Genomic DNA, 56,312 nt, shown 5'->3' with positions numbered 1-56,312 from the left:
GAATCAGCGTCAAGTAAGATGTCGCAAATCGTCCGATGTCGCGACTGACTATACTCAGTCTGAAAATATACGAAGTAACAATAGAAGTAATTTCAGTTAATTGCCGCGTTTGCTTTGCACAAGGAACTCATCGCCTTTCAACTGGCGCATGGATCTTGCTGCGGTTCGAGAGTGTCCAGCAGGGCGCCGGAGAATCGTTGGTGTGATCAGTAGTTTCCCCGATACCCGGTAGATATCCGCACCCCCAGAATACTCTCAGTCACAGAAGAATTGGCGGGCAAGCGATCACGCAGGCAAAAGCCAGCTATCTGCTTTTGCGAGGCGGTCAGCGAATCTGGCGTGCAATTTTGCTCAGTGAGGGTTTCTTCATGCCTGCGTATGCTCGTCATACCTACCTATGCCGAGTGGCACGATATCGGACGATTATAATTATTCTAACAATTGTGCCGGCGCTTCTGCTGGCGGCGTGTGGAAGAGAGGCCGCTGAGACTGCTCCTGTCGTGCGGCCCGTGCGTACCATCACTGTTGCGAAGAGCGTTGCGGGCGCGCCGCTTTCATTCACCGGCCGTATCGAAGCGGAAGACGAGGTGGCGCTGGCATTTCGCATCTCGGGCCGGCTCATCGAAAACAACGGGAAAACCGGAGACCGAGTGCAGCCCGGTCAGGTCATCGCGCGGCTTGAATCCCAGAATGAGTTGAACACGTTGCGCCAGGCCCAGGCGGCAGTCGCGGCCGCGCAGGGGCAACTGACCCAGGCCCGCAACCATTTCGATCGCCAGCAGACACTGCTTGCACAGGGCTGGACCACCCGCGTCAACTACGACCAGGCAACGCAGGCGCAACAAACCGCTCAATCGCAGGTCGATGCCGCTGAGGCCCAGCTCAAGACGGCACATGATCTGGTGAGCTTTACCGAGCTGAAGGTCGACGCACCGGGCGTCATAACCGCTGTCGGACCTGGCGCTGGAGAAGTTGTCCAGGCCGGGCAAATGATTCTCCGGCTGGCGCGTCAGGATGGCCGCGACGCAGTTTTTGACGTGCCGGCCCAATTTTTCCGATCGGCACCGAGCGATCCGCAAATAGCCGTAAGCCTGACGGACGATCCCGAGGTGACGGCTCATGGTCGTATCCGTGAGGTTGGCGCCCAGGCCGATCCCGTCACGCGCACCTTTGAAATCAAGGTTGGCCTGACGAATCCGCCGGCGGCCATGCGGCTTGGCGCGACCGTCGTGGGGCGCATGGAAATGGATGCCGTCCCCATCATAGAGATCCCGGCATCGGCATTGACGAGGGCCAATCAACAGCCCGCGGTCTGGATCGTCGATCCCGCGAGCCGCACGGTTTCGATCCGAAACGTGGACGTCTTGCGCTTCGAGCAAGCGCAGGTCGTCGTGTCGCAGGGTCTCGACACGGGGGAGGTCGTCGTGACCGCGGGTGTGCAGGCACTCCACCCCGGCCAGAAAATACGCCTGCTTGGGTCTGAGCAATGACCGGCTTCAATCTCTCGGAATGGGCACTTAAGCACCGTTCCCTGGTGATCTATGTCATGATTGTTGCCGTTATCTTCGGTGTCCTGTCCTATTTCCGGCTCGGTCGCAGCGAGGACCCGTCGTTCATCATCAAGACGATGGTCGTTCAGGCGGCATGGCCCGGAGCAACGGTCGAGGAGACCGTCAAGCAGGTTACGGAGCGGCTCGAGCGCAAGCTGCAGGAAACACCGCATCTGGATTTCCTGCGCAGTTTCACGCGGGCAGGCGTCACCACAATCTTCGTAAACCTGCAGGGGAACGCGAACGCCAAACAGGTCGCCGACACCTGGTATCAGGTCCGCAAGAACATTGGCGACATCCGCCATACGCTGCCGGCAGGGGTGGTCGGACCGGGGTTTAACGATGATTTCGGCGATACGTTCGGGATTATCTATGGCTTCACGAGCGATGGCTTCACGCACCGCGCGCTTCGCGACTATGTGGAAGACGTCCGCTCGAAGCTTCTTCTTGTCCCCGACGTATCGAAGATCGAGTTGCTGGGAGCCCAGGACGAGCGGATCTTCGTCGAATTCTCGATGAAGGAACTGGCAAGCCTTGGCATCGACCGCACGGCACTGCTGTCTGCTCTCCAGACGCAGAATATCATAAGGCCAGCCGGCACGATTCAAACGGGCGACGAGACGTTATCGCTTCGGGTGTCAGGCTCATTTCAGTCCGAGCAGGATGTTGCTGATATCAATTTCGTTGCCGGCGGGCGCATGATCCGCCTGAGTGATATCGCCCGGATTACGCGCGGCTATTCCGATCCGCCGCAACCCCTCTTTCGCGTCAACGGCGAGCCGGCCATTGGCCTGGCCATCTCGATGCGTGACGGCGGAGATATTCTCGCGCTCGGCAAGAGTCTCAAGCGGGCGATGGCTGCGATCACGGCGGATCTTCCGATTGGTATTGAACCGAAGCTCATTGCCGATCAGGCTGTCACGGTCGAGAGCGCGATCTCCGAATTCATGATGTCGCTGCTGCAGGCCATTGCCATCATTCTCGTGGTGAGTTTTATCAGCCTCGGCGTGCGCCCGGGTCTGATCATTGCGCTGTCCATACCGCTGACGCTCGCCATCGTCTTCCCGATCATGAAGCTCGCGGGAATCGACATGCAGCGCATATCGCTCGGCGCACTCATTATCGCCCTCGCGCTTCTCGTCGATGATGCCATGACCACCACGGATGCTACCCTGAATCGCCTGGCTGAAGGCGACGACAAGGTTCAAGCCGCCAGCTTTGCCTTTCGCACCTACGCGTTCGCCATGCTGGCAGGAACACTGGTGACCATCGCGGGCTTTGTGCCCGTCGGCTTCGCCGCGAGTTCTGCGGGAGAATACACGTTCTCCCTCTTTGCCGTTGTCAGTATCGCGCTGATCGTCTCATGGTTCGTTGCCGTGATCTTCGCGCCGCTGATGGGCGTTGTCATTCTCAAGCCGCCGAAGCAACGCGGGACAGACGCCCCCGGCAGAGTTTTCAGGTGGTATTGCGGCTTCCTGATATTCGCCATGCGGGCGAAATGGCTGACCATCGCGCTCTCGCTGGTGCTTTTCGTCGGCTCGTTTCTTCTTCTCCCGTTCATCCCCCGGCAATTCTTTCCATCGTCCGATCGTCCGGAGTTGCTCGTCGATATCAGTCTGCCGCAGAACGCATCCATTTATGCCAGCCAGACTGCGGCACAGAGATTCGATGCCGCGCTACAGGGTGATCCGGATGTTGCGCGCTGGAGCACTTATGTGGGTCGCGGTGCTATCCGGTTCTATCTTCCGCTCAATGTTCAGCTGCCGAATGATTTCTTTACCCAGTCAGTGGTTGTCGCAAAGGATGTCGCAGCGCGTGAACGCATTCGCGCAAAGCTTGAGACGCTTCTGGCCAATGATTTTCCCGGTGCTATTGCACGGGTTTCGCCTCTCGAGCTTGGGCCTCCGGTCGGCTGGCCCGTTCAATATCGCGTCAGCGGTCCTGACGCAGGCATGGTGCGCGAAATTGCGTTCAAGCTTGCCCAGGTCATCGCCGCCAATCCCAAGGCGAATGGTGTCAATTTCGACTGGATCGAGCCGGCAAGGCAGGTGCGTATTCGGGTCAATCAGGACAAGGCCCGGTTGCTCGGGCTGAGTTCTCAAGCCCTGGCAGGCGTGCTGAATACGGTCATCTCAGGCACCACGGTCACCCAGGTTCGCGATGATATCTATTTGATCGATATCGTTGCGCGCGCGATCGATGAGCAGCGCGTCTCGTTGCCCAACCTGCGTAATTTGCAAGTTCCGCTGCCAGGCGGGCAGACGGTTTCGCTCAGCCAGTTTGCAACTTTCGAATACGAGCAGGAATATCCGCTGATCTGGCGGCGCGACCGTGTCCCGACCCTGACGGTGCAGACGGATATCACCGCCGGTGCAATTCCGGAATCCGTCGTCAATTCGTTGACGCCGGCCATTGCTGCCCTGGCGAAGACCATTCCAGCATCCTACAGCATCGTGGTTGGGGGCACTGTCGAAGAAAGTCAGAAATCGCAGGCGTCGGTCATCGCCGTTGTGCCGGTGATGCTGCTGATCATGTTTACGGTCCTCATGATTCAGCTCCAGAGTTTTCAGCGGCTGTTTCTGGTCCTGAGCGTGGCGCCCCTTGGGCTCATCGGCGTGGTCGCCGCCCTTCTGCTGTCAGGCCGACCGCTCGGCTTCGTTGCGATTCTGGGCATTCTCGCGCTGCTCGGCATGATCACAAAAAATGCGGTGATCCTGATCGGTCAGATCGATGCTGAACGCGATGAAGGGAAAAGCGTGTGGGACGCTGCGCTCGATGCCTCGAGCTCACGTTTTCGCCCGATCATGCTGACGGCCGTGTCGACTGTGCTTGGCATGATCCCGATCGCTCCGACGGTGTTCTGGGGACCGATGGCCTTTGCGATCATGGGTGGGCTCTTGGTTGCGACGCTTCTCACCCTGATCTTCCTGCCGACATTGTATGTGGCATGGTTCAGGGGCAAAGAAGGGGCGGCGGACCCGCTCCTATCGACGCCAGCATAGTCGGATCGTGCGTGGGTGCCGGCCCCGCTTCGGCACCTAGGGTAACTCCCCGTCTTCAACCTAGGGCATCACCCGATATCGTGGTGCATCCCGAATGTGCTCTTCTTTCCAGCAGTTGATGTTGGAAGGGGGCGCATGGTGCAAGACCTGATGTTATTTGCATCTGCCCGCGCCTTGCGCGCACCGGCGTTGCGCCCGCCGTATGAGGCTGCGCAATACAATCGATGCGCACGTCCTTTGCGGTCAATCATTCCTCAATCCCGTCGCCGCGTCTTGCGGGCCCCGGTCGCAGGTGGTCGCCTGCATGTCCCATTTGCTCCGGGCCGACCGCATCTGCACATGGGAGTGCTTTGGCCATGAGCAATGCAGGCGACCAGAAATTGCCGCTTTGGACGCTCACGGCCATGGTGGTCGGCGGGATGGTCGGCGCCGGCGTGTTTTCGATACCGCGTAACTTTGCTCAGGCCACCGGCATCTATGGAGCGCTGATCGCGTGGGCCGTCGCCGGTGCCGGCATGCTGATGCTGGGATTTGTGTTTCAGACGCTGGCCAACCGCAAGCCGGATCTCGATGCGGGCGTTTACGCCTATGCGCGGGAGGGGTTCGGGCCCTATGTCGGCTTCTTCTCCGCCTTTGGCTACTGGGCCAGTGCCTGCGTCGGCAACGTATCCTATTGGATTCTGATCAAGTCGACGCTCGGCGCGTTGTTCCCCGCGCTCGGTCAGGGCAATACGGTCACTGCCATCGCACTATCGTCGGTCGGTGTCTGGGCGTTTCATTTCCTTGTGCTGCGCGGCGTCAAGGAGGCGGCTGCGATCAACAAGATCGTGACGATCGCCAAACTCATTCCGCTGCTGCTGTTCGTGGTCCTGGCGATCTTCTTCCTCAAGCCCGATGTGTTCGTCGGCAACCTCTGGGGCGGCGCAAGCGGGGACTACGGAAATCTCTTCGCGCAGATCAAGGCGACGATGCTGGTCACGGTCTTCGTGTTTCTCGGCATCGAAGGCGCCAGCAACTATTCGCGGTTCGCGCAGCGGCGCGAGGACGTTGGTATTGCGACCGTGACGGGATTTCTGGCCGTGCTGGCCTTGTTCGCGTCCGTCTCCATTCTTGCATATGGCATCCTCGCCCGCGAAGAACTGGCGCAATTGCGCCAGCCCTCGGTTGGCGGCGTGCTCGAAGCCGCCGTTGGTCATTGGGGTGCCATCTTCATCGGCATCGGTGTGATTATCTCGGTGCTCGGGGCCTATCTTGCCTGGACCCTGATGGCTGCCGAAGTGCTGTCGGTTGCGGCGAAGCGGCAAGACATGCCGGCATTCCTGGCGCGCGAAAACGCAAACCAGGTCCCATCAATGGCGCTCCTGATGAGCACGCTACTTGTTCAGGCTGTGCTCATCGCGACGTTGTTTTCCGACGATGCCTTCACCTTCGCTCTGTCGCTGTGCAGCCACCTGTCGCTGATTCCCTATTTTCTTTCGGCAGCTTTCGCGCTGATGCTGGTCTACCGCAAGGAGACTTACGAGACCGATCCGAGCGATCTTCGCAAGGACACGATCATCGCTGTTCTGGCGACAGCCTACACGATCTTCCTGCTGTTCGCTGGCGGTATGAAATTTCTGCTGCTTGGCTTCATCATCTACGCACCCGGCACAATCCTGTATTTCATCACACGGAGGGAGCTCAACAAGCAGCTCTTCACTCCGGCAGAATGGGTCCTGTTCGGCATCGCTGTCGTCGGATGCGTAGTCGGCATCCACGGCCTCGCCACCGGCTATATCAGCATCTAGGAAATCGATGGGAGTTCATGATGGCCAGTGCAAAAAAAGTCCCGTTTGGTGTGCACTCCGAAGTTGGCCAGCTGCGGAAGGTCCTGGTCTGTGCTCCGGGCCTTGCCCATACACGCTTGACCCCGTCCAATTGCGACCAGTTGCTGTTTGACGATGTGCTCTGGGTCGATAATGCGAAGCGCGACCACTTCGATTTCGTCACCAAGATGCGGGACCGCGGGGTCGATGTCGTTGAGATGCATAACCTGCTCGCCGAGACGCTGGCAGTCCCGGAGGGCAAGGCCTGGATCCTCGATAATCAGGTGGTGCCGAACCAGGTCGGCCTTGGCTTCATCGATGAGCTCAAAAGCTACCTGTCCGGGCTGGACAATCGAAAACTCGCGGAAACGCTGATCGGTGGCCTGTCGACTCATGACTTTCCCGAAGCCCATGGTGGCGCTGCACTCAGGATGGTGAAGGAGGCCGCGGGGGCGACTGAATACCTTCTGCCGCCCCTGCCGAACACGCTCTATACGCGCGACACGACCTGCTGGATTTATGGCGGTGTCACTCTCAACGCGCTGTACTGGCCCGCGCGACATGAGGAAACGATCCTCACCACCGCGATCTACAAGTTTCATCCCGATTTTGCCGGCAACGTCAATGTCTGGTGGGGCGACCCTACAGAGGACCATGGACTGGCTACGCTGGAGGGGGGCGATGTGATGCCCATCGGCAAGGGGGTGGTGCTGATCGGCATGAGCGAGCGCACCTCCCGTCAGGCGATCAGCCAGCTTGCAGCGACTTTGTTTAAAAAGAAGGCTGCGGAGCGCGTGATCGTTGCGGCAATGCCGAAGATCCGCGCGGCCATGCATCTCGATACTGTTTTCACATTCGCCGACCGCGACTGCGTGCTGCTCGCGCCGGACTTCATGAACCAGACACGTACCTATTCCTATCGTCCGAGCGACCATCCGAGCGGTGTCGAGTTGCATGCGGAGAAGAAGTCATTCGTCGGCGTTGTCGAGGAAGCACTGGGCCTCAAGAAGCTGCGTGTGGTCGAAGCGGGTGGCAGTGACTACCAGCGGGAACGAACCCAATGGGACAGCGGTGCCAATCTCGTTTGCGCATCGCCAGGTGTCGTCTATGCTTACGATCGCAACACTTACACCAACACGCTGCTGCGCAAGGAAGGCATCGAGGTGATCACGATTGTCGGCGCCGAACTCGGTCGCGGCCGTGGCGGCGGTCACTGTATGACCTGTCCGATCATCCGCGATGCCGTAGATTACTGACGTAATCGGCCATTCTCCGCTCGGGGGAGCGAGATCGTGGGACTGTTATCATCGAAGCCAGAACCACCGACCGACGGAGAGTAATTGTCTGGGGAGTGTGCAATGCGTGGATCCAGAATTGTCCTGGCAGCAACAAGCTTCCTTTATGCCAGCGGGGCAATAGCTGCCGACATAGATCTGACCGAGCTCAGAAAGGTCGAATACACGTCGATGAGCCCGACATGGAGCGTTGTTGGATCCCTGTCGCCCACCTACACGGCCAATGCTCTGTTTTCGCGCGATGACCGGCGTGGGGATTTTTACTATGAGCCTGATGTGAGCTTGCGGCTGGACGGCGAGCTTGCGCCGGACCTGTCCTACCGCATTTTTGCACGTGCGCAGTTCGAAGCATTCTCCAGAGAGCACGACGGCAATGCCGCCATTGCGCGCCTGGGGGCGCGGCTGACGAAGAATCTGTATGGCTGGAGAATAAGCGCAACCTACGAAAACAGATATGACTACGACGGCGTGTTTCGCGATCTCGCCTTCACCTCTCACGACGTGACGGGTGCCATCGCACGCGATTTCACCTTCGACAATGTCACGCTCTCGCCGCTCCTCCAGCTCACTTATCGGTTCTCTGATCTCGCCGAGGCCAGGCGCTGGCGTTTCGATGCGCTGGTCGGCATCGAGGTCGAGCTGAACTCCAAATGGTCCATCGTCAGCACGCCATTCATCGAGGCATTCTGGTTCACCGATGGCTTGAACCGCGACCGGGAGGATCAGATCTATTCGGCCTCTCTCGGCCTGAAATACAATATCGCCAGCAACGTATCGCTCACCACGAACGTGATCTATGAAGCGCGAAATTCAAATGTGGCGCTGCGTCATTATAGAGATTGGATGATCGGCCCACGGCTCGACTTCGCGTTCTAGAGATCAGGATACGAGAGGCGATGATGCGGCAGTTGATTGCGACGACAGGCTTAGCAATTCTTCTTATCTGCACAGCACTCGCCGCTGGTGCGGAGCCACGCGATTCCGTTGAGCGTGGCGATCGGATGGACCGGGATGCCTTACGGGATGACGTGCGCGTCGATCGTCTGAAGGTTCCGCAGCACCCGATCGTCGTCGAGGAGCCCCAGCAGCCCGTTTACAATACGAAGACCAAGCAGAAATCGAAGCGGAGCACAGACAGCAGTCGCTAGGGTGGCTTCCATGAACTTGATCGGGGCCGGCAATAAGGGCGAGGCGAGGTGGTCGAATGTCATGGGCAGTGCCGTGATCCGCGCTATCGGTTTCTTTTGCTTCTGGCTGGTGCTGACGCGCGGTGATCCCGCTGATCTGGGGCCCGGTCTGATTGCAGCCGCCGCAGCGACCTGGGCAAGCCTCAAGCTGCTGCCTGTCGAACAGTGGGGCTTTCGCCCGATCAAATTTGCCGGATTCGTCCGGCACTTCCTCCATCAGTCCATTGTTGCAGGTGTGGACGTTGCGCTGCGGGCGCTTCACCCGCGGCTGCCGTTGCAGCCGGGCTTCGTCGCCTATCAGGCGCAGCTGCCGCCGGGCAGGAAGCGGAATACGTTTTGCGCGATCATGAGCCTGATGCCGGGTACGCTCCCGTGCGGAACGTCGACTGACGGCAGTCTGGCCATTCATTGTCTTGATGTGACACAGCCCGTCGTCGAACAATTGTCGATGGAGGAAACCCTGTGCATGGGGGCGCTGGGAAGCGCAAGATCCGATGCCTAGCCTGCTGTTGGGCGCCTCGGTCTTTGTACTGCTGACGGTGGCATTGGGCCTGTTCGCCATTCTTCGACGACCGGCCGATGTGGACCGCCTGATGGCCGTCCAACTGCTTGGCACGGGAGGAGTCGCCATCCTTCTTTTGCTCGCGGTCGCAAGCGAGACACTGCCCATCGTGGATGTTGCCGTGATGCTCGCGCTATTCGCAGCATTTGCGGCAGTCGCATTCGTCAGAAGCGCGTCCGGTGCGTCAAGTGAAGCCAGAGGGGAGTGAGGGGCGCATGAGCCTCGTCATGGATATCCTGACCATTTGTGCGGTCTCCGCCGGAGCGCTGTTCTTCCTTGCGGGCACGGTGGGTCTGTTGCGTTTCCCGGATACGCTGACGCGTCTGCACGCGCTGACCAAGGTTGACAATCTTGGTCTTGGCTTGATCGTTCTGGGCTTGCTGCCGCAGACGGGTAGCCTGTTGCTCGCGGTCAAATTGGTGACTGCCTGGCTGCTCGTCCAGCTGTCCGGGGCTGTCGTCACCCAGCTGATCGCCAATGCGGTACGCCAGCACGGAGCAGACGGATGAGCATCGCTTCCGTCTTCGATATTGCTCTCGTCTCGTTGATCCTCGCGATCGGTGCTTCGACGATCCTTGTGCGCACGGCGTTCGCGGCAGTCGTCATGTTCGCCGTCTATGGGCTGCTCCTGTCCATTGCATGGGTTCGGCTCCACGCCGTCGATGTGGCGCTGACAGAGGCGGCGATCGGCGGCGGAATGACCGGCCTGCTGCTGCTCGGCGCCGCTGCGCGTTCCCGCTCCGACGATGTCGATCGTGTGAGGGTCGGCTATCCGGTTCGCCTTGCTGCAGGTGCATTGTGCGCGCTGGTCGTGGCGGGTCTTGCCATCGCCGTGTTCCATCCACCGGCGGCCGTCCCCACGCTCGCACCGACGGTGATGGAAAACCTGCCGCCGAGTGGTCTCGGCAACCCTGTCGCTGGCGTGTTGTTTGTGTTCCGCGCGCTCGACACGCTGCTCGAAAAGGTGGTCGTGCTGCTTGCCTTGCTTGGAGTTTGGTCGCTGGCGCCGGATCGCGCCTGGGGCGGAACGCCGGGTCTGCAGGTTTATGCAAAACCCGATCCCACGCTGATCTTTCTGGCTCAGCTTCTGCCGCCGGTGGGAATCGTGTTCGGAATCTATATGTGCTGGGTCGGCGCAAAGGATCCTGGCGGCGCCTTTCAGGGCGGCACGGTGCTGGCTGCGATGTGGCTCCTTGTCATTGTCGCGGGATTGCAAAAAGCCCCTGCGATCAGTCGGCTCTGGCTGCGTGTTTTGCTCGTTACCGGACCGGTGCTGTTCCTTGTTATTGGCCTCGCTGGATGGGTATTTGCCGACGCTTTTCTGGCTTACCCGGCAGGCTATGCCAAACCGTTGATTGTCGCTGTGGAAGGCGCTCTCACGCTGTCGATCGCTGTCGCACTTGGCATGCTGGCCGCAGGACCGCCGGAACGGGCGCAACAGCAATGAACGCGGCAACGCTGTTCGGCTTGTGTGGCGCTGCGCTGGTGGGCATCGGACTGTACGGGCTCATCACGAATCCCGAACCGCTACGCAAGATCCTTGCATTCAATTTGCTCGGGAGTGGTGTGTTTCTCCTGTTCGGTATGATCGCCAGGCGGGCGGCAGCGGCTGGGCTCGGCGGTGACCCGGTCCCCCAGGCGATGGTGATCACCGCAATTGTCGTCGCCTTCGCCGCGACGGCCATGGCCGTCGCGCTGGTGCAGCGTCTTGCGGATGAGACTGGCCAGGCCTCGATCAGTTCCGACAGCTCTGGCGCCGTAAATGGCGAGGGCAAATCCTGATGCCGGCGACAACTGTGCCCGACGCGACAACTGCCGACGGCGCGCTTCTCGTTCTGGCTATCGTATTGCCGGTTGTCGGGATCCTGCTGTCGTTTGTCCTTGGCGGACGGTGCGCCGAAAGAATTGCCGGAGTTCTGTTGCCCGCAGGCCTTGGCGTGGCATGCATCGTCTTCCTGAAAGTATGGCAAGGCGGAGAGCCGCTGATTTACACTGTGGGTGGTTGGCAGCCCCCGCTCGGCATCACGCTGCGCGCCGACGGACTTTCAGTCGCGATGATGGTGGCAATGGCCATCGTGATCTGCCTCATCGGCGTGTTCGCGCATGCGAATTTCGGCAGTCGCGCAGCGTCAATTGAAACCCGAGCACCGTTGGTGTTCTGGGTCATGCTCATGGCGATCTCGGGCGCGATGAACATGATCTTTATCGGTGGCGATCTGTTCACACTCTATGTTGCGCTTGAGCTGCTGACCTTCGCTGCGGTGCCGCTGGTCTGTCTCGATGGTCGCGCGGAGACCTTGCAGGCCGCGTTGCGGTATTTGCTCTTTGCGCTGCTGGGCTCGATCCTCTATCTGATCGGAACGGCGTTGCTGTATGGCAGCTATGGGACCCTCGACATCGTCCTGATGTCGCAACGCGTGCATCTTGAGCCAGCGACGCTCGCTGCCGCGACGTTGATGACGGTCGGGCTGTTCGCCAAAACCGCGCTCTTCCCACTGCACCTCTGGCTTCCCCCGGCGCATGCCGGCGCACCGGCGGCTGCCAGCGCGGTTCTGTCAGCAGTCGTGGTGAAGGGATCATTCTTTCTGATTGTGCGGCTCTGGTTCGACGTCATGCCGGGACTCTTGAGTGTGGCCGCCAGTCAACTCATTGGGGTGCTGGGGGCGTCGGCGATTATCTGCGGCAACATCGTCGCGCTCCGACAGAAGCGGCTTAAGCTGCTGATCGCCTATTCGACGGTCGCGCAGATTGGCTATTTGTTTCTGATGTTTCCGCTCGCTTTCAGTGCCGACCCGTTGCACCTCCAGTATGGCGATGCCCTGACGGGAGGCATGCTCCAAGCCATCTCGCACGCCACCGCAAAAGCCGCCATGTTCATGGCTGCCGGACTTGTCTACGCCGCGCTTGGACATGACCAGATCTCGGAGCTTGGCGGGATCGCGCGTGCGCTTCCCATGACGATGTTCGCCTTCGGTCTCGGTGGCCTATGCCTGATCGGGTTGCCGCCGACGGGTGGCTTTCTGGCAAAGTGGCTGTTGCTGGAGGCGACAATCGCAACGGGGCAGTGGTGGTGGGCAATCGTGATCACCGCAGGAGGGCTGCTCACGAGCGCATATATCTTCATCGTGCTGTCGCGGGCGATGGGCCCACCGAGCGCGCCGCTGACGCTGCATGCCGCGGTGCCGAAGTATCAGGAAGTGGCGGCGCTGGGGCTGGCGCTTCTCTCGGTAATGCTCGGGCTCGTGGCGCTCGGTCCGATCGATGTTTTGCAAGTTGGTCGTCCGGAGGCACCGATGGTTCAGCTGCGATGATGGAGGCTTATCCCTTGCTGGCTGGCGCCTTGCTCTTTCCGCTGGGGATGCTGCTGGCATGCCTTTGGCCAAGGGCATTGCTGCGAATGCCTGCGTATCTGGCGTTTGCTCCGATCCCTGCATTTGCGGCCGTTCTTTTTGTCTCCGACGATTCTCCGCTGGTCGTCGGCCCGGCCCGTCTGCATTTGACTTTCGCTCTTGATCTCCCCGGGGCGCTGCTGCTCGGCGTTGCTGCGCTGCTGTGGATCACGGCGGGCGCCTATGCGTCACCGTATCTGCAGGGCAGGCCGAACCGCGGGCGGTTCGCCGTGTGCTGGCTCACCGCACTGACGGGTTGCATCGGCGTCTTTCTCGCTGCCGATATGGTGAGCTTCTATTTGTTTCTGGCGATGCTGACGCTCGGCGCCTGCGGCCTCATCATCCAGCACGAAACGGCCGATGCGTGGCGGGCCGGCGCGCTCTATATCGGCCTTGGATTGCTGGCGGAGACATTGTTGCTCATCGCCTTCGTGCTGCTCGCGATGGATATTCCCGGCGATGGGCTGTTAATCGGTGATGCCGCTGCCGCACTACCGACATCGCCGCACCGCGACCTGATCGTCGGCCTGTTGATCGCAGGTTTTGGCATGAAGGCAGGCCTTGTTCCGTTTCACGTCTGGATGCCACGGGCCTATGCGGCAGCGCCGACGCCGGCAGCCGCCGTACTGAGCGGCGCAGCCGTCAAGGCAAGCATCCTCGGAATGATCCGCTTTCTCCCCCTCGATACAGCATTGCCCCATGCAGGGACGTTACTCGCAGCTGCAGGCTTGTTCGCGGCGCTCTATGGGGTGGTCATTGGAATGACGCAACGCAGGCCCAAGATTGTGCTGGCCTATTCCAGCGTCAGCCAGATGGGATTCATCGTGGCCGTCATTGGCATGGGCATGATCGCCGGAGATGGCCGCGCTGCACTGGCGGCGATCTTCTATTCCGCGAACCACGTTCTGGTCAAAGGCGCGCTGTTTCTCTCCATCGGTGTGATCGCCGCGACCGGTCGCCGATATCTGTGGCCTATGCTTCTTCCAGTGGCGATCATCGCAGTCGGCCTTGGCGGGCTGCCGCTGACCGGCGGTGCCCTGGCAAAAATCGTGGTCGACGGACCGCTCGGAGACGGGGCCGCCAATACGGTTGCAACGCTGTCTGCTGTCGGCACGACGCTGCTCATGCTGCAGTTCGTGCGAGGCCTGGTGACGACGGTGTCAACAGATCAGGAGGCGACAGCGGCGCCAAGCCTGTTCTGGCCATGGCTGTCCACTGCCGTAGCGTCGCTCATCGTACCATGGGCGCTATTCCTCGCGGTCCCCGAAGGGATGCTGCCCAATCCTCTGGCGCCCGAATTGCTATGGAAAGCCCTGTTTCCAGTTTTGCTGGGCGCGATATTGGCGGCAGTGCTGTGGCGCTGGGTGCGGCGCCTGCCACATATTCCAGAGGGGGATATTGTCGTCGTTCTGGACAGGTGCGTGAAGATCGCTCCGGCCTGGGGCAAGACCGTCGAGCAAGCGGAGGGCATGCTTCGTCAATGGCATGTGGCAGGAATTTCATTGCTCGCACTCACACTGGCTCTCGGAGCGGCACTGTTGGCCCAGTGAGTATGCCGAACAATCGACATCTCTAGAGATGCGATGATGGTGTCGTCAGGCTGACACTGCGGCCAAATTCTTTATGCCAGCGACGACACGCTGTCGAAGTTCAACACGCTGCCGGGACGATACACCCAGAAGGTCTGCCGCACGCCAGATCAGATTCTCTTCAAATTCGTTGACCCGCTGATCCGCGTAAATGACCTCCCACATCAGTTGAACGATCCGTCGGCGTCCATCGTCGTCGAGGAACTCATTGAGCTGCCGGGTAAAGCGATAAAGATCGACCGCGCTACGGGCGACTGCATCTGCATCAACGAGCAGCTGAGTCGTAGCCGCGTCATCCAGCCCATAATGCGATATGAAGATAGCGTGCAATCTGGCGCGCCTGATATCCGATAGCTCACTATGGACGGTTGCAACGCGGATAAGCAACGCCGCAGTCACGATGAGAAGCTCTCTCTGCTCGACGTTTTTCCGTTGATTGGCGTCTTCGATCGCACGCGAGATGAACGCCTTGATTGATCCAAACATCACTCGACCATTCTCTCCAGGGACGATCATGACTTTGCTCTGACGGCTGGCCATCCAGGCCCGCGATATCTGGGAAGTTGAGGAGCAATCGTCCAACCTGGAAATGGCGTTCGTCCATCAGCACTGCAACTTTCTTACAGAACTTTAAAGTTTCGGATTCAGCCAAAACAGGGGCAAAACAGCCGCACTTGTGGCGCTCTGGTCCCAGCGAATGACCTGGAATCTTCCACGGGACACGCGCGCAGAGCGCGCCCGAACCCAGCTCATTATTCCCCCGAGCAATCCGGGTACTCATCATGACCTGTTCAGGGTTTTTCCCGATTAACTATTGCGTGCTGATGGCTAGCCTCGTGCGGCAGATGCGAGGTTATTTTTGTCGTGGCTTCGAGAGGGAAGCAGATGTTCAGCATTCGCTTATTGACGGTGGTATGTGCCTTCCTGATTCCGCAGATGTTATCCGCACCGGCTCACGCGCAGCAGCTTTTCCGCGTCGGCGGACTGACATGCAGCACCGGTCCGAGGGTTGGGCTGGTTCTGGGCTCACGCCAGGAGATGCAATGTGTCTTCCTGTCCAGCGTGGCTGCGCGGCAATATAACTACAGAGGCACGATCAGGCGGGTTGGCCTCGATGTTGGCGTAACCCGGGGAGGGACACTGTTCTGGGGCGTCTTTGCGCGGAATAGCAATATCGGCCGCGGCACGTTGAGAGGCAGCTATGTCGGGGCAAGCGGAAATGTTGCACTCGGCCTGGGCCTTGGCGCCAACGTCCTCGTTGGCGGATCACGCCGTACGATCACGCTGCAGCCGCTATCCGTCGAGGGCCAGATCGGACTGAATCTGGCGCTGGGCATATCCAATCTCGTTCTTCGATAGTCGGCATTTATCATCGGCCATCGCTGGTATCGGAATCGGAATTCCGGTGACGAAAGCGATCGCCAGCGAATTTCGGAGTGGAGGCTGATCATGCTGTTTCAGGGTGGCTTCACGTTCGCCAATTTCGTGGCCGATGTTTTCGCAGTGTTCATGTTTGTCCTGTGGTTCTGGCTCTTTATCGTTGTCACCGGCGATTTGTTTCGCCGCCATGACGTGTCCGGTATTGGCAAGGTTTGCTGGGTGATCCTGCTCATCGTCTTGCCCTATATCGGCATCTTCGCTTACCTGCTGGTGCACGGCCGCAGTATGGCCGAGAGAAATGCAGAGCGCGCCAAGGAGGCTCGCGACGACTTGCGCCGGGTGGTGGGATTCAGTGTTGCCGATGAGATCGAGAAACTCGATCGCCTGAAATCGGCGGGATCTATTACAGAGGCAGAATACACCCGCCTCAGAACCAGTCTGGTCCAATAGGCTGATATCGCTTTACCGGGCGGGTTGGACGGTCTTTGCGGGGGTGAGAATGCTCTCACCGATCCGGCCGACCATGTAGGGGAAGAACGGGTTTGATGACGCCCGCATCAGCGAGTCCAGGCTGGCGATCAGCACATTGCGTTCCCCGCGCGGCGCCAGGGTGCCGAGGTTCTCGCCAAAATCCTCGGATTTGTCCGGTTCCGCCCCATAGAGAGAATCGCTGACCGGAAATGGCAGCGCGACATGTGACAGCGAATAGAAGCCTCGTGGATAGCTCAGGCCGAGCGGGCGAGCATGCTCGGCGACAGTGCCGGCCTCGGTCACACGCTCGATCACGTCGTCATTATTGTCGCCGGAATTGGTAATGACGGCGAGGCGGTAGCGCCGCGGACCTGCGGGTACAATGCGTGCCAGCGCTGTATCGGTGCTGGTGCGGAGCAGGGGGCCAAATCGGGCGGTGCGATTGACGTCGAACAGAACGAGTTCGCTCCCATTGGCCGGCAGATGGGCATAGAGATCGGAGACGATGGCCCGCGTGCTGACCGTGAAATCCATCAGCGACTGGAATGTCAGGATGGGTGGAAACCGGTCCAGTCTGCCTTCACTCGCATAGCGCGCGAGCCTCCCTTGCAGAGCTCTGGTCAGAAGATGCGATTGACGCGCGCCGTTCACCGGGAATGAATTGTACTTGAAGGGATTGAACTCCGGAACGACATCGAGCCATGCGGCCTTGGCGAAGGCGGGCAGAATTGCCGGAAATCCCGCGAGGCCGGCAAAGCGTGCAAAACTGGTGATGCCGACCATCGGCGAGATCAATATCAGGCGGTCGGGTCGCGACAGTTTTTCGTCGTCGATGGCATCCAGCGCATACATGATCGCCAGTGCACCGCCATTGGAAAATCCCACCAGATGCAGCGGCACAGGCGTATCCATCCGCTTCTTGACTTCCCGCACTGCGAGCCGCGTTGCAGCCAACCAATCTTCCCATTCGACGTCGGTCAGCGCGGCCGGAACCGTGCCATGTGCCGGCAGCCTTGGGACGATCGCCAGGAAGCCTTGGTCGCGGTAGAAGCGCGCAATATGGCGCTGGCTGTAGGGGGAATCCGTCAGGCCATGAAGAAGCACGACCGCCCCGATCGGCTTCCCCTTCGGCTCCAGCACAAAGGAGCGGTTGAAATCCTGCACGAAATGCGGGGGATAGACCGGGCTGCCTTCGAAATACCGATTGGGTGGCACACGTTCTGTCGCATCGAGCTTCTGCGATACCTCGCGCTGGACTTCGTCGAAAAGCACCGCCTCAGCCGCCATATACTGCGCCCAGTCGGCAGTATCCAGCTTGCTCGCATGAAGCTCATGCGGAACGTAGGTATGCCATGTCTCGAGTGGCAGTCCGCGCTGCGAATCGTAGATGCGCACAGCGAAGATCGTCATCAGCGCGATGCCGAAAAACGCCATCAGGATCTTTGCAAATCTGAAGATTCTGGCCCGCACGACCGAACCTCGTAAATGACGACGTGGTGCAGGATAGCCCGGAAAATTTGAAGCGCGACGGGAGATATAAGGGAAAGCACCTGAGCGGGTATCGGGCTTTACCCTGATACTCGGCAACTTCTTCGACGATGTCCCGATCCGCGCATACGACGGCAGCCATATGCGAAGCCGTCAGTGGGCCCGGCATCTGAAAATGCGGTTGCCGTTCTCGTCGAGAACAAACACCAGATGGGACCTGCACAGCGCGCCGGCCTTGCTCAATTCCGTCGCAAGGGCCTGCGCCTGCGTGATCGCAAGCTTCGGATTTGAAAGGCGGCTTCCGACCTCATCGGGAAAAACTTTCGGCCCGTCCAGAATATGGAAAAAGTATCGCATCGCGCTCCAATAATTCGGAAGAGCGGCGTGTCCCAGTGAATAATTAGTAAGGCGCTGACACATGCGGTGGCGCGTGACGCACGCCGACCAAGGGTTTTTCCCGATGGCTATGGCTCTGCAAGTGCATTTCAAATCGGGGCAGGTGAGGGGGCTCATTTGTCAGGGAGTTACGCATGCGCCGGATCTCAACCTTGCTCGTTCTACTCACGCTGTCTGCCGTGGTTCCGCTGGCGGATGCGCTTGCCCAAAGCGCAGCAGGGCGCGGTGCAGTGTCCGGTGCCATCATCGGCGGCGCTGTCGGCGGGCGGCGCGGTGCGGCCATCGGTGCTGCCACCGGAGCAGCGGTGGGGAGTCACAGGCGGCATTGGCATAACCGATATTACTGGCGCCATGGTCGTTGCTGGGTCCGCACATCGCACGGAAGATCTCATCCGGTATCGCATCGCTATTGCAGGTGAGCGATACGATTGCACCGTTGCGCCTGCAATAGCCATTCCAGCGCATCACGATCTTTCGCTGTGATCGCAAGGGTGATTCCGCGGCTCGGATCAGGTCAACACCCGATATCGTGATGCAATCGCGTCATCCATTATTTCGACGATTGAAAAGGAGGATGCGATGCAGAACCTGAAGAAGCGTTTTTTATTGTCCCTGCTTGTTTCCACGATCGTCGCGAGCGCGAGCATGGTATTCGTCACCACGCAGAGCGAGGCCAAGGGAAGGGCGTGGTGCGCCAAATCACAGTCGCGCGGCACCGACTGTAGTTATGACACGATCGATCAATGCCGTGCCGCTGTCAGCGGAACAGGTGCCTCCTGTCGCAAGCGCGTCCGTTAAGGCACTGTGTCGTTTTTGAATCGGCAGCCGTCGCCACGTCATCTGGCGACGGTACCTTTATGCACAGACGAGGCGGCGCCTTACGGCAAGGGCCTTCGTCAAACAGATCCTTTGCTCCGATGCAACTGAGCAGCGGGCATAGACCGCGAGTCCCAGCATCTCGCGCGCTCTTTATTCCGCCGCGACTGCGACCTGACCCAGCCTGTCGAAGACGACGTTGCCGCCCAGAATGGTGAGGTCGCAGCGGGTGTCTTTCTCGACTTCCTCGGGCGCGCAGGTGAAGACGTCGTGGCTGAGCACGGCGATATCCGCGAGCTGGCCCGGCACCAGACGGCCGACATTGTTCTCGGCGAACTGCGTATAGGCGCCGAAATAGGTGTAGGCGTGGATCGCTTCCGCCATCGACAGCTTCTGCCCTTCGCCCAGCAATGTGTGGCGGTTGGACATGCGCGTCGTCATCGTGAACAGGTTCTTGAACGGATCGGTGGTCGAGACCGGCGCGTCCGAGCTTGCGGCCGGATGCAGACCGGCGTCGAACCATTTGCGCATGGGATAGGCAACATCGGTACGCGCCTGGCCGAGATTGGTGATGTAGAGATCGCCGAATTCATACATGAAGACCGGCTGCGGCACCGGGTCGATGCCCGCGGTGGCCATGCGTGCGATCTGGCTGTCGCTCAGGAAGCCGCAATGCTCGATGCGATGGCGGCGGCCGAGGATCGGGTTCTCCGTCGTACCCGCTTTCTCGATCCCTGACAGCACCTGCTCGATGGCGGCATCGCCGATGGCATGGATGGCTAGCTGGTAGCCGAGGCCATGATAATGCGCGAGATAGTCGTGCATTTCCTTGTCGGTGTAGCAGAAGATGCCGCGGTTATCGGGATCGCCCACGAGATAGGGCTCCGACATCGCAGCGGTGAGGCCGCCGGCGCTGCCGTCGCCGAACACTTTCATCGCGCCATAGCGCAGCATGCCGACCTCGCGGCCGAAACGATAACCTGCAGCATGTGCCTGATCGCCGATGCCGTCGGTGTTGCCGTAGATACAGACCCAGGTGCGGATCGGCAGCGTGTTCGATTTGGCCAGATGCTCATAGGCATCGATCTCATCCATGCCTGCGGCCATGCCGACCGCGGCGTCCATCACGCTGGTGAAGCCTTGCTCGAGCATGAACCGGCTGGCGCGGTCGATCGCGTCGCGCAGGCGTTCGGCGCTTGGCTTCGGCGCGGCGTCGACGATCAGGCGCAGCGCGCGTTCGGCGAGCAGGCCGGTGAGCTTGTTGTCGCGGCGCTCGATCATGCCGCCATCGGGCTGCGGCGTGTTGTGGCCGATGCCGGCCGCGCGCATCGCCTGCGTGTTGATCACCGCGACATGGCCGCAGGTGCGCTTGAGATAGACCGGATTGTTTGGCGCAACCTGATCGAGCTCTTCGGCGGTGGGGTGTCGCTTTTCCGCGAGCTCGTAGTGGTCATAGCCGCGGCCATTGATCCATTCGCCGGGCTTGGCCGTCTTGGCCTTTTCGGCGACGCGGCGCAGGATTTCGCCGATGCTGTTGGCGCCGGTTTCCGGCCGCAGATTGATCTCGGTCATGGTCAGGCCGAGCGGCAGCAGATGCATATGCGCATCGTTCAGGCCCGGGATGGCGGTGCGACCGGCGAGTTCGATGATGCGGGTCTCAGGGCCGGCAAGTTCGGCGATCTTTTCAGCCGAACCGGTGGCCAGCACGCGTCCCGATGCGATCGCGATGGCTTCGACAAAGCCCTCGTTGAGACCACAGAACACGCGTCCTCCGGTCAGGATGAGGCTTGGCTTTTCCATCTTAAGTCTACCTTTTATTCACGGGATCGAGTGCAGCGACGGGTACGCCAAAATTATTCAGCGGAGCAAGATCGCAGATTGTGCAGTGTGAGCCTGCAGACGGGGCAACGTGCCGCATACCGCGCTTTATGTTGGAGTTTTTCTCGCAGGTCAGGAATTAGACACCAGCCATGCGCGTCACGCAGCGACATTTGCGCGAGGCGCGCGTCGGTGTAGGATTCGCCTGATGTCTGGAGCCGGTGTGATGACGACCAATACTCAAGCTGCAACGCGTGCGACGGCCGAAATCCCGAGCATCCCCTGTGACGCCGAGGGACCGGTGTTTCGCGAGCCGTGGGAGGCTCAGGCCTTCGCTATGGCCGTGACGCTGCATGAGCGCGGCGTGTTCACCTGGACGGAATGGGCTGCTGCGCTGGCCGCCGAGATCAAGCGCGCCCAGGCGGACGGCGATGCCGACACCGGCGAGACCTATTACCGGCACTGGCTGGCGACGCTGGAAAATCTGATCGCCGAGAAGGGCGTGACGACGGCGGATGCGCTGCATCGCTATCGCGATGCCTGGGACCACGCCGCCGATCGCACGCCGCATGGCCAGCCGATCGAACTGACCCCGGCGGATTTCGCGCATCACACCTAGCGGCTTGCTCCGCGCATTGGGCGGCCACGGTGCGCGCTGCGCACCACCGGCCCCCTGTTTGGCATCTCCCGCAATCGTCCGGGCAATTCGATGATCCCTTCGTTGACGCTGGCCCTGTCGTGGCTGCCCGGCGTCGTCGGAGAAAAAGATGCTCGATACAACAAGAACAACCGGCGATTTGCAGGCGCTCGACGGCGCGCATCACGTCCATTCCTTCACCGATCCCGCCGTGATCGCCAGCGGCAAGACCCGTGTGGTTGTGCGGGGCGAGGGCTGCCAGATCTGGGACAGCGACGGGCGCAGATTCCTCGACGGCATGGCCGGGTTGTGGTGTGTCAATGTCGGCTACGGCCGGCAGGAACTGGTCGATGCCGCTACCCGGCAAATGACCGAATTGCCATTCTACAGCAACCATTTCCAGTCGACGACGCCGGCGATGACGGAGCTCGCACACAAGCTCTCTCAGCTCACGCCGGAGGGCCTCGACCATTTCCTGTTCACCTCGTCCGGCTCCGAGGCCAACGACACCATCGTCCGCATGGTGCGCTATTTCTGGAAGCTGCGGGGCAAGCCGGCCAAGCGCACCTTCATCAGCCGTACCATGGCCTATCACGGCAGTACGCTGGCAGCCGTGAGCCTGTGCGGAATGCCGCATATGCATGCCATGGACGGCGGCACGCTCCCCGGCTTCGCGCATATCCAGCATCCGCACTGGTACATGTTCGGCGGTGAGCAGACCAAGGAGGAATTCGGACTGCAGGCCGCGCAAGCGCTCGAGCAGAAGATCCTCGAACTCGGGGCCGAGAATGTCGCGGCCTTCATCGGCGAGCCGGTGCAGGGTGCCGGCGGCGTGATCGATCCGCCCTCGACCTATTGGCCGGAAATCCAGCGCATCTGCCGCAAATACGATGTGCTGCTGATTGCGGATGAAGTGATCTGCGGTTTCGGCCGCACCGGCGAATGGTTCGGCGCGCAAACTTACGGCGTCACGCCGGACCTGATGACGCTGGCCAAGGGGCTGTCCTCCGGCTATCTGCCGATCGCCGCGGTGGCGATGAACAAGCGGGTGTTCGAGACCATCGGCGCCGGCGGGTTGCTCGCTCACGGCTATACCTATTCGGGCCATCCCGTCGCCTGCGCGGTGGCACTCGCCAATATCGACATCATTGAACGCGAAGGCCTGGTCGACCGCGTTCGTAACGACATCGGCCCCTATCTGCATCAGGCGCTGGCGCAGTTCGAACAGCATCCGGTGGTCGGCGAGGTACGCGGCGTAGGCACGCTGGCGGCGCTGCAACTGGTCAAGGACAAGGACACCCGCGAGATCTTCACGGTCGAGGACGGCGCCGGCATCTTCTGCCGCGAAGCCGCCTACAATCAGGGCTTGATCGTCCGCGCCGTCGGCCAGTCCATCGTGCTCAGCCCATCGCTGGTTATCACCCATGCCGAGATCGACGAACTCGTCGACAAGCTCAGGCGCGCGCTCGACGAGACGGCCCGGCATTTCGGATTATGAATATTGGCAACGTGATTTGGAGAACCGCATGAGGATGAGATCTGTCTTCGCCACCGTCCTGGCCGCGATTGCCGCGGGCGTCGCCTTCGCCGGCATGGCACGTGCGGAGGAGCCGATCCGTGGCGGCACGATGCGGATCGTGATGACGGCGGATATCCGCACGCTCGACGCCTCGCGCAGCGACAATCTCACCGACCACGTCCTCAATCACATCTACGAACAGCTTGTCGCGCACAGGAACGACATGACCATCGGCCCCGCCGCAGCCGAGAGCTGGGACGTGTCGCCGGACGGCAAGACCTACAGCTTCAAGCTCCGCGACGGCATAGTCTATCACAACGGCGACAAGGCGAAGGCCGCCGACGTCAAGTGGCTGTGGGACCGCCGCATGGCGGCCCCGAAGTCCGGTGCGCCATGGGTCTGTGCCGCAAGCTTCGACGGTTCGCGCGGCATGAAGGTCGAGTCGGTGGAAGCACCGGACGACGGAACGGTAGTCTTCACCCTCGACAAGCCGAACACGCTGTTCCTGGTGCGGCTCGCCGACATCGTCTGCAATTTCTGGATTGCCAGCCCGAAGAATGTCGACGCCGAGGGCAATTGGATTGCAGGATCGGCGATCGGTTCAGGCTCGTTCAAGCTGAAGGAATGGCGCAAGGAGCAATATGTCTCGCTGGAGCGCTTCGCGGACTATGTCGCGTCGAAGCAGAAGCGCGACGGCTTCGGCGGCGACCGCACCAGCTATTTCGACGAGGTTCGCTTCGTCGTCATCCCTGACAAGACCGCGGCGGAAACCGCGTTGCTCGCCGGCCAGGTCGACATCGTCACCTATCTTCAGGTTTCGCGCATCGAGGAAATGAGAAAGCGCGGCGCCGTCGTAAAGACCGCGCCGGGCCTGTCACTGTCGGCGATCCTGATCCAGACCACCGACCCCTTGATGTCGAACGTCAAGATCCGCCGCGCTTTGGCGCATGCGATCGACTTCAAGGAAATGGCGGAGACCAAGCTGATGGGTCTTACCGAGTTCAATCCGTCGGGTGTTGCGGAATCCTCGGCCTATTTCGACAAGTCGTTCCAGGCCTGGCCGAAATACGATCCTGAAGCCGCGAAAAAGCTCTTGAAGGAAGCCGGCTACAAGGGCGAGCCGATCAAGATGCAGACCAACAAGCGCTATATCGGCATGTATGAGAATGCCGTTGTGGTGCAGGCCATGCTCAACGCCGCCGGCTTCAACGTGCAGCTCGACGTGATCGACTGGGCGGCGCAGCTCGAGAACTGGATGAGCGGCAAGTTCCAGCTGCAGTCCTTCGGCTATTCGTCGCGCGCCGACCCGATGCTGATGTATGGCACCATCATCGGCAACAAGGCCAAGGCGCCGACGTCGCAATGGGACGATGCGGAGGCGCAGGCGCTGTATCTCAAGGCGCTAAACGCGACGGGTTTCGAGGAGCGCAAGGCCATCCTCAGGCAGCTTCATGCCAAAATGGAAGAGGAAGTGCCGATCCTCGGCCTTTACTACTATCCCGTGATCGAGGCGGTCTCGCCGAAGCTCGTGAACTACGAGTCGTGGCCGCTCGAAAAACCGCGCGCCTGGGGTGTGTGGAAGAAGCTGTAACTGCCCGCAGCGTTACGGCAGACTTGAAGACCCGGGGCCGGCGATGGCCTCGGGTTTTTTCGTACTCCCCCTCATGGCGAGGAGCGCGCTTTTGCGCGCGTCTCGAACCATGATTGCCGCACTCCGGAGCTCGCGGCCATCCTTCGAGACGCGGTCGAAGGCGACCGCTCCTCAGGATGAGGGCGGAGTGACCGGCAAAGATAGGTACGCTGTTCAAGCCCGCGTATGAAAGCCTGAGTGTATGGCGCTAGACCACCGTCTCCGCCGCCACCCCCGCGCCATCAAACTTCCGGTCTAGCAGCATCGCCGCATTCAGCAGCCGCTTTGTGTAATCATGCTGCGGCCGGTCGAAGATGTCGTCCCGGCTCCCGACTTCGACGATCTTGCCGTTCTGCATGACGGCGACACGGTCGGCGACCTGCTCGACAGCACCGAGATCATGCGAGACGAACAGACACGCAAAACCATAGCGCTCCTGCAACTCGCGGATCAGTTTCAGGATCTGCTTCTGCACGGTCATGTCGAGCGCCGACACCGGCTCGTCGGCGACCACGAAGGCCGGGCGCCGTGCGATGGCGCGTGCGATGGCGACGCGCTGGCGCTGGCCACCGGACAATTGATGCGGCAGCCTGCGCAGGAAGTCTTGGGACAGACCGACCTCATCGAGCACCTCACGCACGCGGGCATCACGCGCCTTGCCGTCCATCGTAGTGTCAAGCCGCAAAGGCTCGCCGACGATATCGCCGATGCGTTGGCGCGGATCGAGCGAGGAATACGGATCCTGGAAGATGATCTGCATTTCCTCGCGCTGCAGCCGCGCCGCGCGGCCGCGCCAGGTCATGATCTGGCCGCCGCGGAAGGCGATGCTGCCGGAGGTCGGCGTGATCAGGCCGACGGTGGCGCGGCCGAGCGTGGTCTTGCCAGAGCCAGAGCCGCCGACCAGCGCCAGCGTCTCGCCTTCGCCGATGGTAAGATCGACGCCGTCGACGGCGCGCTTGGCCTCGGTACGGCCGAACAAGCGTGCGCGGCCGGGATAGTCGATCACCACGTCGCGCAGTTCGACCAGCGGCTTGGCGGTCCGCGCGCTGCGCAATCCGCCGGCGCTTCGCCTCGGCAGTGCATCGACTAGCCGCCTAGTATAGTCGTGCTGTGGAGATGACAGCACATCGAGACTGCGGCCCTGTTCGACAATCTTGCCCTTCAGCATCACCGCCACGTCGCGCACGTAGTGCGAGACCATGCCGAGGTCGTGGCTGATCAGCAGCACCGCGGTGCCGTTTTCCTGCGTCAGCTCGACCATCAGGTCGAGCACGTCGCGTTGCACCAGCGTGTCGAGCGCTGTGGTCGGCTCGTCGGCGATCAACAGGTCCGGCTTCAGCAGCATCACCGAGGCCAGCATGATGCGCTGGCGCATGCCGCCGGAAAATTCATGCGGATAAGCGTCGAGGCAATGGACCGGATTGGGAATGCTGACACGCTTCAGCATCGCGAGGCAGCGCTCGCGGATCTCGCCGCGCGACAGCCGGCGGTGATGCAGCGCGAGGCCCTCGGCCATCTGCCGGCCGATTGTCATCGACGGATTGAGCGACACCATCGGCTCCTGGAACACCATGCCGATATGCGCGCCGCGAATTTTGCGCAGTGCCGGCGGCGCGATGCCGACAAGCTCGGTGTGGCGGAACCTGATGCTGCTGCCTGGCGCCGCAATCAGCGGTGTCGGCAACAGGCCGAGCACCGCGCGCGCGGCCATCGTCTTGCCGGAGCCGGATTCGCCGACCAGCGCCAGCATGCTGCCGGGCATGATGGAGAAGCTGGCATCGTCAACGAGCTTGTTGCCGTCGGGGCCGACGGTCACCGTCAGGCGCTCGGCTGAGATCACGGGCTGCGATGGATCGGGTTTCATCGTCATCGCATTACGCCTGCATCTTCGGGTCGAGCCAGTCGCGCAGCGCATCGCCCAGCATGTTGATGCCAAGCAGCGTCAGCGAGATGCACAGGCCGGGCAAAATGAGAAGATAGGGCGCCTGCGTAATGAACGGGCGGCCCGAGGCCAGCATGTTGCCCCAGCTCGGCGCCGGTGGTGGCACGCCGAGGCCGAGAAAGCTCAGCGCGCTCTCCGACAGGATCACCCAGCCGAACATCGTGGTGGCCAGTACCGTGATCGGCGCCATGCAGTTCGGCAGCACGTGACGCACCATGGTTACCAGTTCCGAATTGCCCATCACGCGCGACGCCTCGATATATTCGCGCTCGCGCACCGACAGCACGCTGGCGCGTGCAACGCGCACCACGGCGGGCATATAAGCAACGCTGAGTGCGAGGATCAGCGCCTCGCGGCTGGCGCCGGAGATTGCCATGATGAACAGCGCCAGCAGCAGGCCGGGAAAGGCCAGCAGCGAGTCGTTAAGGATCATGAGTATCCTGTCGGTCCAGCCGCGCAGGAAGCCGGCAACGATGCCGAACAAGAGGCCGAGCGAGACCGCGATGGCAACGGTCGCAAGCGCGATCCAGCCGGTGGTGCGCGCGCCATAGATCAGCCGGCTCAGCACATCGCGGCCGAATTCGTCGGCGCCGAACAGATGCGATGCGGACGGCGCCTTCAGCACGGCGCGCAGGTTGAGCTTGAGCGGATCATACGGCGCCAGCATCGGCCCGAAGATCGCGAGCAGGGCCAGCAGCAGGACGAGGCCGCCGCCGATCAGGAGATTGGCGCGGCCGCGCGCGAGGCGGGGGAGATAGCGCATCATTGCGCGATCTTCGGGTCGAACAGCGGGTACAGCATGTCGACGACCAGATTGACGATGACATAGATGACGCTGATGAACAGGATGCAGCCCTGCACCACCGGATAGTCGCGGGCATAGATCGCCTCGACCAGCAGGCGGCCAAGGCCGGGAATGGTGAATACCGTCTCGGTGATGGCGATGCCGCCGAGCAACCCGCCGAGGATCAGGCCGATCAATGTCCAGGTCGGCGCAAACGCATTACGAAACGCGTGCCGCCACATCACCTCGGATTCCGACAGGCCCTTGGCGCGGGCATGGGTGATATATTCGAGCCGCGACACCTCAATGGTGGAGGCGCGCGCCATGCGCACGATCGGGCCGAGTTCGACCATGATCAGCGTCAGCACCGGCATGAAGATGAACAGCACGCCCTGACGGAAACTCTCGCTCAGCGATACGTAGCCGATGACGGGAAACCATTCGAGCCACATGCCGAATACCAAGAGGATCATCAGGCCGAGCCAGAAGCTCGGGATCGACAGCAGCAGCGTCGAGAGCGCGACGGTGCCGTAGTCGGCGAAGCTGCCCTGTTTCCATGCCGCGAACATGCCGGCTGGCACCGCGATGAGCGCGGCAAACACCACGGCTGTGACGACGATGGTTGCGGAGACAGCGAAGCGGTCCAGCATCAGCGGCAGCACGTGTTCGCCTGACGAGATCGACTTGCCGAAGTCACCCGAGAAGATGTGGCTGAGCCAGGTCAGATATTGCGACGGCAGCGCGCCGGAGAGGCCCATCTCCCGGCGCAGCGCCTCGACCTGTTCGGGCGTCGCGAGATCGCCGAGCATCACGGAAGCGGGATCGCCGGGGATCAGCCGCATGGCAAAGAAGATCGCCGCCGATACGATGATCAGTGTCGGCACCGCCTGCAGCAGACGTCCGAGCAGGAAGCGGCCCATCACGCTGCCTTTGGGTTATCGTGTGAGTGCATCGCGGATCGCATGTGCGGCGGCGACGGCCTCGCGGGCGCGCGGCACGCTGGTGACCTCGGGCCAGGTCGAGAGCTTGACGAAGGCAAATTCGGATTCCGGGTCGATATAGATGAGCTGCCCGAAGATGCCGCGTGCCAGCATGGCGCGGCCTCGGGGGTCCTCGATCCACCATTTGTTGTGATAGGCGCCCTCCGGCAGCGTCTCGCGGAAGAAGCCCTGGAACAGTTCGGTGTTGCCGTTGTTGCGGGTATCGTCGATCCACGCTTTCGGGATCACCTGACGATCGCCGGACCGCCCGCCATTGATGATCATCTGCGCGAAGCGGCCATAGTCGCGCAAACTGGCGCAGAAGCCGCCATCGGCCAGCGCGAAGCCGCCGTGGTCGACAGTGAAATAGCCGTCCTCCTGCGCGCCCATCGGCGCCCATAATTCGCGGCTGACGAGCTCGGAGAGCGAAGTTGCGGTGGCACGTTCGAGGATGAAGCCGAGCACGTCGGTCTCGATGGAGCGATACTGGAACAGCGATCCGTGCGGGCGGTCCTGTTCGGTCAGCGTCAGGATCAGCTCCCACATGATGCGCGGGTAGTCCGGCTGGTCGTTGACGCGCCAGCCGCAGGCATAGCCGAGCTTCACCATATGCGAGCCGGGCGTGGTGTAGGATTCGTCGAACACGACACCGGTGGTCATGTCGAGCACGTGCTGCACCGTCGCGCCGCTATAGGCGGTGCGCGCGAGTTCGGGCAGATAGTGCGTCACCGGCGCCTTGGGATCGAGCACGCCACGGTCGGTGAGAATGCCGGCCACCATGCCGACCATCGATTTTGCCATCGACATCGACAGGTGTTGGCTGTGCGGCTTCATATCGTTGAAGTAGCGCTCATAGACGATGGCGCCACGGTGCAGCACCAGCATGCCGTCGGTGGCGTTGTCCGTCAGAAAGCGCGCGAAACTCAGCTCGCGGCCATCGAAGGTGAAGGCGACGTCGTCCAGCGCCGCAAAATTCTCGCGCATCGGCATTACCGGGCCCGGGCCGCGCCAGACTTGCGCGGTCGGCGTCATCTCGCGGATGTGCTGGAAGGTCCAGCGATGCATCGGCGCCCGGCTCCAGCCGGAGCGCGGCAGAAGGGGGCCGCCGGGATTGAGCGGGTCGCGGTAGCGTGGCCGTTGAAACAGATCGGTCAGTGTCGTGCTCCCCATGCCGCGGCCGCCGCGCAGCGCGCGATGAGCCATCGTTAGACCTCACGAGGGTAACGCCATCAAGATGACTCGGAAGATGCCAATGAGGGGCATGGTGGTGCACCGGGCGCACCGTGCTAGGCTGCCATCTTGCCGCAGCCCTGCCGACTTGCCTCTGTGCACACCGGCATGTCTCTTGCTTCGCTGAATGCTTGTCTCGTTGGGACGATCCGCCTGGCGGTCGTGCCGCCAACCGAATGTGGATGGATGATGAAGCCGGTCTCCAGTCCAGGCCCCAATCCTGTCGTGATGGACGATAGCGGAGCCGCGCCAGCCCCGGCGCTGAACCCGCCGTCGCGCAAGTCGATCCCGCCTTTCGAGGCGCTGCGTGCCTTCGATGCGGTGGCACGGCTCGGCGGCGTGCGCCGCGCGGCACAGAGCCTCGGGCGCGATCACGCGGTGATCAGTCGGCATCTGCGCACGCTGGAATCATGGACGGGCACCAAGCTGATCGACCGGACGTCGTCGAGCATCTCGCTGACCGATGACGGCGTGCGTTATCACCGGCATATTGCGGCGGCGATGGATGCCATTGCCGATGCCACCATCGACCTGATGCGGCGCGGCGATAATCATCGCCTGCTGATCTGGTGCGCGCCGGGCTTCGCGCTGCACTGGATGTCGCGCAAGATCGGATTGTTCGAGAAGGCCAATCGCGACGTCGATATCGAGCTGCGCCCCACCGATCGCCGGCCGGATTTCGCCTCGCACGAGACGGATATCGATATCCGCTTCGAGTCGGTCTATGGCAATCCGCTGCAGCTCGCCCCCGGCCTGCGCTGCATCGAGGCCGCGCGGGTGCCGATTGTCGCGGTGGCCAGCCCGGCCTACCTGGCCTCGATGCCGGCGATCGAGACGCCGCGCGATCTGCTCAGCCAGCGCCTGCTGCATGAAGAGGACTTCGACAGCTGGGCGCACTGGCTGGCGGCGCACGGCATCTATGACGAACTCGACCTCGGCGGTCCTCGCCTGTGGCAGGGCCACATGACGCTGGATGCAGCGGTCCATGGCCGCGGCGTAGCGCTGTCCAACCATATGGTGGTTGCGCATGAGCTGGAATCCGGCCGCCTCGTCGAGATCGGAAAAGACAATGCGAGCTTTCAGCCTTATTCGGATGGCATCTATTACTTCATCACCCGCGCCGACCGCTGGGATGCGCCACTGATCCGCCGCTATCGCAACTGGCTGATCGAGGCCATCGCGCAAGACTGGCCCGAACTGAGCGTTGCGGCGCAGGCGAAGCGAAGCAAAGTGGGGTAGTTCTTCCCTCGCCCCGCACGGCGAAGCGAAGCTTCGCTAGACGGGGAGAGGGTGGCGTCGCGAAGCGACGACGGGTGAGGGGAGTCTCCATCGACTCCGAGCAAATGGTGAGTCCCCGTCACCCGACTTTCACGCGCTGCGCGCGTTCCAGTCGACCTCTCCCCGCAAGCGGGGAGAGGTAAGAAAGTCAGCCGATCACCTCAGCGCCTTCACCACCGCATTGAAGAAATCATTGTCCAGAATCGGCGCGTTCAGCGTCGTGGGCTTCGAGCGTGCGCTCAGCACCACGCAGATCACGCGCTGTTTCGGATTGATGTACAGCATCTGGCCGAAAATGCCGCGCGCGACGAAGGCGCCGTCATCGAGCGTGCCGTCGGGCGCCGGCACGATCCACCACATATAGCCGTAATCGACGCGCTGGCCGTTGATCTGTCTGGATGCCCCGGCCTCGCGGACCCAGCCTTCCGGCAGCACGCGGGTGCCATCGATCACGCCGTCATCGAGAATGAACCGGCCGAACCGGGCATAGTCGCGCAGGGTGGCAAACATCCCGCTGCCGGCGACTTCCAGCCCGCCGGGCGCTTCCAGCCACCAGGCGCCATCGGCCTCCATGCCGAGTCTGGACCAGATCTTCTCCGAGAGATAATCGCTCAGCCATTTGCCGGTGGCGGCTTTCACCAGCGCGCCGACCACATGGGTATCGCCAGTCGAATAGGTCCATTGCGTGCCGGGCGCCGCGGCGCGCGGGCGCTCAGCCATGTAACGCATGACGGCACCGGGCTCCTGCCCGACCTGCAATGCGAGCATCTTGCGGCGCTCGGAATTCGCATCGGTCTGGTCGTCGCTCCAGCGCAGGCCCGACGTCATCTGCATCAGCGTCTTCACGCTGACGCCCTCGAAGGCGGTGCCGGAGAATTCGGGAAGATACCTGGTCAGCGGGTCGTCGACGCTCTGGATATAGCCGTCCTGGATGGCGGCGCCCACCAGCGTGGTGCTGAAGGATTTCGCCATCGACATCGATAGCCAGCGCGTGGCGGCATTGATGCCGAGGTCATAATGTTCGAGCAGGACCTCGTCATTCTTCATCACCAGAAGTCCGGCGACACGGTTGCGCGAGACATAGTCGTAGATGTCGAAGGTGCCGGCGGTGGAGACGATCGGAAAGTCCGGCAGTGTGCGCTTGCCGTAAGTCAGCGGCCGCACCGGTGCGCCAGCCTTGATGGTGCGCGTCGCGAAATTCATCTCGGGCGTGACGAAGGTCCGCAGATGATCGATGGGCATCGATCGGCCGGCATAGGAATTGATGATCGCGTCGATTGCGGTCTGGTTTGCAGTCTTGGGGCTCGTCGCGGAAGCTTGACGAATGGTGCTGTTGGCTTCGCCTGCACCCGGCGCCACATCTGTCACAGTCAAAGGGCTGTCCTGCATCTTCGGGCGCGTCGATGCGCCCAAGGATTTACTATGGCAGGGCAGAGGGACTGTCGAGGGTGCCAAGGTTGAAACGCGCGGTGCGCCGGAATCACCGGCGCATCACGCTGATTGAGGTCAAACCGGTCCGGTGTCCTGATGCGACAATCAGCGAACCGCCGTCGTGTTCGAACTGGTGAGGGCGGTCGGCTGGCCGGCCTTGATGACGCGGGCCGTCTGGGTGCCGTCGCTGGTGCCCGTGCGGGCGGCGATGCCGAAACCTGCAACCGCGATGCCGGCAACCAGGGCGACAACGACGATCTTCAGATGCGTGCTGCGGTCTGCGCTGTGGATCGAGTGGTTCATGGCGGCCTCCTGCCGTCTACGCGGCTACTTGTTGCATGGAGGTGTAATCCCGGCCGGTTTCCAGCCGATGGCGTCCGTGTAGAAAATTGTTTCGTGGAAGCGGAGATTTGTTTCGTCGCGTAGCCGGATACTTACGAATGCAGCGGTTTTGGCGCCTTTGGCGGTATTTGCGTCACCCGTATTGTTCGATGCCGGGGAAGCCCGACCCACGCTCGTCATTCCGGGGCAGTACGGACCGCGAAGCGGACCGGACTGAGCCCGGAAGCCCGGTGTGTTTTGCGCTGAACAGGTCGAGATTCCGGGTTCGCGCGCGCAAAGATGCGCGCACGCCCCGGAATGACAGTTTGGGGCGGGCGGCGGGACAGCGCATCCAAACATTTTTTCCTATCTGTTGTTGACAGTATCCCCATCAGGTTTATATTCCCTTTCGTCCGGCCCCGATGAGAGGGGCGAGCGCGATCGTCACGTTCGCGGGGCTGGGTGCGGTGGACGCCGGAGATGCGGCGTTACGCGGTTCACGGGTGACGTCTGTCTTCGGGCAGGACGGATCTGCGCCAGCACTGCCACTGGCAAGGAGACGGCCGGCCTTCGGATGGAAAGACCCTCTGGACAGTGTGACGGACGACCAAATCGAAACGCGTCCGGCTTACTCGCTTGAGGCTCCCTGTCCCTCCGCCGTGGGACCATCATTTTGGTGATCGGACCGTTCGCCAAGGCAAAGTGCAAGCAGGCTGAAAAAACACCGCAGGCGGAACGTCGGGCACTTGCTCGGCGCCTCCGAAAGTCCTGATGCACTCTCAATTGCGGAAGACCGCATTCGCATCAGGCCCAAGGGTGCAACGGGCACCCGGCGTTCCGCCCGCCCTCTTAAGGGAGGGTGGGAAGGAATGCGCAAAACTCGGACGCGCAAGCGCCGCGAGAATGCGAGCGTGTGTTTCCACGTCACCGAAGCAGGTACCGCCACCCCACTCGATTTAGGTAAGCACTCCTGCTTGTTATTGCGGAGGACGGACCTCAAAACTCCTCCTCGAAGGGCTCATGGGCAGACGAGGATCACATGATCATCAAGCCCAGCGCATCGTGGCACACCCGCTCGACCCTCAGCAGGTTGGCGCACATTCTCGAACGGACCGGACTCGCTTTGGTTGGGGCTGCCTGCGGGCTGTTCGTTGCCGAGGTCGGCCGCTTCATCGAGGTCATCGGTTCGGGTGAAGTCGTGTTCGCCATGATCATTTACGGGGCTACCGGCTTCTATCTCGGGATCGATCTGCCCCAGGTTCCTGCCGATTACCGCATGCATCTGCCGCTATGGCGTGGGCTGGGCAACAGTGCGGATATGGTGGAACTGCTCACTGCGGCCGGTACCTTCATCACATCGGTGACGGCGATCACGTCAGTCTCCAGTATCATTCTGGGTGAAACCGTGCGCCCCAGGACGGCTGGCATCATCTGTTTGAGCTGGGCAATCGGCGCCACCATGCAGATCGCTGCCGGTATCATCGCGCGAATAGAGCTGGGCCGTGCCGTGAAAATGGCGAAGCTCGCGCTCTTCTCCCGGTGAAAGGTCAGGACAATCCCGGCTGACGGAGGTCGAACATGCCGCTCTATATGTATCAGGCTGCCTACACGCCGGAATCATGGGCCGCGCAAATGAAGAATCCGCAGAACCGCGTTGAATCCGTTGGACGGCAGACGACGGAGGCCGTCGGAGGACAATTGATCGGTGGTTGGTATTGCCTGGGCGAGTATGACGTGATGCTGATCGCCGATGTACCGGATATCGAGAGCATGGCGGCCATCGCCGTCGCGATTGCGGCGGGCGGCGCCATCAAGTCCAGCCAGACAACTGCATTGATGACCGGGGCGGAACTTGTGGCGGCCCTGAAGAAGTCGGAGTCGGTCATCAAGGGTTACAAGCCCGCCCGATAGACATCGGTGGCTTCGATCACCCGCTATCGTCCCGGCGTCGCATTCACCAAAGCGAGGATCTCGTCGCCGTAATGCTCCAGCTTCTTGTCGCCGATCCCCGGGATTTCGCGGAGCTGGTCGAGCGTGGTGGGATGTTCGCTGGCGATGCCATCGATGGTGGCGTCGTGCAGCACGACATAGGCCGGGACGTTGCGCTTCTTCGCGACTTCCGAGCGCCAGGCGCGCAGCACGGCGAGCAGATCGGGATTGGCATTGTCGCTGCGCGGTGCCGCAAGATCGCCGCGGCGGGATTTGCTGCGCGGCGCACGGCCGGTACCGCCGGTTTCCTCGCGGAACATCAGCTCGATCTCGCCCTTGAGCACGCCGCGCGCTTCTTCCGTGAGCTTCAGCGCATTGAACGCGTCTGCATCCGCATAGAGAAAGCCGCGCGCCACCAGTTGCCGCATCACGGCGCGCCATTGTTTCTCGGTGAGCTCGCCGCCGATGCCGAATACCGACAGCTTGTCATGGCCGAACTGCTTGACCTTGTCGGTGAGGCGGCCGATCAGGACGTCCACCAGATGCATGGCGCCGAATTTCTGCCCGGTGCGATAGGCGCAGGACAACAGCTTCTGTGCGGCGACGCTGCCGTTCCAGACTTTTGGCGGCGAGAGGCAATTATCGCAATTGCCGCAGCGGGTGCCGGTCGCCTCTTCGCCGAAGTAACCCAGCAGCCGCGTGCGCCGGCAATCGACGGTTTCGGCGAGGCCGACCAGCGCATCGAGCTTCCCGATCGAGACGCGCTTGAAAGTCTCCGAACCCGTGGACTCGTCGATCATGCGGCGCTGCTGCACGATGTCGGAAAGGCCATAGGCCATCCACGCATTGGACGGCTTGCCGTCGCGGCCGGCGCGGCCGGTTTCCTGATAATAGGCCTCGATGCTCTTCGGCAGATCGAGATGGCAGACGAAGCGCACGTCGGGCTTGTCGATGCCCATGCCGAAGGCGACGGTGGCGACGATCACCACGCCGTCCTCATTGATGAAGCGATCCTGATTGGTCTCACGCAGGCGGGCATCCAGCCCGGCGTGATAGGGCAGCGCGAGAATGCCGGCCTTGTTCAATGCGGCTGCGGTGTCCTCGACCTTGGCGCGCGACAGGCAATAGACCACGCCGGCCTCGCCGGAATGCCGGTCGCTGATGAAAGCCTGCAACTGCTTCTGCGCGTTGGTCTTGTCGACGATTTCGTACTTGATGTTGGGCCGGTCGAAACTCGCCAAGAAATTCGGTGCGTCTTCCAGGCGGAGGCGTTGCACGATCTCCTGCCGGGTCAGATCGTCGGCGGTGGCGGTCAGCGCAATGCGCGGAATGTTCGGGAACCGTTCGGCGATGACCGAGAGGCCGATATATTCGGGCCGGAAGTCGTGGCCCCATTGCGCGACGCAATGCGCCTCGTCGATGGCGAACAGGGCGATCCTGGCGCGGCCGAGCATCGCCAGGCAGCGCGGGGTCACTAGCCGTTCTGGCGCGACGTAGAGAAGGTCGAGTTCGCCGGCGAGCAATTGCCGCTCGACCTCGTTGGCTTCGTCCCAAGACAGGGTCGAGTTCAGCACCGCCGCCTTGACGCCCGCCTCGAGCAGGCCGGCAACCTGGTCACGCATCAGCGCAATCAGGGGCGACACGACGATACCGCAGCCCGGGCGTAGCAAGGATGGCAACTGATAACACAGCGACTTGCCGCCGCCGGTCGGCATCAGCACCAGGCAATTGCCGCCATCAGTCACGTGGCGGACAATATCTTCCTGTGCACCGCGAAAACCCGGCAGGCCGAACACCGAATGCAGCACGGACAATGCGCCCGAGGTCTGGAACACGTCTGGCTGATTTTTCGATTGACGCGAGGCGCCGGCGGGAACGGACATGGCGCAGGTCTATTCCTGATTCGAGGGTCGCGTATATCCCGGGAAACGCGTCGTTCCCCCTGGAGAACGTGTCATTCCCCGGGGAATGCTTCATTCTCTTGGCATCGCGACCTTTCGCCTTGATCGCGCCGCTTTACCCCTGTCGATGATCCGTTCTAAGAGAATGAGTGCGCGACCGCGCCAGCGTCGCTGCAACCGGGCAAAAAGAAAAGCCGTATGCCATTCATTTTGCGAGATCTTTTCTTGGCTTCTGAACCGTCGCCGCGGACCCAAGATCCGCTGGCAGGCGGCCAATGAGAATGCCGCGCGCAAAGTGCGCCGGAAATTCAGAAAGGGGCCGAAGTCCGCGATCCTGTCCCATGTCATCGCGCATCGGCCATCCGTGACGATGGTGGGGCGGCTGCCCGCGGTCGAAATCTGGAACCTGTCCGATCCGAAGCGTGTCGCGCTGCTCTATCTGCAGCATGGCCGCCGGTTGCGGCTGCCAGCGCCCAAGGCGCTGATGGACGATGCCGTGAAGCGGGCCCGCGCCGCGGAATAGTAAGAGTGGTCCACGCAGGGCCACTTGCGCCGTGTGGCGTCATGGGCTTGACGGGCCAGTTCCGAGCGGGGATGGTCGCGCCCGGGTCACTCCGTTCCACACTCAATGAAAGACTTCTGCATGATCAAGCGTCTCGGTCCCGGCAAGCGTCTCAGCCAGGCTTCCATCCATGGCAACACCGTCTATCTCGCCGGCCAGGTGCCGGATGAATATTCGGGCGACGTCAAGACGCAGACCAAGCAGGTGCTCGACAAGATCGACGCGCTCCTCAAGGAAGCCGGCACCGACAAGAACAACATCCTCAGCGCGACCGTCTGGCTGCCGAATATCAATGACCGCGATGCCATGAATACGGTGTGGGATGCCTGGGTGCCCGACGTTGGCCCGGCGCGCGCCTGCGTCGAGTCGAAGCTCGCTGACCCCGCCATCAAGGTCGAGATCGCCGTCATCGCAGCGATTCCGTAAATCATGCCTCCCGTTGCCATTGCGGTCGCCCCCAACGGCGGCCGCAAGGTCAAGGCCGACCATCCCGCCGTGCCGCTGACGCCGGCGGAGTTGGCGGTGGCGGCCGCACATTGCCTCGAGGCAGGCGCGGCGATGATCCATGCCCATGTGCGCAATGCCGACGGCAGTCACCTGCTCGATGCGGCGGCCTATCGGGACGCCATTGCGGCGATCCGCAGTGCAGTCGGCGACAGGCTCGTGATCCAGATCACCTCCGAGGCGCTCGGCAAATACACGCCGGCGGAGCAGCGCGCCGTGGTGCAGGCGGTGAAGCCGGAAGCGGTGTCGCTGGCGCTCCGTGAACTGGTGCCCGATGCCAGCGAGGAGCCGGCCTTCGCCGATCTGCTCGGCTGGATGAAGCGCGAGCGCGTGACGCCGCAGATCATTCTCTATGATGCGCAGGATGCCATCCGGCTGGCGGAATTTCGCAAGCGCGGGTTGGTGCCGTTCGAGAAGCTGCCAGTGCTGTTCGTGCTCGGCCGTTATACGGCGGGGCAGACATCAAGCCCGGCCGATCTGCTGCCGTTCGTCGTGCCCGGTGCGCCAACATTCGAACACTGGAGTGTCTGCGCCTTCGGTGCGCAGGAGACGGCTTGTGTCACTGCTGGCGCATTGCTCGGCGGCCATATCCGCGTCGGCTTTGAGAACAACGAATTGCTGCCGGATGGCTGCCGCGCCAAAGGCAATCAGGATCTGGTTGGCGCCGTACGCCGCGCGATCGAAGCTGTCGGGCTGAAGCACGCGACGGCGGATGAGCTCAGGGCTGCGACGACGGATTGACTCTGTCCCTCATCCTGAGGAGCGCGCACTTCGCGCGCGTCTCGAAGGATGATGCCACAGCTCATGGTTCGAGACGGCGCGAAGACGCGCCTCCTCACCATGAGGGTCTCTACTCAAACCACGGCCATTCCGCGCCGCCGTCGTGTGTCACGGCGCCGCCGGGGGCCTGTCCGACCAGCTTGGCATATTTCGCCAGCGCACCGGCGCGGTGGCGCGGTGGGCGCTGGGTCCACGCCGCCTTGCGCGCCGCAAATTCAGATTCGTCGATCATCAGGTCCAGTCGCCGCGCTGGCGCATCGATGCGGATCTTGTCACCGTCGCGCACCAGTGCCAGCGGGCCGCCGATATAGGCTTCCGGCGAGACATAGCCGATGCACATGCCGCGGGTCGCGCCGGAGAAGCGGCCGTCGGTGATCAGCGCGACTTTCTCGCCCATGCCCTGGCCATAGATCAACGCGGTGACACCGAGCATCTCGCGCATGCCGGGGCCGCCGACCGGGCCTTCGTTGCGGATGATGAGGACGTCGCCTTCCTTGTAACTGCGGTCCTTCACCGCGGCGACGCAGCTTTCTTCGTCCTCGAACACGCGCGCCGTGCCCTCAAACACCGTCTTCTTCAGGCCGGCGACCTTGATCACCGCGCCATCAGGCGAGAGGTTGCCCTTCAGCACCGCGACGCCACCATCGGGCATGATCGGCTTCGCTGAGGAGTAGATGATCTCGCCATCGGCCCTGTTGGCATTGCCGTATTCTTCCGCAATCGTGCGGCCGGTAATGGTGATGCAGGAGCCGTCGATATGGCCGCTCTCAAGCAAGGCACGGATCACGACTGCGGTGCCGCCGATATCGTAGACATCCTTGGCGACATATTTGCCGCCTGGTCGCAGATTGCCGATCAGGGGCGTGCGCGCGAACACCTCGCCGACATCGTCGATGGTGAATTTGATGCCGGCCTCGTTGGCGATGGCCGGCAGATGCAGCGCGGCATTGGTCGAGCCGCCGGTGGCGGCGACGATGGCGGCGCCGTTTTCGAGAGACTTGCGCGTGACGATGTCGCGCGGCAACGGGCCATCGTTGCGTAGCATGTCCATGACCAGACGTCCGGCGCGCCGTGCGAATTGCGCGCGCTCGGCATAGACGCCGGGAATCATCGAGACATTGGGCATCGTGATCCCCAGCGCTTCGGACACCATCGCCATCGTATTGGCGGTGAACTGGCCGGCGCAGGCGCCGATGGTCGGCAGACACGCGCGCTCGATGGCTTCCAGCTCCTGCTTGTCGATGTCGCCGGTCATGAAGGCGCCGACGGCTTCATAGGAATCCAGTGCGGTCAGCGTCTTGCCCTTGTGCAGTCCCGGCAGTGAGCTGCCGCCATAGATGAAGATCGACGGCACGTTGCAGCGGACCATGCCCATGATGACGCCGGGCAGCGTCTTGTCGCAGCCGCCGAAGCCGATCAGCGCGTCGTAAGCGAGGCCGTGCATCACGGCTTCGATACTGTCGGCGATGATCTCGCGCGATAGCAGCGAGAACTTCATGCCCTCATGGTTCATGCTGATGGCATCGGAGACCGAGATGGTCGAGAACTCGCGCGGCGTGCCGCCGGCTTCGGAAATCCCCGTCTTGGCAGCGTCGACCTGAAAGTCGTGGGTCATGTTGCAGGGCGTCTGTTCGCCCTTCATCGACACCACGCCGATCATGGGTTTTGCGATCGCCTCGTCGTCGAGGCCCATGGCGCGCATGAAAGCGCGGTGCGGGGCACGGTCGAGGCCGTCGGTGGTGACGCGGGATCGCAATTTCTTCATGGGGCGTATCTTTCCGTTTCTTGGTCTTGTCGTCCAATGCATTGAGGCCACGCCGTGGGCGTGGCCTCAGGACATCATACAGTGAGATGTCGCGTCTTGCTCTACTGGATCGGCGCGACGATGGTCGGGTGCTTGAACTGCATCGCGTCCATCTTCGGCAGCATGCCGGCCTCGGTATAGATATCGAGCATCTTCTGCATGGCCGGGAAGTTCGGTGCAGCGCCCGGGTCGCGGGCGAAGTCGTTCTCCTTCAGCAGATAGGTCTCCAGCACCGGGATCGGCGCCTTCATGACTTCGTTGACGACCTTCAGCGTTTCCTCGCGGTTGGCCAGCGCCTTCTTCATGCCAAGGGTGATGTCGGCGACATAGGCCTTGGCGAGTTCGGGATTCTTGTCGACGAAATCGGCGCGGCAGGCTTCAAGGATGTGCACGATGTTCGGCATCGCTTCGTTCAGCGAGAACAGCTTGCGCGTGCCGCCCTTGGCCTCCATGCGCGCGGCAAATGGCTGGTTCATGTTGATGGCGTCGACGCGGCCCTGGCGCAGCGCATCTTCCGAGGCTGCGAAGCCGATCTCGATCAGCTTGACGTCCTTCTCGGGATCGACGCCTGCGCCCTTCAGCAGCATCTTGAACGGCCCGTAGGTGCCGCCGCCAATGACGGAAATGCCGACATTCTTGCCCTTGAGGTCGGCGATGGTCTTGATCGGCGAGTCATCCTTCACGGCCCAATAGACCGAGAAGCTGCCGGGCTTTTCCGACACGTGCTGCGCGACGATATAGGCCTTGAGGTTGCCGCCGTTGACCCCGTTGGCGAGCGACAGCACGCCCTGGGTGGCGCAATCCAGCGCGCCGGCGGCGAGCGCCTGCGTCATAGGCGAGGTACCCTGAAACTGGGTCCATTCGATATTGTAGGTCTTGCCAAGATTGGTGAATTCGGTCGGGCGCTTCATCATCCAGTATTTGGATTCTTCGGCCGGAATGGTCCAGCCGACCTTGATGGTCGGAATCGTCTGCGCGTGCGCCGCACCCGACACCGCTCCCGCCGCGAGAGCCGCCGCCACCAGCCACTTCGAAGAACCCAGCTTCATGCCCGCTCACTCCGTTTGATGATGGCCAGACACGGCCAAAAGAAAAGCCCCGCTGTCTTGAAGCCTTTCATGCTTCAAATATTCTGGCAAGCGAGCTGCGTGCCCAACATTCATTCGTGCTGTGGCGCAACAATTGGCAGTTGCGCAGGCATTGATATCATCGTTGCTGCGGCCGCGGACGCAGCGTAGATAGCTCGCAGATGCGAGCAGCGTGGCTCGGCGGCAGAAGGACAACGGCGTCAAAATGGTGGATTCAGCGGGCGGCAAAGAGAAGCTCGGTTACCTCGGCCTCGGCCTGATGGGACTGCCGATGACCAGGCGGCTGCTCGGCGCCGGTTACGATGTGGCCGTCTGGAATCGCTCGCCCGGCAAGGCCAATGCGCTGGTGGAGGCCGGTGCGAAAGCCGCCGCCAGTCCGCGCGATGTCGTCGCTCATGCCAGCATCATCTTCATGTGCCTCACCGATGCATCGGCGGTCGAGGAGGTCGTGTTCGGCGACAACGGACTGTCCGGCAGCGATGGCAAGGGCAAGCTGGTCGTCGATTTCTCCTCGATCCATCCGGACAAGACGAAGTCCATCGCGGCGCGGCTGAAGGCGGCGAACGGCATGGGCTGGATCGATGCCCCGGTGTCGGGCGGCACCAAGGGCGCGGAGGAAGCCACGCTCGCGATCATGGCGGGCGGCGAGGCCGCCGATGTCGAACGTATCAGGCCCTACATTCTGGTGATGGCGCGCAACTTCACGCATATGGGGCCGACCGGCGCCGGACAGATGACCAAGCTCTGCAACCAGGTGATCGTCGGCTGCGCCATGGCGGTACTGGCCGAAGCGACGCGGCTTGCTGTGAATGCCGGTATCGACGCCAAGCGCCTGCCGGAAGCGCTCGCGGGCGGTTTTGCAGACTCGATCCCGCTGCAACTGTTCGTGCCGCGCATGGCACAGGGCATTCATTCGCCGCCGCTCGGCCACATCCATACGATGCTGAAGGATCTCGATACGGTCGTCGCCGTGGCGCAGGACACATCGACGCCGGTGCCGATGGCTGCGCTCGCGGCGCAGATCTTCCGCATGGGCAAGGCGGTGCGCGGCGCCGATGCCGACGCGCTGGAGATCTACAAGCTGTCGGCACCCAAAGAATGAAGATCAAGGAATGAAAGTTCTGGTGATTGGCGCGGCCGGCATGATCGGTCGCAAGCTGTGCGAACGGCTGCTGAAGGACGGTCATGTCGGCGGTGGGGAAATCGGCGATCTGGCGATGGCCGATGCGATCCCCAGCGATCTGGTCGGCGCGCGCAGCATCATGGTCGATCTCGCAAAACCGGATGCGCCCGCAGCACTGCTGGCGTCAAAGCCCGACCTGATCTTCCATCTTGCTGCGGTCGTCTCCGGCGAAGCCGAGCAGAATTTCGACAAAGGCTACGCAGTCAATCTCGACGGCACGCGCAATCTGTTCGAGGCGATCCGCGCGATGGGGGGTAGTTATCGCCCTCGCATCGTCTACACTTCGTCAATCGCGACCTTCGGCGCGCCCTATAACGGGCCGATCGCCGACGATTTCTTTCACACGCCGCTGTCGAGCTACGGAACGCAGAAGGCTATTTGTGAATTGCTGCTGGCCGACTATACGCGGCGCGGCTTCTTCGACGGTATCGGAATTCGCCTGCCGAATATCTGCGTACGGCCGGGCAAGCCCAATGCAGCAGCGTCGGGTTTCTTCTCCAATATCATTCGCGAGCCGCTGGCCGGGCGTGAGGCGGTGCTACCAGTAACCGACGACGTCGGGCAGACCCATGCCAGTCCGCGCGCGACAACGGAATTCCTGCTTCATGCTGCGACGCTTGACAGCGCCAAGCTCGGCGCACACCGCACGGTGATGATGCCCGGCGTGCGTGCGTCCGTTGCCGTGATGATTGCCGCGCTACGCCGTGTGGCAGGTGACAGTGTTGTGACACGCATCAAGCATGTGCCCGATCCCGCTGTCATGGCGATGGTTGCGGGATGGCCTACGATGTTCGATACCAAACGTGCACTGGCGCTGGGTTTCCAGGCGGAACAGAGTTTCGATTCCATCATTCATGCTCATATCGAGGATGACCTCGATGGCGTCTTTGTGCGTTAGCGGTTAAGGACAATCATGGCGCGCGATATCATCATGGCGGCGGGAGGCATTGTCGTGCAGCGGGGCGAGACGCCGCTGTTCGCCGTGGTCTGCCTGCGCAAGCGCGGCGACTGGGTGTTGCCGAAAGGCAAACTCGACAATGGCGAGACGCCGCGCGATGCGGCCGAGCGCGAAGTGTTGGAAGAGACCGGTCATGCTGCGTCGGTGCATGACTATCTCGGCGCGCTGGCCTATCCGCTCGGCGAGCGCACCAAGGTCGTGCATTTCTGGCATATGGAGGCCGCGCCCGCGCCGTCACGCAAGCTGATGAAGGATATCAGCGAAGTCGCGTGGCTGCCGTTCGACGCCGCCCTGGCGCGGCTGACGCGCAGCCATGAACACGCGTTCCTCGCGCAGGTCGGGCCCATGGCGCTGGCGGCAGCAAGGGCGGCGCCGGTTGTGGATGGCGAGCCCGTGCGGCCAATTGCCGTGGGGCCTGTCAGCGTGCGACGTGACACGGGGTTCTTCGCGAAGATCCGGAACTGGTTGAACGGGTAAGTTCTCTCGTTGCAGCGATGGCTGAAGCGGCGGGCTCAGTGCGTGTTGGTCGCGTCATCGAAGCGCAGCACATTGCCGAACGGGTCGGTGATCTTTGGGGCCGTATCGGTCGGACTCGGCCGCGCGAAGCGGGCTCGCTTGTCATGCAGCTCCTTTGCAAAAGCCGCGATATTGCTGCCACGGATATAGACCACGCTACCCGGCGTCCCGTCGCCATAGTGCTCGCTGAGATGCAGTTTCACGCTGCCGCGCGACACTTGCATGTAGAGCGGGGTGTCCGGCTCGTAGCGATGTTCCCAGTCGATCGCAAAACCGAGGAAGTCGACATAGAACTCCTTGGCCTTGGCGATGTCATAGATGCGCAGAACCGGAATTGCCGGTTCGAAAGTAACGTCGGTCATCGCTGTCTCCCGCTTGTGAGGTGCGGGAGACTATCGCAGCGAGGTTGCCAAGCGCTAGATCGTGCGGCTAGGCGCCGCGCATGATCACGCCGTACCAGCCGAGGCCTTTGTAGGTCTCATAACCCGGTGTGGCATGGAAGGCGACGAGGCCTCCCGAACGGTCGTGATAGAAGCCACTGCGGCGGCCGTTCAGGGCCAGTGCGATGCGTTCGGTGAGCAGGCCTTGCCCATCCGACGAGGCGATCACACGCAGGTTTGAGTCCACCAGCAACACACGCGTCTTGTCGTCATCGACGCGAACGCCTTCCACGATGGCGCGCGCCTGGGCTTCCCAGTCGAAATGAATCGCGAGCACGCCGATGGCGCGGCCATTGGCCTTGCCGCCTTCGCGCACGCTGGCGCAATAGGTCGCCACCTGCGCATTGTTCAGGAGCGGCTGGCGCTCGACATCACCCGCCGTGTAGTCGTCGCCGGAGCGCAGCGTGCGGGCATCGCGAAACCAGGCGGTGCCGGCGATGTTCTGCCCCGTAACATTGAAACGATCGCCACGGCCGCTGGCGATGACATTGCCTTGCATGTCGCACAGCCAGAGATCGAGATAGACGGTGTAGGCGCCGAGGATCACGGCAAGTCGCTCGGAGACATGTGTGACGGTGGCGTCGCTCGGCGATGCCGCGCAATCGACGACGGCGGAATCGGTCGCCCACCAGCGCACGTCACAGGTCCGCTCATAGAGATTGCGGTCGATCAGCTCGATGGCATTGAGGGACAGATCGACCATGCGTTCGCCGCGCGAACGTTCGGTCATCTTCTCGATTGACGACATCAGGCTGCCGGTGCGGGCGGTGAGCTGGGATTCCAGATCGCGCGCGATGGTTTCGACCTGCTGGCCGACATTGCGCACTTCCTGTGCCACGACGGCGAAGCCCGCGCCCTGCGCGCCGGCGCGCGAGCTTTCGATCAGCGCATTCAGCGCCAGCATCTTCATCTGGTTGGTGATGTGCTGGATCGACCTGGTCTTTTCGCAGGCGATCTCGTTGACCTCGGCGGTCAACCGCCCGATCAGCGCGGAGATATCGGAGCTGTCGTCGGCCTCTTCAGTCGCATTGGCATGCGCAGTATTGCTGCTGCGGTTCATCGCCAAAACCATCGTCGCATCCCCGTTGAGACAGCAATCAGTTACCTTTAGTTTTTATCGCCCAGTCATGGTTAATCGTGGCTTAATTTTCCGTGTGCCGGGTTCCGCCGACTTGCACGAATAAGCGGCAGGAGTGCGCAGTAGGCACTATCTCAATGCGTCTGGTCATGCGCGCGGCCGCATTCGTAGGACCTTCGGTGCCCCCTTACGGTTTAAATTAGGGCGTCATTAGTGATGCTTATGCACGCGCTCCCGATTGTTGTGACGAACAACGCGATATCAACCACACTCGTGCAGGCTCAGAGCTTCATAGGCTGAGTCATTGTAATGAGCGTTCTCGAAGACCTCACCGGTGCGACCACGTCGGAGCTATCCGACGAATTGATCTTTCAGATTGCCTCGGCTTCCAGCCCGGAGCAGCGCAAATACGCGGCTGACCTTTTCCGGCATTTCGCCAAACAGCTCGAATTCGAGTCCTATCGGCGCGGGCAGCAGAGCATGGCCGTTCCACAGCTTCCGTCGCCGGCCTTGATTATCGACGCGACGCCCGAACAGGACGAAGCGCCCACGATCCAGCCGTCGGATGACCCTGGCGATGACCCGTCCGTCGGTCTGATCCCGCCGGTGAGCTGGCAGGATTGACGGCGGCACGACAGTTTTACGTCAGATCCGTTGCTTCCTACCGATTGGCTTAACCATTCGCAGGCCAAATGAGTCGCGAGTGATTCGAACGTTGCAATCGTGAAGAGCGGGCGTGCCAGTGAGCGTAGTTATCCCTTTCCCCATGCGTGTAGCGGCCCCCCAGGCCGATGAGTGTGAAATCGATCTGCTGAGCGCCGTCGATCTGGCGATCCGCGATCTCCGCGAAATCTCCCAGACCGCCAACGACATCGCGCAGGCGCGTGCGCGCGAATGCCTGGCCATGCTGGAAAGCGCCTATGCGGGCGCCCTACAGGGCTGAGGCATTCTGCTTCAGAGAAGAGAAAATCCGCGATGCTGTTTCTGGTGATCTCGAATCCGCGCGCGGATCGTCCGTCGGACATGGCGGCAACCCGGCAGAGCTTCTGGCCGTGGATGGCGGCCTATCAGGCTTCAGGTGTCTGCCAGCACATCTATCCGCGCGTCGGCCGCGGCGTGGTCGCGGTGTTCAAGGTCGACGGCAATGAAGTGCTGCATCGCATCCTGAACGAATGGGCCGACATCATTCCGGCGCAGTTCGAAGTCTATCCGCTGGTAGATCTCGACGCCACGACCAGGCTGCTGGCCGCGCAAGTCGCAACCTCAAAGTAACGGCAGCAACTACAGTTCCCGGTGAGGTATTTTCACGCGGAATCCATTAGTTTGCACCATGGACTCGGCAAATCCGCGTCGCTATATGCGTCATCTCTCTTTTACCAGTATCGGGCACTTTCATGACGACCACTGACACCGCTGCACCCGTTTCCCAGCCGTTCCAGGCCGAAGTCGCCGAATTGCTGAACCTGATGGTTCACTCGGTCTATTCCGAGACCGACATCTTCCTGCGCGAGCTGATTTCCAACGCGTCCGACGCTTGCGACAAGCTGCGCTATGAGGCGATCGCCAATCCCCAGCTGATCCCCGACGGCCAGTCGCCCAACATCACCATCATTCCGGACAAATCAGCCAATACGTTGACGATCGTCGATACCGGCATCGGCATGGATCGCCAGGAACTGATCGACAATCTCGGCACCATTGCGAAATCCGGTACCAAGTCATTCCTGTCGCGGCTGACCGAGGCCAAGGACGGCTCGAACCTGATCGGCCAGTTCGGCGTCGGCTTCTATGCAGCTTTCATGGTGGCGGAGAAGATCATCGTCACCAGCCACCGGGCCGGCACCCATGATGCCTTCACCTGGACCTCGACCGGCGGCGCCGGTTTCGAGATCGCCCAGGTCAGTGACGGCATGAGCGTGCCGACCGGCACGTCCATCGTGCTGCATCTGAAAGATGACGCGAAGAAGTATCTCGAAACTTACGAAATCGAGCGCATCGTCAGCGCCTATTCGGACAACATCCAATTTCCGATCATGCTCAAGGACGGCGATGCCGAGCCGCGCCAGATCAATTCGGCCAGCGCGCTATGGCAGCGCTCCAAGTCCGAGCTGAAGCCGGAAGATTACAGCGCGGCCTATAAGTCCATCGCGCATGCCTATGACGAACCAGCGATGACGCTGCATTACCGTGCCGAGGGCCGTTATTCCTATGCGGTGCTGTTGTTCGCGCCGTCGCAGAAGCCGTTCGATCTCTTTGAACCGAACCGCAAGGGCCATGTGAAGCTCTATGTGCGTCGTGTGTTCATCACCGACGATGCGGACCTGTTGCCGTCCTATCTGCGTTTCATCCGCGGCGTCATCGATGCCGAGGATCTGCCGCTGAACCTCTCGCGCGAGATGCTGCAGAACAATCCGCAGCTGACGCAAATCCGCAAAGCCGTTGCCACCCGCGTCATCGGCGAACTCGAAAGCCTGAGCGAGAAGGATGCCGAGACCTTCGCCAAGATCTGGGACGCCTTCGGTCCGGTGATCAAGGAAGGCATCTATGAGGACTTCGAGCGCCGCGAGAAGCTACTGGCGCTGTCGCGCTTCACCACGACCTCGGGCGAGAAGCGCTCGCTGAAGGACTATGTCGCGGACCTGAAGCCGAACCAGACCGAGATCTATTATCTCGCCGGCGACAGCCTCGACCGCCTGAAGTCGAATCCGAAGCTGGAGGCCGCCAAGTCGCGCGGCATTGAGGTGCTGCTGCTGACCGACGCGGTCGACGCATTCTGGAGCTCGGCGCCGCTCGATTTCGATGGCAAGCCGCTGAAGTCGCTGAGCCAGGGTGAGGTCAATCTCGATCTGATTCCGCGCATCGACGACGAGGCGACCAAGGACGAGCCGAAGACCGAGACCGACGAAGCCGCGACCATTGCCGTGATCAAGGATGCACTCGGCGAGCGCGTCTCCGACGTGAAAGTCTCGACGCGCCTGACCACATCGGCGTCGTGTCTGGTTGCCGGCGGTGCCGGCCCGGACCGCGAGCTTGAGCGCATGCTGGCGATGCAGAACCGAGGCTCTGTCACCAAGCCGATCCTCGAGATCAATCTGCGCCATCCGCTGGTGGCGAAGATCGCCGGTGCTGACAAGGCGGCGGGCGGCGAGGCGTCGGACATCGCGTTCCTGTTGCTGGAGCAGGCGCAGATTCTCGACGGCGAATTGCCGGAAGATCCTGCCGCGTTTGCCAGCCGTCTCAACCGGTTGGTGCTGCGCGGTTTGTGATCGCCGACCATTCACGGCGCGGGGCATTGGCCCCGCGCTTTTGATGCCAAGGAATTCCAGCATGAGCACCGTCTTCGAAAAACTCATTGCGAAATATGCCGAGCGCGGCGATTTCGAACGTTTGAGAGGTTACAAGACCGACCGCATGGCCATCCTGAGAAGCATCCAGGACGGCACTTACGAGAAAATGCATCTCATTTCCGACGCCGATCCGGTTTCGATGGTCGCTGAAATCGAGCGGGAACTGGCTTGTATCGACGCGGCACTGAAGAAGCAGCATTAGACGAGTGCGTTGCACCAAATGGCGTGACGACTGCGCTCCGCGATGACGCAAAGCTGATCTGCAAATTCTGTCTAGGCCGAAAGATTATCTGGTTCGACATCCGCTTCTAAAATAGCGTGCCCCCAAATTAAAACCTGGGAGGCACTGATGAAATTCGGACTGTTGTCGACGGCTGCGCTGTGCGGTCTTTTGCTGGCCGCGCCGGCCTCGGCGCAAGGCGTCAAGATCGGCATTCTCAACGACCAGTCCGGTGTCTATGCCGATTACGGCGGCAAGTATTCGGTCGAAGCCGCCAAAATGGCGATCGAGGATTTCGGCGGCGAAGTGCTCGGCAAAAAGATCGAAATGGTCACCGCCGACCACCAGAACAAGCCCGATCTGGCCGTCTCAATCGCGCGGCGCTGGTACGATGTCGAAGGCGTCGACATGATCACTGAATTGACCACCTCGTCAGTGGCGCTCGCGGTTCAGGAACTATCCAATCAAGAGAAGAAGATCGACATCGTGGTGGGCGCGGCCTCGTCGCGCGTCACCGGCGATGCATGCACGCCCTATGGCTTTCACTGGTCGTTCGACACCCGTGCTTTGGGTGTTGGCACCGGCGGCGCTCTGACCGAAGCCGGCGGCGACACCTGGTTCTTTCTCACCGCGGATTATGCCTTCGGCTATTCGCTGGAGAAAGACACCGGCGACATCGTGAAGGCGAAGGGCGGCAAGGTGCTTGGTGCCGTTCGCCATCCGCTGAACTCGTCTGACTTCTCGTCGTTCTTGCTGCAGGCTCAGGCTTCTAAGGCGAAGGTCATCGGCCTTGCCAATGCCGGTCTCGACACGACCAACGCCGTGAAGCAGGCGGCTGAATTCGGCATCGTCGCCGGCGGTCAGAAGCTCGCCGGCCTCCTGCTGACGTTGGCCGAAGTGAACGGCCTCGGGCTGCAGGCCGCGCAAGGCCTGGTGCTGACCGAATCGTTCTACTGGGACCGCGACGACAAATCGCGTGAGTTCGCCGATCGCTTCTTCAAGCGCACCCAGCGCATGCCGAACATGATCCAGGCCGGCACCTATTCGTCGACGCTGTCCTATCTGAAGGCAGTCAAGGCGGCAGGCACCAAGGATTCCGAAGCCGTCGCGAAGAAGCTGAAGGAGCTTCCGGTCGATGACGCCTTCGCTCAGGGCGGCAAAGTGCTCGCCAATGGCCGCATGGTGAAGGACCTCTATCTGTTCGAGGTCAAGAAGCCGTCGGAATCAAAGAGGCCGTGGGATTACTACAAGCAGCTCGCCGTGGTGCCCGGCGACAAGGCCTATCCGACCGCGGCCGAGAGCGGCTGCCCGCTGACGAAGTAACGTCATTCGCTATTAGCTGCGACAAAAACTCCGTCATGGCCGGGCTTGTCCCGGCCATCCACGTCTTAGCGGTGAGCTCGATACAAGAAAGGCATGGATGCCCGGGTCAAGCCCGGGTCAAGCCCGGGCATGACGGCGTGGTTGGTGGGCGTTGACCCTCAATACCCCGTCATTTCCAGATAGCCCGTACCGCTGTGACTGCCGGTGAAGCTCACCGGCCCTTCCCAATACGGGAAGCTCGTCGTCATCCAGCTCTTGGAATTCAGCGGCGAGGTCGCGATCTGCAATCCGCGCGATGCGATCGATACCTTCCATGACGTCGGGATCCTGCGGCCGGCGATCTCCGTCATGACTGTCGGCGTCATATCTATGGCGCCTGGGGCAAGCTGTTCGGATTTTCCGTCCGCGGTGATCCAGTTGCCGGCAAAATAATGTGCGCCATCTTTCTGCCTGAGACGAAACAGCATCAGCTTCGCATTGTCAGGCAGATGTAGCGAGAACCAGTCCCAGCCGGTCTGGTCGGAAGCCAGCGGCTGGCTCGAATATTCCCTGTCCATCCAGGCGTGGCCGGTGACGGCGATCTCCTTGCCGTCGATGGCCAGCACGCCCGATGCGGTGAAATAGGGCTGGCTGTAGTAATACGATGCTTGGCCGCGTTCGGATTTGCGGCTGAAACCATTTTCGCCCTGCAGCACGAGTGGCTGCTTTGCATCGAGCCGTAGCCGGTAGCTGAAATCCGCTGACGCTGCCGACACAGCGAGCGGCGCAACCGACCTGTCGTCGAAGTTCTCAAGCCCGCGCATTTCCCACGCATCGATCCATGCACGGAACGGTGTTGTCGTGACACCGGCCTGACCGATGCCGCCGCGGGCAAAATTCTCGGCCGCATGATGCGCAGTCGCCGATGTCACCGCCGCATGGCCCATCCAGATCTGCGGTGTTGCCCAGCCGTCGCCTTGCGCGCCCACCGCCATCGCCTGACGAAACAGCGTCCACTGCGCGCCATAGGCATTGCCCGATGCGTCCGTGAGATTGGCGGTGAGGTACCACCATTCGATGCGATAATCCGGATGCGGGCCGTGATCGGCCGGAAAGGTGAGAGTGCGTCCGGGCACAACGCTGGCAAAACCTTCGGCGTCGCGGCCGAGGCCGGCGAAACCCTGGGCGAATGCGCGTGAACCGCCGAGCCCGAACAGTGCGATGCCGCCGATCAAACTGCGACGCGTGATGAGGCTAGCGCTCATTGGCGAATACCTTCACCAGTGTAGCCGGCTGCATGCGCAGCAGTTTCAGAATCGGTAGCAAGGCTGCGAGCAGCGACGCCAACATGGCAACGCCCAGCAACTGGACCAGTTGCAGCGGAAACACATGGAACGGCAGGCGCCAGCCGAAGGCCTTCACATTGACGATGGCGATCAGACACCATGCCACCAGCAGGCCGAGCGGCAGCGCCAGCAGTGAAGTAATCAAGGCGACCGACAGCGTCTTCAACAGCTCGATGCCGGCAAGGCGGCGACGCGTGATGCCGATGGCCCAGAGCGGCGCCAGTTGGGGCAGGCGCGAATTGCTCAATGTGAGCAGGCTGGTGAGCAAGGCGACGCCTGCGACGCCGAGCGTAAAGGCATTGAGAGCTGCAGTGACCGCGAAGGTGCGGTTGAAGATTGCAAGCGATTCCGTTTTCACCGTCGTCTGATCGGCGACGTTGCGGCCGTCGAGGCCGAAGCGCACGCGGATGGCATCGATCAGCGCGGGCACGGCCGCGGGGGCGACGCGCAGGCCCATGCGGGTTTGCGAAATATCAGGGAAATGTTTGACCAGTGCATCGATGTTCACGCCGATCTGGCCTTTTGGATTGCCGTAATCGGCATACACGGCAACGACGTCCATCGGCCATGTGCCGCTCGGCGTCGGCACGTCCAGACGGTCGCCGAGTTTGAGCTTCATCCGCAGCGAGAGTTGTTCGCTGACGAGTGCGCCGTCGCTGCTGCGTACGCGATCCCATGCATCGCGGGTGGAATCCAGCAGCGGCCATTGATCGCGATAGGTGGCGTGATCGGCGAAGCCGAGAAGCTCGATGGGTGCGCCGTTGAACTGCAGGTCGGTGCGACTGCCCGGCAGAACTGCCTGCACGTCGGGGCGCGTCTTCAACCAGGTCTTGATCTCGATCGCCTGCTTCTCGCTCGCCGCATTCAGATAGATCTCGGACGCCAGCCGCCCGTCGAGCCAGCCCGTAAAGGTCCGGCTGAAACTCTCCACCATGGTGCCGACGCCGACATTGACGGCTAGCGCCAGCAGCAGCGCCATCAACGCCAGCGACAGGCCGGAAAGCTGCAGCCGGCTGTCGGCCCAGAACCATGTGACGAGTGGCCGTCGCGTGCTGCGTTCGCCGCCGGCAAGGACGATGCCGAGGATGACCGGCAATGCGAGCGCTGCGCCGAGCAGCAATGCGGCAAGCACGAAGAAGCCGGCAATCAGTGAGTCGCCAAGCCAGAGCGCGAGCCCGGCAGCGATGAATACGAGCAATGCGCCCGCGCCTTGCAGCCGCAGCCAGCGACGCTGTGTCTGTTGCCAGGCATAAGGCTGTGCGGTGGCGAGCAAGGGGAGGCGGACAGCTTTCAGCAGGCTCGATGTCGCGGCCAGCAGCGCGCCGATGATGGAAATCGCGAGACCGGCGAACCACCATTCGGGCTTCAGTGTGAGTTGCCCCGGGATTTGCGCGCCATAGAGCCCGCGCAAGCTGGCCGCAACATCGGTCAGCAGCGATGCGGCGATGAAATAGCCGCAGACGAGACCGATAACGCCGGCGATCAGTGCGAGGCTGACGAGTTCGAGGATCAGCACACTGTTGAGCTGCCGCGCCGAGACGCCGCAGGCACGCAAGGTGCGCAGCATCGGCAGGCGCTGTTCGAAGCCGAGGCCGATGGCGGAATTGACGATGAACAGCCCGACGAAGAAGGACAGCAGGCCGAAGGCGGTGAGATTGAGATGGAAACTGTCGGTGAGGCGTTCGAGGTCTGTCTCGGCATCGGGCTGCACCATCAGCAACTGATCGCCGGCAACGCTGCCGAGCGATGCGCGGGGGCTTTTGGCGCTGCCGATCAGCAGGCGCGAAATCTGATCCGGCATCTTCAGCAGTTTCTGCGCGATGCCGATATCGACCACCAGCACGCCGGGTGCGAGCTGCGGCTGCAGTTTCAGCGGCGGCAGCAGGGCTCCGTCATTGAGCGCAGGCGTCGCACTCTCAGTAAGGCCAAGGCTCGCCAGTGTTTCCGGCGCAATCAGCGCCTGACCGGGCGGCGTCAGAAACGCCTGCACGCCGGTCCTGCCGATCTCCGTCGCAGCGCTGGCTTCGACCGGCATGGTCACCGGCTCGATGCCGAGCAGGCGCACCGAGCGGCCGCCGATTTGCACGCGGCCTTCGACAACAGGCGAGACCGGCCAGCCGGCGCGGCGGAGATCGACAAAGAGCTGTTGCGAAAACGCGCCGCCATTGGTTGCGACCAGCATCGGCATGCGCGTTCCGCCGAAGGCCGCGGCGGCGCGGTCATAGCTGGTGCGCGCCTGCTGGTTGAGCGCCTGTACGCCGCTCCACAATGCGGTGGCGGCGATCAGGCCGATCAGGAGCGTCGTGAACTGCATCGGATGCCGGCGCCAGTGGCTGAGCAGCACCGCAAGGATCCAGAGCGCGCGTCTCACGCGATCAATCCCGCATGGAGATGAACATGACGATCCAGCGTGGCGGCGAGACGCTCGCTGTGGGTTACCATCAGGAAGCCGCAGCCGGTACGTGCTACGAGATCGCGCGCCAGTTTTAGAACGTCGTCGGCGGTGTCTTCGTCGAGATTGCCGGTGGGTTCATCGGCGAGCAGCAGCTGCGGCTTCGAGGCCAGCGCGCGGCCGATGGCGACGCGCTGCTGCTGGCCGCCGGAGAGCTGTTCGGGATAGCGTTTGAGCAGCGCGCCGAGGCCGAGGCGCTCGGTGAGTTCGCGCTGCCAGGCTGCGTCGTGCTTGCCGGCGATGCGCGACTGGAACGCCAGATTGTCCGCCACCGAGAGCGACGGGATCAGGTTGAACTGCTGGAACACGAGGCCGAGCCGGTCGCGGCGCAGCGCAGCGCGGGCGGAATCATGGAGGCCAGTGACAACGATGTCGCCGAGTTGGATCTCGCCGCTGTCGGCTTCATCGAGGCCGGCGATCAGATGCAGTAGCGTGCTCTTGCCGCTGCCGGATTCGCCGGTCAGCGCCACGCTCTCGCCGGCGGCAACGCTGAGATCGACGCCGCGCAGAACGGCGACCTGTTCCTGGGCTGAACGATAGGATTTGGTGAGATGGCGAACCGTGAGCATGCCGCGCGAGCATAGCAGAAGCACATCGCCTGCGCGATGGCGCCAGCGTTACCGCTTGCGTTCCGATACCAGCGCCAGCAGCACTGTCGCGGCCATAAAGCAGGCCGAGGCGCCGAACACCCAATGCGGCAGTGCGTGGTCCATGAACCAGCCGAACAGGATGGGGCTGATGATGCCGCCGAAATTGAAGCCGGTGGAGACGATGCCGAAGGCGCGGCCGGCAGCGCCGGGAGGGGCAGCTTCGCGCACCAGCATGTCGCGCGACGGTGTCAGCACGCCGCCGAGGAAACCCGCGGTGGTCATGGCCGCGACGATCACCGGCGTCGGCAGCGTGAACACCGCGATGGCACAGATGATGGCGGCATTGATCGTGAAACACACGGCGGCGACGCGGTTGTGGTGTCTGGTCCGATCAGCCAGCCAGCCGCCGGCAAGCACGCCGACGGCGCTGGCCGCGAGAAAAGCGGTGAGCGCGATATTCGCCGATGACAGCGATGTGCCGTAGCCGTTCATCAGCGCGACGATGCCAAAGCTGTTGATGCCGTTCTGCGACAGCGACAGCAGCGTGAAGAACAGCGTCAGCATCAGGATCGCGGGGGTCATCATGCTGACCTTGGGAGCTTCTGCATTTTTGGCGTCATCGCCATCCGCCATGGCGCCAGCATCGGGAATGCCGACCACGATGAGCATCAGCGCGATGGCCACGCCAATGGCGCCCGCGACGATCAGCGCGCCCTGGCCACCGATACCGACCAGCAGTGCCGCCATCAGGGGAGGCGCGACCGCGCCACCGACAAAGCCGGCAAAGGTATGGATCGAGAATGCGCGGCCCATCTTCGACTCGTCCATATGTGCGGCGAGGATGGCGTAGTCGGCCGGATGATAGACGCTGTTGGCGAGGCCAAGCAGCGCAGCGCAGACGATCAGGGCGGGATAGCTCAGCAACAGGCCGAGCGTGATCAGCGCACAGCCGCCCAGCATGACGCCGAGGATCAGGATCTTGCGCGCGCCGATGCGGTCGACGAGGTAGCCGATCGGCGCCTGCGTGAGGCCGGAGACGACGGCAAAGGTGGTCAGCGCGAAGCCAAGTTCGATATAGCCAACGCCGAGCCGGTCCTTCAGGAACGGGAACAGCATCGGCAGTACGAAGATGTGGAAGTGACTGACCCAATGCGCAGTGGAAATCGCCGTCAGTGTCCGCGTCGCCGAAGGGATGTGATCGCGCGACGCGAGATGCGAGGTCGAGGCCGGAATGTCGACCATATGCGTTTCCACCCAGGGCGGCTGACGGCCGCTTTTTTGCAGCCTCGAAAAGATGCGCTATGCCTACGTTCGCAGCAGGTTAATGTCCATGAGCGCCGCGACATGCAGGTGTTGCGGCCCGTGCAGGGCGGCCTCCGGACGCGCGACGGTGACCCGAGAATGCGACATGATTGAGCATGACGACGAGCCGCCCGAATTTTAAGCCGCTGCGCATCCTGCTGTCGGAAGGCACCAGCACCTCCGCTCGGGAAGCGGTCACCGTGCTCGGTCTCGCTGGCCATGTGGTGGATGTCTGCGATCCTGCTGGTGCCGGGCTGGCGCGGTTCTCGCGATTTGTCCGGACATATCATCGCTGCCCGGGAATGCGGGAAAATCCCCTGGGCTTCCTGCGGTTCATCGAAAACCTGTTGGCGACAGGTGACTACGACGTGCTGCTGCCGATCCACGAACAGGGCTTCCTGTTCGCCAGAGTGCAGGAACGGTTGATACCGCTGGCCGGTCTGGCGTTGCCGTCCTTCGCGAGCTATCGGGCGGCGCATAGCAAGGCCGGTTTCAGCCGCATGCTCAGTG

The 56,312-nt window shown here is 62.0% G+C and carries 55 protein-coding genes (1 of these 55 cut by a window edge); 36 read left to right on the top strand and 19 right to left on the bottom strand.

All coding sequences use genetic code 11. The features are described 5' to 3' along the window. Window positions 1-368: 368 nt before the first annotated feature. From RSO67_RS15920 to RSO67_RS15860, 13 genes are all read left to right on the top strand, one after another. Window positions 369-1,490 carry an efflux RND transporter periplasmic adaptor subunit gene (locus tag RSO67_RS15920; protein WP_315839662.1) on the top strand — a complete coding sequence of 374 codons (1,122 nt, stop codon included), beginning with the start codon at window positions 369-371 and terminating at the stop codon, window positions 1,488-1,490. Then, complete coding sequence (locus tag RSO67_RS15915; protein WP_315839661.1) at window positions 1,487-4,552, top strand: efflux RND transporter permease subunit; 3,066 nt, start codon at window positions 1,487-1,489, stop codon at window positions 4,550-4,552. Before RSO67_RS15920 ends, RSO67_RS15915 begins: the two co-directional genes overlap by 4 nt. Before the next feature lie 356 nt (window positions 4,553-4,908). Then, complete coding sequence (locus RSO67_RS15910; RefSeq protein WP_315839660.1) at window positions 4,909-6,339, top strand: basic amino acid/polyamine antiporter; 1,431 nt, start codon at window positions 4,909-4,911, stop codon at window positions 6,337-6,339. Between the two features lie 17 nt (window positions 6,340-6,356). Beyond that, window positions 6,357-7,613 (top strand): arginine deiminase, encoded by a 1,257-nt coding sequence (gene arcA / locus RSO67_RS15905; RefSeq protein ID WP_093757585.1) that lies wholly within the window; start codon window positions 6,357-6,359, stop codon window positions 7,611-7,613. A gap of 102 nt (window positions 7,614-7,715) precedes the next feature. After that, window positions 7,716-8,528, top strand: coding sequence for an outer membrane beta-barrel protein (locus tag RSO67_RS15900; protein WP_315839659.1), 813 nt, complete (start codon window positions 7,716-7,718; stop codon window positions 8,526-8,528). Window positions 8,529-8,548: 20 nt separating this feature from the next. Beyond that, window positions 8,549-8,800 (top strand): hypothetical protein, encoded by a 252-nt coding sequence (locus RSO67_RS15895; RefSeq protein ID WP_315839658.1) that lies wholly within the window; start codon window positions 8,549-8,551, stop codon window positions 8,798-8,800. A 10-nt stretch (window positions 8,801-8,810) separates the two neighbouring features. Then, entirely contained in the window at window positions 8,811-9,341 is a 531-nt protein-coding gene (locus tag RSO67_RS15890) for a Na+/H+ antiporter subunit E (protein WP_315839657.1), read from the top strand. Further along, a complete protein-coding gene (locus RSO67_RS15885; protein ID WP_315839656.1) occupies window positions 9,334-9,609 on the top strand; it encodes a monovalent cation/H+ antiporter complex subunit F in 276 nt (91 codons plus the stop codon). Before RSO67_RS15890 ends, RSO67_RS15885 begins: the two co-directional genes overlap by 8 nt. A 7-nt stretch (window positions 9,610-9,616) precedes the next feature. Next, window positions 9,617-9,910 (top strand): monovalent cation/H(+) antiporter subunit G, encoded by a 294-nt coding sequence (locus RSO67_RS15880; protein WP_315839655.1) that lies wholly within the window; start codon window positions 9,617-9,619, stop codon window positions 9,908-9,910. Next, window positions 9,907-10,848 carry an MnhB domain-containing protein gene (locus RSO67_RS15875; RefSeq protein ID WP_315839654.1) on the top strand — a complete coding sequence of 314 codons (942 nt, stop codon included), beginning with the start codon at window positions 9,907-9,909 and terminating at the stop codon, window positions 10,846-10,848. Before RSO67_RS15880 ends, RSO67_RS15875 begins: the two co-directional genes overlap by 4 nt. Continuing rightward, window positions 10,845-11,183 carry an NADH-quinone oxidoreductase subunit K gene (locus RSO67_RS15870; RefSeq protein ID WP_315839653.1) on the top strand — a complete coding sequence of 113 codons (339 nt, stop codon included), beginning with the start codon at window positions 10,845-10,847 and terminating at the stop codon, window positions 11,181-11,183. The genes RSO67_RS15875 and RSO67_RS15870 overlap by 4 nt, the downstream gene beginning before the upstream one ends. After that, on the top strand, window positions 11,183-12,712 hold the full coding sequence (locus RSO67_RS15865; RefSeq protein ID WP_315839652.1) for a complex I subunit 5 family protein: 1,530 nt from the start codon (window positions 11,183-11,185) through the stop codon (window positions 12,710-12,712). Before RSO67_RS15870 ends, RSO67_RS15865 begins: the two co-directional genes overlap by 1 nt. Before the next feature lie 86 nt (window positions 12,713-12,798). After that, the gene (locus RSO67_RS15860) at window positions 12,799-14,340 is read left to right on the top strand and encodes a proton-conducting transporter membrane subunit (protein ID WP_315839651.1); all 1,542 of its coding nucleotides are present in this window, start codon (window positions 12,799-12,801) and stop codon (window positions 14,338-14,340) included. Between the two features lie 45 nt (window positions 14,341-14,385). Here RSO67_RS15860 and RSO67_RS15855 read toward each other — a convergent pair whose 3' ends face one another. Continuing rightward, window positions 14,386-14,919, bottom strand: coding sequence for a TerB family tellurite resistance protein (locus RSO67_RS15855; RefSeq protein ID WP_315839650.1), 534 nt, complete (start codon window positions 14,917-14,919; stop codon window positions 14,386-14,388). 345 nt (window positions 14,920-15,264) lie between these two features. Between RSO67_RS15855 and RSO67_RS15850 the strand changes: the two genes are divergently transcribed. After that, window positions 15,265-15,738: a DUF992 domain-containing protein gene (locus RSO67_RS15850; protein ID WP_315839649.1), complete on the top strand. Its 474-nt coding sequence runs from the start codon at window positions 15,265-15,267 to the stop codon at window positions 15,736-15,738. Between the two features lie 90 nt (window positions 15,739-15,828). Beyond that, on the top strand, window positions 15,829-16,209 hold the full coding sequence (locus RSO67_RS15845) for an SHOCT domain-containing protein (protein ID WP_315839648.1): 381 nt from the start codon (window positions 15,829-15,831) through the stop codon (window positions 16,207-16,209). Between the two features lie 12 nt (window positions 16,210-16,221). Here the strand turns inward: RSO67_RS15845 and RSO67_RS15840 are convergent, their stop codons facing one another. Both RSO67_RS15840 and RSO67_RS30500 read right to left on the bottom strand, forming a co-directional pair. Beyond that, entirely contained in the window at window positions 16,222-17,664 is a 1,443-nt protein-coding gene (locus RSO67_RS15840; RefSeq protein ID WP_315839647.1) for an alpha/beta hydrolase, read from the bottom strand. 207 nt (window positions 17,665-17,871) lie between these two features. After that, window positions 17,872-18,075 carry a DUF6894 family protein gene (locus tag RSO67_RS30500; RefSeq protein WP_410001893.1) on the bottom strand — a complete coding sequence of 68 codons (204 nt, stop codon included), beginning with the start codon at window positions 18,073-18,075 and terminating at the stop codon, window positions 17,872-17,874. 240 nt (window positions 18,076-18,315) lie between these two features. Between RSO67_RS30500 and RSO67_RS15835 the strand changes: the two genes are divergently transcribed. Further along, a complete protein-coding gene (locus RSO67_RS15835; RefSeq protein ID WP_410001749.1) occupies window positions 18,316-18,597 on the top strand; it encodes a hypothetical protein in 282 nt (93 codons plus the stop codon). Window positions 18,598-18,693: 96 nt separating this feature from the next. Next, a complete protein-coding gene (locus RSO67_RS15830) occupies window positions 18,694-18,912 on the top strand; it encodes a DUF3551 domain-containing protein (RefSeq protein WP_089263548.1) in 219 nt (72 codons plus the stop codon). A 171-nt stretch (window positions 18,913-19,083) separates the two neighbouring features. Here the strand turns inward: RSO67_RS15830 and RSO67_RS15825 are convergent, their stop codons facing one another. Next, the gene (locus RSO67_RS15825; RefSeq protein WP_315839645.1) at window positions 19,084-20,730 is read right to left on the bottom strand and encodes an amidohydrolase; all 1,647 of its coding nucleotides are present in this window, start codon (window positions 20,728-20,730) and stop codon (window positions 19,084-19,086) included. Window positions 20,731-20,974: 244 nt separating this feature from the next. Between RSO67_RS15825 and RSO67_RS15820 the strand changes: the two genes are divergently transcribed. From RSO67_RS15820 to RSO67_RS15810, 3 genes are all read left to right on the top strand, one after another. Then, window positions 20,975-21,367: a nitrile hydratase accessory protein gene (locus RSO67_RS15820; protein ID WP_315839644.1), complete on the top strand. Its 393-nt coding sequence runs from the start codon at window positions 20,975-20,977 to the stop codon at window positions 21,365-21,367. A gap of 148 nt (window positions 21,368-21,515) precedes the next feature. Continuing rightward, window positions 21,516-22,883 (top strand): aspartate aminotransferase family protein, encoded by a 1,368-nt coding sequence (locus RSO67_RS15815; RefSeq protein WP_315839643.1) that lies wholly within the window; start codon window positions 21,516-21,518, stop codon window positions 22,881-22,883. Window positions 22,884-22,911: 28 nt separating this feature from the next. Continuing rightward, the gene (locus RSO67_RS15810) at window positions 22,912-24,495 is read left to right on the top strand and encodes an ABC transporter substrate-binding protein (protein WP_315839642.1); all 1,584 of its coding nucleotides are present in this window, start codon (window positions 22,912-22,914) and stop codon (window positions 24,493-24,495) included. Window positions 24,496-24,742: 247 nt separating this feature from the next. On the opposite strand, the gene RSO67_RS15805 is transcribed toward RSO67_RS15810, so the two are convergent. Genes RSO67_RS15805 through RSO67_RS15790 form a run of 4 tightly spaced genes read right to left on the bottom strand, consistent with a single transcriptional unit; the run spans window position 24,743 to window position 29,443 of the window. Continuing rightward, window positions 24,743-26,404 (bottom strand): ABC transporter ATP-binding protein, encoded by a 1,662-nt coding sequence (locus RSO67_RS15805; protein ID WP_315839641.1) that lies wholly within the window; start codon window positions 26,402-26,404, stop codon window positions 24,743-24,745. 4 nt (window positions 26,405-26,408) lie between these two features. Then, entirely contained in the window at window positions 26,409-27,239 is an 831-nt protein-coding gene (locus RSO67_RS15800) for an ABC transporter permease (protein WP_410001892.1), read from the bottom strand. Then, on the bottom strand, window positions 27,239-28,180 hold the full coding sequence (locus RSO67_RS15795) for an ABC transporter permease (RefSeq protein WP_315839639.1): 942 nt from the start codon (window positions 28,178-28,180) through the stop codon (window positions 27,239-27,241). The genes RSO67_RS15800 and RSO67_RS15795 overlap by 1 nt, the downstream gene beginning before the upstream one ends. A 15-nt stretch (window positions 28,181-28,195) precedes the next feature. Beyond that, window positions 28,196-29,443: a serine hydrolase gene (locus RSO67_RS15790; protein ID WP_315839638.1), complete on the bottom strand. Its 1,248-nt coding sequence runs from the start codon at window positions 29,441-29,443 to the stop codon at window positions 28,196-28,198. Between the two features lie 135 nt (window positions 29,444-29,578). Here RSO67_RS15790 and RSO67_RS15785 point away from each other — a divergent pair, with 135 nt between their 5' ends. After that, on the top strand, window positions 29,579-30,709 hold the full coding sequence (locus RSO67_RS15785; RefSeq protein ID WP_315839637.1) for a LysR substrate-binding domain-containing protein: 1,131 nt from the start codon (window positions 29,579-29,581) through the stop codon (window positions 30,707-30,709). A gap of 195 nt (window positions 30,710-30,904) precedes the next feature. Here RSO67_RS15785 and RSO67_RS15780 read toward each other — a convergent pair whose 3' ends face one another. Beyond that, window positions 30,905-32,116, bottom strand: coding sequence for a serine hydrolase (locus RSO67_RS15780; RefSeq protein ID WP_315844267.1), 1,212 nt, complete (start codon window positions 32,114-32,116; stop codon window positions 30,905-30,907). Between the two features lie 168 nt (window positions 32,117-32,284). After that, on the bottom strand, window positions 32,285-32,482 hold the full coding sequence (locus RSO67_RS15775) for a hypothetical protein (protein ID WP_089263559.1): 198 nt from the start codon (window positions 32,480-32,482) through the stop codon (window positions 32,285-32,287). Window positions 32,483-33,539: 1,057 nt separating this feature from the next. Between RSO67_RS15775 and RSO67_RS15770 the strand changes: the two genes are divergently transcribed. Continuing rightward, entirely contained in the window at window positions 33,540-34,043 is a 504-nt protein-coding gene (locus RSO67_RS15770) for a hypothetical protein (protein ID WP_210269244.1), read from the top strand. A gap of 35 nt (window positions 34,044-34,078) precedes the next feature. After that, complete coding sequence (locus RSO67_RS15765; RefSeq protein ID WP_089267827.1) at window positions 34,079-34,411, top strand: GYD domain-containing protein; 333 nt, start codon at window positions 34,079-34,081, stop codon at window positions 34,409-34,411. A gap of 23 nt (window positions 34,412-34,434) precedes the next feature. On the opposite strand, the gene recQ is transcribed toward RSO67_RS15765, so the two are convergent. Next, window positions 34,435-36,312, bottom strand: coding sequence for a DNA helicase RecQ (gene recQ, locus RSO67_RS15760; RefSeq protein ID WP_315839636.1), 1,878 nt, complete (start codon window positions 36,310-36,312; stop codon window positions 34,435-34,437). An 85-nt stretch (window positions 36,313-36,397) separates the two neighbouring features. Here recQ and RSO67_RS15755 point away from each other — a divergent pair, with 85 nt between their 5' ends. The 3 genes from RSO67_RS15755 (at window position 36,398) to RSO67_RS15745 (ending at window position 38,137) form a co-directional block, all read left to right on the top strand. After that, window positions 36,398-36,853 carry a hypothetical protein gene (locus RSO67_RS15755; RefSeq protein ID WP_315839635.1) on the top strand — a complete coding sequence of 152 codons (456 nt, stop codon included), beginning with the start codon at window positions 36,398-36,400 and terminating at the stop codon, window positions 36,851-36,853. Window positions 36,854-36,973: 120 nt separating this feature from the next. Then, a complete protein-coding gene (locus RSO67_RS15750; protein ID WP_089267869.1) occupies window positions 36,974-37,318 on the top strand; it encodes a RidA family protein in 345 nt (114 codons plus the stop codon). Between the two features lie 3 nt (window positions 37,319-37,321). Continuing rightward, window positions 37,322-38,137: a 3-keto-5-aminohexanoate cleavage protein gene (locus RSO67_RS15745; protein WP_315839634.1), complete on the top strand. Its 816-nt coding sequence runs from the start codon at window positions 37,322-37,324 to the stop codon at window positions 38,135-38,137. A gap of 109 nt (window positions 38,138-38,246) precedes the next feature. On the opposite strand, the gene ilvD is transcribed toward RSO67_RS15745, so the two are convergent. After that, a complete protein-coding gene (gene ilvD, locus RSO67_RS15740; protein ID WP_315839633.1) occupies window positions 38,247-39,941 on the bottom strand; it encodes a dihydroxy-acid dehydratase in 1,695 nt (564 codons plus the stop codon). 101 nt (window positions 39,942-40,042) lie between these two features. Beyond that, window positions 40,043-41,029: an ABC transporter substrate-binding protein gene (locus RSO67_RS15735; RefSeq protein ID WP_315839632.1), complete on the bottom strand. Its 987-nt coding sequence runs from the start codon at window positions 41,027-41,029 to the stop codon at window positions 40,043-40,045. Window positions 41,030-41,273: 244 nt separating this feature from the next. On the opposite strand from RSO67_RS15735, the gene RSO67_RS15730 reads away from it, so the two are divergent. From RSO67_RS15730 to RSO67_RS15720, 3 genes are read left to right on the top strand one after another with little or no spacing between them, the layout of a single operon-like run. Next, window positions 41,274-42,170, top strand: a complete 897-nt coding sequence (locus RSO67_RS15730; RefSeq protein ID WP_315839631.1) for an NAD(P)-dependent oxidoreductase — start codon at window positions 41,274-41,276, stop codon at window positions 42,168-42,170. Between the two features lie 10 nt (window positions 42,171-42,180). Continuing rightward, window positions 42,181-43,149 carry a D-erythronate dehydrogenase gene (gene denD, locus RSO67_RS15725; RefSeq protein ID WP_315839630.1) on the top strand — a complete coding sequence of 323 codons (969 nt, stop codon included), beginning with the start codon at window positions 42,181-42,183 and terminating at the stop codon, window positions 43,147-43,149. Window positions 43,150-43,164: 15 nt separating this feature from the next. After that, complete coding sequence (locus RSO67_RS15720; protein ID WP_315839629.1) at window positions 43,165-43,686, top strand: NUDIX hydrolase; 522 nt, start codon at window positions 43,165-43,167, stop codon at window positions 43,684-43,686. 35 nt (window positions 43,687-43,721) lie between these two features. Here the strand turns inward: RSO67_RS15720 and RSO67_RS15715 are convergent, their stop codons facing one another. Together RSO67_RS15715 and RSO67_RS15710 are read right to left on the bottom strand one after the other, a co-directional pair. After that, a complete protein-coding gene (locus tag RSO67_RS15715) occupies window positions 43,722-44,087 on the bottom strand; it encodes a glyoxalase superfamily protein (protein WP_315839628.1) in 366 nt (121 codons plus the stop codon). Window positions 44,088-44,154: 67 nt separating this feature from the next. Then, entirely contained in the window at window positions 44,155-45,225 is a 1,071-nt protein-coding gene (locus RSO67_RS15710) for a methyl-accepting chemotaxis protein (protein ID WP_410001891.1), read from the bottom strand. A 327-nt stretch (window positions 45,226-45,552) separates the two neighbouring features. On the opposite strand from RSO67_RS15710, the gene RSO67_RS15705 reads away from it, so the two are divergent. From RSO67_RS15705 to RSO67_RS15680, 6 genes are all read left to right on the top strand, one after another. After that, window positions 45,553-45,867 (top strand): hypothetical protein, encoded by a 315-nt coding sequence (locus RSO67_RS15705; RefSeq protein WP_315839626.1) that lies wholly within the window; start codon window positions 45,553-45,555, stop codon window positions 45,865-45,867. Window positions 45,868-46,009: 142 nt separating this feature from the next. Continuing rightward, a complete protein-coding gene (locus RSO67_RS15700) occupies window positions 46,010-46,186 on the top strand; it encodes a hypothetical protein (RefSeq protein WP_286144438.1) in 177 nt (58 codons plus the stop codon). A gap of 32 nt (window positions 46,187-46,218) precedes the next feature. After that, window positions 46,219-46,515 carry a DUF3303 family protein gene (locus tag RSO67_RS15695; RefSeq protein WP_315839625.1) on the top strand — a complete coding sequence of 99 codons (297 nt, stop codon included), beginning with the start codon at window positions 46,219-46,221 and terminating at the stop codon, window positions 46,513-46,515. 122 nt (window positions 46,516-46,637) lie between these two features. Beyond that, window positions 46,638-48,509 (top strand): molecular chaperone HtpG, encoded by a 1,872-nt coding sequence (htpG, locus tag RSO67_RS15690; protein ID WP_315839624.1) that lies wholly within the window; start codon window positions 46,638-46,640, stop codon window positions 48,507-48,509. A gap of 61 nt (window positions 48,510-48,570) precedes the next feature. Continuing rightward, window positions 48,571-48,792, top strand: a complete 222-nt coding sequence (locus tag RSO67_RS15685) for a hypothetical protein (RefSeq protein WP_315839623.1) — start codon at window positions 48,571-48,573, stop codon at window positions 48,790-48,792. 147 nt (window positions 48,793-48,939) lie between these two features. Continuing rightward, entirely contained in the window at window positions 48,940-50,133 is a 1,194-nt protein-coding gene (locus RSO67_RS15680; protein WP_315839622.1) for an ABC transporter substrate-binding protein, read from the top strand. Window positions 50,134-50,291: 158 nt separating this feature from the next. Here RSO67_RS15680 and RSO67_RS15675 read toward each other — a convergent pair whose 3' ends face one another. The 4 genes from RSO67_RS15675 to RSO67_RS15660 are packed head-to-tail and all read right to left on the bottom strand — an operon-like array spanning window position 50,292 to window position 55,742. Then, window positions 50,292-51,377, bottom strand: a complete 1,086-nt coding sequence (locus tag RSO67_RS15675; protein ID WP_315839621.1) for a lipocalin-like domain-containing protein — start codon at window positions 51,375-51,377, stop codon at window positions 50,292-50,294. Next, window positions 51,367-53,829, bottom strand: coding sequence for an ABC transporter permease (locus tag RSO67_RS15670; protein WP_315839620.1), 2,463 nt, complete (start codon window positions 53,827-53,829; stop codon window positions 51,367-51,369). Before RSO67_RS15670 ends, RSO67_RS15675 begins: the two co-directional genes overlap by 11 nt. Then, window positions 53,826-54,479 carry an ABC transporter ATP-binding protein gene (locus tag RSO67_RS15665; protein ID WP_315839619.1) on the bottom strand — a complete coding sequence of 218 codons (654 nt, stop codon included), beginning with the start codon at window positions 54,477-54,479 and terminating at the stop codon, window positions 53,826-53,828. Before RSO67_RS15665 ends, RSO67_RS15670 begins: the two co-directional genes overlap by 4 nt. A 48-nt stretch (window positions 54,480-54,527) precedes the next feature. After that, window positions 54,528-55,742, bottom strand: a complete 1,215-nt coding sequence (locus RSO67_RS15660) for an MFS transporter (protein WP_315839618.1) — start codon at window positions 55,740-55,742, stop codon at window positions 54,528-54,530. Between the two features lie 176 nt (window positions 55,743-55,918). Between RSO67_RS15660 and RSO67_RS15655 the strand changes: the two genes are divergently transcribed. Further along, window positions 55,919-56,312, top strand: partial view of a hypothetical protein gene (locus RSO67_RS15655; protein ID WP_315839617.1) — the 5' end (the start) only. It continues 860 nt past the right edge of the window; 394 of the gene's 1,254 nt are visible here — the first part of the coding sequence; the start codon lies at window positions 55,919-55,921; its stop codon lies off the right edge, out of view.

It is taken from the genome of Tardiphaga sp. 709, assembly GCF_032401055.1.
GTDB lineage: Bacteria > Pseudomonadota > Alphaproteobacteria > Rhizobiales > Xanthobacteraceae > Tardiphaga.
This window is presented reverse-complemented; position numbering and strand designations above follow the sequence as displayed.

Coding starts and splice junctions, on each gene's coding strand:
- RSO67_RS15920 (WP_315839662.1), top strand. CDS start 369: ATGCCTGCGTATGCTCGTCATACCTACCTATGCCGAGTGGCACGATAT.
- RSO67_RS15915 (WP_315839661.1), top strand. CDS start 1,487: ATGACCGGCTTCAATCTCTCGGAATGGGCACTTAAGCACCGTTCCCTG.
- RSO67_RS15910 (WP_315839660.1), top strand. CDS start 4,909: ATGAGCAATGCAGGCGACCAGAAATTGCCGCTTTGGACGCTCACGGCC.
- arcA (WP_093757585.1), top strand. CDS start 6,357: ATGATGGCCAGTGCAAAAAAAGTCCCGTTTGGTGTGCACTCCGAAGTT.
- RSO67_RS15900 (WP_315839659.1), top strand. CDS start 7,716: ATGCGTGGATCCAGAATTGTCCTGGCAGCAACAAGCTTCCTTTATGCC.
- RSO67_RS15895 (WP_315839658.1), top strand. CDS start 8,549: ATGATGCGGCAGTTGATTGCGACGACAGGCTTAGCAATTCTTCTTATC.
- RSO67_RS15890 (WP_315839657.1), top strand. CDS start 8,811: ATGAACTTGATCGGGGCCGGCAATAAGGGCGAGGCGAGGTGGTCGAAT.
- RSO67_RS15885 (WP_315839656.1), top strand. CDS start 9,334: ATGCCTAGCCTGCTGTTGGGCGCCTCGGTCTTTGTACTGCTGACGGTG.
- RSO67_RS15880 (WP_315839655.1), top strand. CDS start 9,617: ATGAGCCTCGTCATGGATATCCTGACCATTTGTGCGGTCTCCGCCGGA.
- RSO67_RS15875 (WP_315839654.1), top strand. CDS start 9,907: ATGAGCATCGCTTCCGTCTTCGATATTGCTCTCGTCTCGTTGATCCTC.
- RSO67_RS15870 (WP_315839653.1), top strand. CDS start 10,845: ATGAACGCGGCAACGCTGTTCGGCTTGTGTGGCGCTGCGCTGGTGGGC.
- RSO67_RS15865 (WP_315839652.1), top strand. CDS start 11,183: ATGCCGGCGACAACTGTGCCCGACGCGACAACTGCCGACGGCGCGCTT.
- RSO67_RS15860 (WP_315839651.1), top strand. CDS start 12,799: ATGCCTGCGTATCTGGCGTTTGCTCCGATCCCTGCATTTGCGGCCGTT.
- RSO67_RS15855 (WP_315839650.1), bottom strand. CDS start 14,919: ATGGCCAGCCGTCAGAGCAAAGTCATGATCGTCCCTGGAGAGAATGGT.
- RSO67_RS15850 (WP_315839649.1), top strand. CDS start 15,265: ATGTTCAGCATTCGCTTATTGACGGTGGTATGTGCCTTCCTGATTCCG.
- RSO67_RS15845 (WP_315839648.1), top strand. CDS start 15,829: ATGCTGTTTCAGGGTGGCTTCACGTTCGCCAATTTCGTGGCCGATGTT.
- RSO67_RS15840 (WP_315839647.1), bottom strand. CDS start 17,664: ATGGCGTTTTTCGGCATCGCGCTGATGACGATCTTCGCTGTGCGCATC.
- RSO67_RS30500 (WP_410001893.1), bottom strand. CDS start 18,075: ATGCGATACTTTTTCCATATTCTGGACGGGCCGAAAGTTTTTCCCGAT.
- RSO67_RS15830 (WP_089263548.1), top strand. CDS start 18,694: ATGCAGAACCTGAAGAAGCGTTTTTTATTGTCCCTGCTTGTTTCCACG.
- RSO67_RS15825 (WP_315839645.1), bottom strand. CDS start 20,730: ATGGAAAAGCCAAGCCTCATCCTGACCGGAGGACGCGTGTTCTGTGGT.
- RSO67_RS15820 (WP_315839644.1), top strand. CDS start 20,975: ATGACGACCAATACTCAAGCTGCAACGCGTGCGACGGCCGAAATCCCG.
- RSO67_RS15815 (WP_315839643.1), top strand. CDS start 21,516: ATGCTCGATACAACAAGAACAACCGGCGATTTGCAGGCGCTCGACGGC.
- RSO67_RS15810 (WP_315839642.1), top strand. CDS start 22,912: ATGAGGATGAGATCTGTCTTCGCCACCGTCCTGGCCGCGATTGCCGCG.
- RSO67_RS15805 (WP_315839641.1), bottom strand. CDS start 26,404: ATGACGATGAAACCCGATCCATCGCAGCCCGTGATCTCAGCCGAGCGC.
- RSO67_RS15800 (WP_410001892.1), bottom strand. CDS start 27,239: ATGCGCTATCTCCCCCGCCTCGCGCGCGGCCGCGCCAATCTCCTGATC.
- RSO67_RS15795 (WP_315839639.1), bottom strand. CDS start 28,180: ATGGGCCGCTTCCTGCTCGGACGTCTGCTGCAGGCGGTGCCGACACTG.
- RSO67_RS15790 (WP_315839638.1), bottom strand. CDS start 29,443: ATGGCTCATCGCGCGCTGCGCGGCGGCCGCGGCATGGGGAGCACGACA.
- RSO67_RS15785 (WP_315839637.1), top strand. CDS start 29,579: ATGTCTCTTGCTTCGCTGAATGCTTGTCTCGTTGGGACGATCCGCCTG.
- RSO67_RS15775 (WP_089263559.1), bottom strand. CDS start 32,482: ATGAACCACTCGATCCACAGCGCAGACCGCAGCACGCATCTGAAGATC.
- RSO67_RS15770 (WP_210269244.1), top strand. CDS start 33,540: ATGATCATCAAGCCCAGCGCATCGTGGCACACCCGCTCGACCCTCAGC.
- RSO67_RS15765 (WP_089267827.1), top strand. CDS start 34,079: ATGCCGCTCTATATGTATCAGGCTGCCTACACGCCGGAATCATGGGCC.
- recQ (WP_315839636.1), bottom strand. CDS start 36,312: ATGTCCGTTCCCGCCGGCGCCTCGCGTCAATCGAAAAATCAGCCAGAC.
- RSO67_RS15755 (WP_315839635.1), top strand. CDS start 36,398: ATGCTTCATTCTCTTGGCATCGCGACCTTTCGCCTTGATCGCGCCGCT.
- RSO67_RS15750 (WP_089267869.1), top strand. CDS start 36,974: ATGATCAAGCGTCTCGGTCCCGGCAAGCGTCTCAGCCAGGCTTCCATC.
- RSO67_RS15745 (WP_315839634.1), top strand. CDS start 37,322: ATGCCTCCCGTTGCCATTGCGGTCGCCCCCAACGGCGGCCGCAAGGTC.
- ilvD (WP_315839633.1), bottom strand. CDS start 39,941: ATGAAGAAATTGCGATCCCGCGTCACCACCGACGGCCTCGACCGTGCC.
- RSO67_RS15735 (WP_315839632.1), bottom strand. CDS start 41,029: ATGAAGCTGGGTTCTTCGAAGTGGCTGGTGGCGGCGGCTCTCGCGGCG.
- RSO67_RS15730 (WP_315839631.1), top strand. CDS start 41,274: ATGGTGGATTCAGCGGGCGGCAAAGAGAAGCTCGGTTACCTCGGCCTC.
- denD (WP_315839630.1), top strand. CDS start 42,181: ATGAAAGTTCTGGTGATTGGCGCGGCCGGCATGATCGGTCGCAAGCTG.
- RSO67_RS15720 (WP_315839629.1), top strand. CDS start 43,165: ATGGCGCGCGATATCATCATGGCGGCGGGAGGCATTGTCGTGCAGCGG.
- RSO67_RS15715 (WP_315839628.1), bottom strand. CDS start 44,087: ATGACCGACGTTACTTTCGAACCGGCAATTCCGGTTCTGCGCATCTAT.
- RSO67_RS15710 (WP_410001891.1), bottom strand. CDS start 45,225: ATGAACCGCAGCAGCAATACTGCGCATGCCAATGCGACTGAAGAGGCC.
- RSO67_RS15705 (WP_315839626.1), top strand. CDS start 45,553: ATGAGCGTTCTCGAAGACCTCACCGGTGCGACCACGTCGGAGCTATCC.
- RSO67_RS15700 (WP_286144438.1), top strand. CDS start 46,010: ATGCGTGTAGCGGCCCCCCAGGCCGATGAGTGTGAAATCGATCTGCTG.
- RSO67_RS15695 (WP_315839625.1), top strand. CDS start 46,219: ATGCTGTTTCTGGTGATCTCGAATCCGCGCGCGGATCGTCCGTCGGAC.
- htpG (WP_315839624.1), top strand. CDS start 46,638: ATGACGACCACTGACACCGCTGCACCCGTTTCCCAGCCGTTCCAGGCC.
- RSO67_RS15685 (WP_315839623.1), top strand. CDS start 48,571: ATGAGCACCGTCTTCGAAAAACTCATTGCGAAATATGCCGAGCGCGGC.
- RSO67_RS15680 (WP_315839622.1), top strand. CDS start 48,940: ATGAAATTCGGACTGTTGTCGACGGCTGCGCTGTGCGGTCTTTTGCTG.
- RSO67_RS15675 (WP_315839621.1), bottom strand. CDS start 51,377: ATGAGCGCTAGCCTCATCACGCGTCGCAGTTTGATCGGCGGCATCGCA.
- RSO67_RS15665 (WP_315839619.1), bottom strand. CDS start 54,479: ATGCTCACGGTTCGCCATCTCACCAAATCCTATCGTTCAGCCCAGGAA.
- RSO67_RS15660 (WP_315839618.1), bottom strand. CDS start 55,742: ATGGTCGACATTCCGGCCTCGACCTCGCATCTCGCGTCGCGCGATCAC.